The sequence below is a fragment of the Frankia sp. ACN1ag genome, assembly GCF_001414035.1.
Taxonomy (GTDB): Bacteria; Actinomycetota; Actinomycetes; order Frankiales; family Frankiaceae; genus Frankia; species Frankia torreyi.
On record NZ_LJPA01000003.1, the window covers coordinates 30,531 to 88,201 of the forward strand.

The following is a 57,671-nucleotide window of genomic DNA, read 5'->3' on the forward strand; positions in this document are numbered from 1 at the left end:
ATCAACACGATGGTCGATCAGCTCTCGGGGTTCGCCGACGAGGTGACGCGGGTGGCCCGGGAGGTCGGTACCCAGGGCAACCTCGGCGGTCAGGCCAACGTCCGCGGCGTGTCGGGAACCTGGAAGGACCTCACCGACAACGTCAACGTGATGGCCTCGAACCTGACGGCGCAGGTCCGGTCCATCGCGCAGGTCGCCACCGGCGTCGCCCGCGGCGACCTGTCCCAGAAGATCACGGTGGAGGCGAAGGGCGAGGTCGCCGCCCTGGCGTCCACGATCAACACGATGGTCGACACGCTCGGCGCCTTCGCCGACGAGGTGACGCGGGTGGCCCGCGAGGTCGGTACGGACGGCCGCCTGGGCGGTCAGGCGAGCGTGAAGGGGGTGTCCGGCACCTGGAAGGACCTCACCGACAACGTCAACTTCATGGCGAACAACCTGACCAGCCAGGTCCGCAACATCGCCCAGGTCACGACGGCGGTCGCCCGGGGCGATCTGACCCGCAAGATCGACGTCGACGCCCGCGGGGAGATCCTCGAGCTGAAGACGACCATCAACACGATGGTCGACCAGTTGTCCTCGTTCGCGGCCGAGGTGACGCGGGTGGCCCGCGAGGTGGGCACGGACGGCATCCTCGGCGGCCAGGCCGAGGTGGAGGGCCTCTCGGGCACCTGGAAGCGCCTCACCGAGAACGTCAACGAGCTGGCCGGGAACCTCACCCGGCAGGTCCGGGCCATCGCCGCCGTCACCAGCGCCGTCGCCACCGGTGACCTGACCAGGTCGATCGACGTCGATGCCCAGGGCGAGGTCGCCGAGCTCAAGGACAACATCAACGCGATGGTCCGCTCGCTGCGCGAGACGACCCGCGCGAACCAGGAACAGGACTGGCTGAAGACCAGCCTCGCCCACATCGGCGGGCTGATGCAGGGACATCGCGACCTGCAGACCGTCGCCCAGCTCGTCATCGACGAGCTGACGCCGATGGTCGACGCCCAGTACGGCACCTTCCTGCTCGCCGAGTCGGGGGTGGAACGGCCGGCGCTCAACCTGATCGCGAGCTACGGCTACCAGGCTCCCCGGGACGTTCCGCGCCGGTTCGACTTCGGGCAGTCCCTCGTCGGGCAGGCCGCGCGGACGAAGCGGACGATCGTCGTCGCGAACACGCCCGCCGACTATCTGCAGATCGCCTCGAGCCTCGGGCAGTCGGCTCCGGTCGCCCTGATCGTGCTGCCGATCCTGTTCGAGGACCAGGTGCTCGGCGTCATCGAGCTCGCCTCCTTCAGCCCCTTCACGCAGGTCCACCACGACTTCCTGAACCTGCTCACGGAGACCATCGGCGTCAACGTCAACACGATCATCGCGAACGCCCGCACCGACGCCCTGCTGGACGAGTCCCAGCGGCTCGCGTCCGAGCTGCGGGCGCGGTCCGAGGAACTGCAGTCCCGGCAGGAGGACCTCCAGCTCTCCAACGCCGAGCTGGAGGAGAAGGCCACCCTGCTGGCCCGGCAGAACCACGACATCGAGGTCAAGAACTTCGAGATCGAGCAGGCCCGTCAGGAGCTGGAGGAGCGGGCCCGCCAGCTCGCCCTCGCCTCGAAGTACAAGTCGGAGTTCCTGGCGAACATGTCGCACGAGCTCCGCACACCCCTGAACAGCCTGCTGATCCTGGCCCGGCTGCTGGCGCAGAACCCCACCCGCAACCTGTCACCGAAGCAGGTCGAGTACGCGCACGTCATCCATTCCGCGGGTTCGGATCTGCTGCAGCTCATCAACGACATCCTCGATCTGTCCAAGGTCGAGGCCGGGAAGATGGACATCCACGTCGAGGAGGTCGCCCTGGCCGACATCGTCGACGACGTCCAGGCCACCTTCTCGCCGATCACCGCGGAGAAGGGCCTGCGCTTTACCGTCGCAATGGCGCCCGACCTCCCCGCCCGGCTGCGCACCGATCGTCACCTGGTCGCGCAGGTGCTGCGCAACCTGCTGTCCAACGCGGTGAAGTTCACCGAGCAGGGCAGCGTCGACCTGGCCATCACGTCGTCCGGCGCCAGCGGGGGGGCAGCGGGGCAGTCCGTGCTGTTCTCGGTGTCCGACACCGGCATCGGGATCGCGGGGGAGAACCTGGAACGCATCTTCGGGGCGTTCCAGCAGGGCGACGGCACCACCAGCCGCCGCTACGGCGGCACCGGCCTCGGTCTGTCGATCTGTCGCGAGGTGGCGACGCTGCTGGGCGGGGAGATCCAGGCTCGCAGCGAGTTCGGGCGGGGCAGCACCTTCACCCTCCGGCTGCCGATGGCCCCGGCCGTGACGACACCGCCCGACGGCCCCCAACCCTCCGCCGAACGGCTGGCCCCGGCCCCCGTTCCCCCCTCCCCGTGGGCTGCGCTCCCCGACGGGGCGCCGTTGGACGTGGCGCCGCCGCCGGTGGACGTGGCATCGCCGGTGGACGGCGCGGCGCCGATGGACGAGGCGAAGCCGGGGCTCCACCTGGTGACCGCGAGTGCACCGGTGGCGCCGGTGGCGGTCCCCGTCGATCCGGACCCGTCCCTGGCGCGGGAGGTGGCTGCCGCCCCCGGGATCGCCGGGCGCACCGTGCTGGTGGTCGACGACGATGTGCGCAACGTCTTCGCCATCACCAGCATCCTCGACCTCTACGGGCTGCGGGTGATCCACGCCGCCGACGGGCGGATGGGCATCGACGCGCTGCAGTCCAACCCGGGCATCGACCTCGTGCTGATGGACGTGATGATGCCCGAGATGGACGGCTACGCCACCACCACCGCCATCCGGGCCATGCCTCAGTTCGCCGATCTGCCGATCATCGCCGTCACCGCCAAGGCGATGCCGGACGACCGGCAGAAGTGCCTCGACGCCGGGGCCNCCGACTACGTCACCAAGCCCGTGGACATCGAGGAGCTCCTCGCCTGCATCCGGGCCGGCCTCGCCCCCGGTAGGCAACCTCGGTAAGCAGGGCGTTCGATGCCGGCTGCCGGCTGCCGGCTGCCGGCTGTCGGCTGTCGGCGGGACGGCTCCCCTCAGGCGGCGCGGGGGACGACGGGCTCGGTCCGGCCGCGGCGCGCCGCCGAGCGCACCGGGCCGGGCAGCGCCAGGCGGGTGATCTGTCGCCAGACGCTCGCCGTCTGCCGGGGCAGCGAGCCGGTGGTGTAGGGCAGGCCGAAGCGCTCACACAGCTCGCGCACCCGCGGGGCGATCTGTGCGTAGCGGTTGCTGGGCAGGTCGGGGAAGAGGTGGTGCTCGATCTGGTGGCTGAGATTGCCGGACAGGAGATGGAGGAGCGCCGGGCCGCTGATGTTGGCGGAGCCGAGGAGCTGTCGCAGGTACCACTCGCCCCGGCTCTCCTCGGCGATCTCCTCCTCGGTGAAGGTCCGGGTGCCCGCCGGGAAGTGGCCACAGACGATGATGGTGTGCGCCCAGACGTTGCGGGTGACGTTCGCGGTGAGGTTGCCCAGCAGGACGGGGAGGAACGCCGGACCGCCGAGCAGGGGGAACGCCACGTAGTCCTTGAGCCCCTGGCGGGCGGACTTGCGCAGCGTCTGCCCGAGCTGGCTCGCGGTCTCGCCCCAGTCCTTCTCGCCCCGCCACGCCTTGTCGATCTCCGCGTCGTAGATCGCGATCCCGTGTTCGAAGACGGCCGCGAGACCCAGGTTGTACAGGGGCTGGGCCAGGTACACGGGGTGCCAGGGCTGCTCGGGGGAGACCCGCAGCATGCCGTACCCGAGGTCCCGATCCCGGCCGAGTACGTTCGTGTACGTGTGGTGGGCGTAGTTGTGGGAGTGCCTCCACTGCTCGGCGGGTGAGGCGAAATCCCATTCCCAGGTGGTGGAGTGGATGTCCGGGTCACGCATCCAGTCCCACTGGCCGTGCAGGACGTTGTGCCCGATCTCCATGTTCTCGAGGATCTTGGCGACGGCGAGCATCGTCGTACCGGCCAGCCACGCCGGTGGCACGAGGGACGCGAACATGACCGCTCGGCCGCCGACCTCGAGCCTGCGCTGGAGGGCGATCACCCGTCGGATGTAGCGGGCGTCGCCCTCGCCGCGGCTCGCGATGACCTCCGCCCGCAGCCGGTCGAGCTCCCGGCCGAACTCCTCGATGTCTCGGGTACTGAGATGCGTGGGCGCTGGCATCCGCGTTCTCCTCACAGGTCCGGTTCGGCTCACAGGTCCGGTTCGGCTCACAGGTCGAGCTCGACGTCGCCGACGGCGGTGGACACGCAGGTCTGGATGACGTCGCCCGGGTCGCCGTGCTCCTCGCCGGTGCGCAGGTCCCGGATCCGGCCGCTGGCCAGGCGGGCCAGGCAGGTGCGGCAGACGCCCATGCGGCAGCCGCTCGGCATGGCGACGTCCGCCTCCTCGCCCGCCACCAGCAGGGGCGTGCCCGCGTCGGCGAGCGCTTCCCGTCCGCTGCGGACGAAGCGCACCCGCCCGCCGGGCCCGGCGGACGGGCGCGCCACCGGCTGGAACCGTTCCGTCCGCAGCCGGTCGGCGAGGCCGGCCGCCCGCCAGTACGCCTCCGCGTCGTCGAGCAGTCCCCGCGGCCCGCAGACCCACGCCGGCCGATCCGGCAGATCGGCGCAGGTGGCGGCCAGGTCCGCCATCGTCGGCCGCCGCGCCCGCCGGCCGGGGCGGGAGCGGGTGTGGTGCTCGTGCAGGCGGAGGCCGGGGGTCCGGGCCGCCATCCGGCGCAGTTCGTCGCCGAAGATGACCGCCGGCCCGTCGGGCGCGATGTGCGCGAGGAAGACGTCCGGCCGGTCCCCGGCGAGGGCGAGGCCGCGCAGCATCGACATCACCGGGGTGATGCCGCTGCCGGCGGTCACGAACAGCAACCGGGGCGGCAGGTCCGCCGGCAGCACGAACTGGCCCGTCGGCTGGCCGAGCCGGACGATCTCGCCGGGACGCAGCCGGTGGACGACGTGGTGGGACACGAACCCGCCGGGAGCGGCCTTCACGGTGATGGTGACGAGCCCGTCCGGGCGGCCGGGCGGGGACGACAGCGAGAACGTCCGCCAGTGCCACACGCCATCGATGTTCACGCCGACGCCGACGTGCTGGCCGGCGAGGTGTCGCCGCCAGCCGCGACCGGGCCGCAGGACGACGGTCGAGGCGTCCGGGGTCTCCGGTACCACCTCTTCGACCCGGCCGGACAAGTGCCGCCGCGACCACAGCGGGTTCACCATGGCCCGGTAGTCGTCCGGCGTCAGCGGGCTCGTCAGGACGCCCGCCGCCGCGGTCAGCATCGGCCTGACGGTCAGCATCGGCCTGATAGTCAACATCGATTGAATCACCTCGCCGGCGGCCATACCGGACCAGACGTCTTTCCGAAGAGAATCCCGGTGATTCCGAGCGGGGGCACAGCGACTTCGGGTCGGCTCGACGGCAGGCTACACCGCAGCCGTGGGCCGTCGATTCGATCAATGTGCGGCGTGGCGCCGTCGGCGGCCGCAGGCATCGTCATTCCCGGGGAATTTCCCACGGTCGGTGACGTGCCTGCGGCTCGCGGGTCCGGAGCCGCGCCCGACCTGAATAGTCCGGCACCGCGGCCGGCGGTCCGCCGGGACGATTTCCGGTGGTCATGCGTGGTCGGCTCTACGGTGGGAATCAGGGTGCTGACCTGTGGTCCAGAAGTGAGGGACGGATCCCGCCAGACGGGACGACCCTGACGAGACGGGGGTGGGAACTGTGATCGATCAACGGGCTGCGGACCGAAGGACGCAGTCGCGGTCAGNCGGTATTCCGTGGTACGCACTTCTCGCCGTAGGTGTGGCTTTCACCCTGTTCGCGCTGGCGATCCCGCAGTTCGACATGCATTCCCTGAAGAGGATCGCGGTGGTGCTGGGGATCGTCCTGCTGCTGGGCGCGGCCAGCGAGGTGCTGGCCGCGGGGGCGACCGCCCGGGACTGGCGGTGGTCCCACCTGCTGCTCGCCGCGCTGTTCGTGGTGGGCGGGATCGTGGCGCTGGTCTGGCCGGATCCCACCTTCAAGGTGGTGGCTCGGACGGTGGCCTGGTTCTTCCTGATCAAGGGTGTGTACGACATCATCAACTCGTTCGCGGCCCGGCGCTCCGAGCAGCACGCCGAGGCCGAGGCGGACGGGCGGGCGCCGGCGCAGTGGTGGATGCCGCTCGTCGTCGGCGCGCTGGAGATCGGGGTCGCGTTCTGGGCGGTGGGCTACCCGCGGGACTCGCGGTCGCTGCTGGCCCTGTGGGTCNGGCTCGCCGCTCTCGCACTCGGCCTGACCAAGATCGCCATGGCTCTGCGGCTACGGGGAGTCCGGGCGCCCGCGCCCCTGGACAGCCTGCACCTGGACGACCTGACGACCGCCGGCTTCGGCGGCAGGGCGGTCGCGGAGGGCGGACGCCTGGAAGGGGGCCGCGCCCAGCGGGCGACGACGACCAGCGACCGCTACCCGACCGGCGACCGGTAGACGATCGGCGACCGGTAGGTGACTGACGATAGACCGGCCCGCTGGCGGCCTCAGGCGGTGGGGCCGCCGGCGAGTACCGACCAGCCGGCGTCGACGCGTAGGACCGTTCCGGTCGCCGGGCGCAGGGCGGGGTCGAGGGCCAACCCGACGGCGGCGGCGACGTCCGCCGGTTCCAGGATGCGGTGCAGCACCGAGTTGTCCGCCAGCGCCTTCTCGCGTTCCGCGTTGAGGACCGCTGCGGTGGCCTCGGTGCGCACGGCGCCGGGCGCGACGGTCAGGACGCTGATCCCGTCGCGGGCCGTCTCCGCGGCGACGTGGCGGGCGAAGGTGGCCAGCGCCGCCTTCGCCGTGCCGTGGGCGAGCCGGCCCGCGCCCACGTAGTCGGCGGCGGTGCTGCCGAGATAGACCAGCCGCCCCTCGCCCTGCGCCCGCATGACCGCCACCACCTGCTGGGTGATGTGGAAGGCCCCGGCGAGCTCGCCGGTCATCTTCGCGGCGAACGCCGCCCAGGTCAGCTCGCTCAGCGGTGCGAAGGGCGGGGCGACGGTGTTCGCGTTGACCACCAGCGCGTCGATCCGGCCGCGGTCGGCGAGCACGGTCGCGACCAGCGACGCCACGTCGTCCGGGGCGGTGACGTCACCCGCCAGCGCGACCGCGCTGCCCCCCGACCGGTGAATTCCCGCGACCACGGCGGCCGCCGCGTCGGCATCGCGCCGGTAGTTCACGACCACGTGATAACCGCGGCGGGCGAGGTCGGCGGCGATCGCCGCCCCGATTCCCCGCCCCGCCCCGGTGACGATCGCCGTCGCTGTCGTCGGTGTTTCTGCCATTCCGACCTCGTTGCGGATGAGGGAGTGGACCGTGGACCTCGGCGGATTCCCAGATCCCGGGCGCCGCCATCCGCGAGGCGGCATTCGGGCCGACGCCTCGCCGGCCGCCGAGGCGAACCGCACCCAACGCCGGCGACGGTCGTCATTGCCCGTACTCTATCCGCCGGTCGGTCCGCGGGCGGGGTACGGCCGGAACGTTTTGGTGGGAACATCCGGGTGGCCCGGTTCGAGCCGCTTTGCGCCGCCCTGGCCCGGAGCGGATAGCCCGGAACGCCGTCCCCGGGCGGTAATGTGCGGGGCCGGCGGGAGCCAGTCGAGCGCTCTCGGGTATCGGCAGCCGTCTCCGAAATGTGGGATCGGCCACATCCGTGCGGCCACTTGCCTACGCTTTTCCAGACGCAAAGGGAGACGCATCCGCGGCGTTCACCCGCGGCTCTTTTCGGTACGTGCGGAAATCAAGGCGCGATCGGAGCGGGCACGTGTCCCAGGCGAACGAGTAGAACTGAAGGGACGCGCTGGGTGGACCGACGAAAGGTGTAGCCGTGAGTCTGACCATACGTAACCAACTGACCGGAACCGTCACCGACATCACCGAAGGTGCGGTGATGAGTACTGTACTAATCGCATTGCCTGGCGGGCAGAAGGTGACGGCCGCGGTGACCATAGATGCGATCAAGGAACTCGGCCTGTCGGCGGGCTCCACCGTCGAAGTGCTGATCAAGTCCACCGAGGTTTCCCTCACCACCGGCAGCGTGGACGGTCTGAGCATCCGCAACCAGCTCCGCGGCACGATCTCCAGCCTCGAGACCGGCGGCGCGATGGCCGTCGCGCACATCGCCCTCGACAGCGGCGGCGAGCTCACCTCCGCGATCACCCTGGCCGCCGCGACCGATCTCGGCCTTGCCGAGGGTTCCTCCGTCACCGCCCTGATCAAGTCGACGGAAGTGGCCCTCGCGGCCGTCTGAGCGGCCCGGCACGGTGCCGACGCCCGCGCCGCCGCGGCCGCCACGAGCGACCACGGCGGCGTCGAGCACCGCCCGCGCCGCTCGGTATCGGGGCCGGCCGGGCCCGTGACCTGCCGGGATCTGGCGTCACACCCGATTGGTTCCGGCCCACGGGGGCAGCCTTCGCGTGACCCGCACGTCGCGGACTCCCGGGAGGGCATCGTGGGTAAGGCTGTAGGAATCGACCTGGGGACGACGAACTCGGTCATCGCCGCCGTGGAAGGCGGCCAGCCGACCGTCATCCCCAATGCCGAGGGAGCCCGGACGACCCCTTCCGTGGTCGCATTCACGCAGAGTGGGGAGAGGCTGGTCGGGGAGCTTGCCCGCCGCCAGGCAATTCTCAATCCGAAGGGCACGATAACCGCGGTGAAGCGGTTCATCGGCCGCCGGTACAGCGAGGTGGCAAGCGAACTTCGGACCGTCACCTACGACATTCATCGGGGCACCGACGACGCGGCGCGGATCGTCGTGCGCGGGCGGCAGTACGCGCCCGAGGAGATTTCCGCGATGGTGCTGCGGAAACTGGTCGACGACGCCGCCCGATTCCTCGGCGAGAAGGTCACCGAAGCGGTCATCACCGTGCCGGCCTACTTCAACGACGCGCAGCGGCAGGCCACGAAGGACGCCGGCCGGATCGCCGGCCTGGAGGTCCTGCGGATCATCAACGAGCCGACCGCGGCGGCGCTGGCGTACGGGATGGACAAGCGCGCGCACGAGACCGTGCTCGTCTTCGACCTCGGCGGCGGCACGTTCGACGTGTCGATCCTCGACGTCGGCGACGGCATCGTCGAGGTGCGCGCGACCGCCGGCGACACCCATCTCGGCGGCAGCGACTGGGACCGCCGCCTCGTCGACCTGCTCGCCGACGAGTTCACGAACAACAACGGCATCGACCTGCGCAGCGACCCGCAGGCGCTGCAGCGGCTGTTCGAGGCCGGGGAGAAGGCGAAGATCGAGCTTTCCTCGGTGACGCAGACGCAGGTGAACCTGCCGTTCGTCACGGCCGACGCAGGCGGCCCGAAGCACCTCGACACCACCGTGACCCGCTCGCAGTTCGAGCAGGTGACGGCGGATCTGCTTGAACGGTGCATGGGGCCGCTGCGGCAGGCGATGTCGGACGCGAAACTCTCCGAGCGGGACCTCGACGAGGTGATCCTCGTCGGCGGCGCCACCCGCATGCCGGCTGTGCAGGCCCTCGTGCGCCGGCTGACCGCCGGCAAGGATCCGAACATGACGGTCAACCCGGACGAGGTCGTCGCCGTCGGCGCCGCCATCCAGGCCGCGGTCATCAAGGGCGAGGTCTCCGACGTGCTGCTGCTGGACGTCACCCCGCTCTCCCTCGGAGTGGAGACCCTCGGCGGCGTGAGCACGAAGGTGATCGACCGCAACACCACGATCCCGGCGCGGCGCACCGAGACGTTCTCCACGGCGGAGGACAACCAGTCGGCGGTGGACATCGTCGTGCTCCAGGGGGAACGCGAGATGGCCGCCGACAACCGGACGCTGGGCCGGTTCCGCCTGGAGGGAATCCGCCCCGCCCCGCGCGGTCGGGCACAGGTCGACGTCACCTACGACATCGACGCCAACGGCATCCTCAACGTCACGGCGAAGGATACCGACACCGGCGTCGAGCAGCGGATCACCATCTCGGACAACACCAACCTGCCGTCCGAGGACATCGAGCGCATGGTCGCCGACGCCGAGCGCAACCGGGCCGAGGACATCCGGCTGCGGGAGAACGCCGACGCCCGCAACCAGCTCGACACCATCGTCTACCAGGTCGAACGCCGACTCGCCGAGCTCGGCGGCCGGGTTGCGACGCACGAGTCGGCCCGCGCCGAGCAGCTCATCGCCGATGCCCGGCGCGCCCTGGCCGAGAACGCCGACGTCGACCGCGCCCGGCCGATCATCAACGATCTGCAGCAGATCCTCTATGGTCTGCCCGCCGCCGGGGAGCGGGAGACGGCGTCCGCGCCGGGCGGTACGTCGTCGTCGGCCGGCGGTGCCGGTGCGGCCGGCGCAGCCGGTGGTGCCGGTGCCGGTGGTGGTGGTGGTGGTGGGGCTGGCGGGGTCGGTGCTGGCGGAGGCCAGGGGGCCGGTGGGGACGACGTCATCGACGCCGAGTTCACCACCGGGGACGATGGCTGAGGACCGGTCGGACGCCGAGCGGCCCGACATCGAGCGGCCCGACGCCGAGCGGCCCGACGCGGCGACGGCATCCGATCTCGCCGTCCAGCTCGAACAGTGCCAGGCGGCTCACCTGCGGACGCTGGCGGACTTCGACAACGTCCGTCGGCGGACGGGCCGGGAGATCGCCGCGGCGAAGGCAGCCGAGCGGGATCGGGTGGTGCTGGCCTGGCTGCCCGTGCTGGATCATCTCGAACTGGCGCTCGGGCACGCCGAGTCTCATCCTGATGCGCTCGTCGACGGCGTCCGCGGGGTCCGCCACCTCGCCCTGGAGGCCCTGCGGGCCAGCGGGGTCAGCCGCATCGACGCCGACAGCGGTCTGTTCGATCCCCACCGGCACGAGGTCGGGGCCGTCGTCGACGGCTCCGCGTGGGCGACGGCGGGCCCGGCCGGAACCGTCGTCGAGGTGATGCGCCCCGGCTACCAGGCCGACGGGCACGTGCTGCGGCCGGCGTCGGTGGCCGTGAGCGCCGGCCCGCGCTCGCCGACGGCGTCGTGACTGTGGAGATCAGATGAGCGCCAGCGGAACCAGGGATCGCAGCCGGGGGAACTTCTACGAGATCCTCGGCGTCCCCCGCGACGCCGACCCCGACGCCATCCAGAGCGCCTACCGCAGGCTCGCCCGCAGATACCACCCGGACATCAACTCCGATCCGCGGGCCGAGGAGCGGTTCAAGGAGGTGTCGGAGGCCTACGACATCCTGTCCGACCCGGAGAGCCGAAAGCGGTACGACCGGTTCGGCCGGGACTTCCGCCGGATGCCCGAGGGCGCCGAACACTGGGCCGGTGCCGGTGCCGGTGCCGGTGCCGGTGCCGGTGCCGGTGCCCGTGCCCGTGCCGGCCCCGGTGCCGGTCCGGGAACGGGTGGCGGCGGCGGTCCGGATGCCCGTTTCGAGGGCTTCTCGGGTTTCGAGGGCTTCGGCGTCGACGACCTGTTCGGCGGCTTCTTCCGCCGCCGCGACCAGGCGGGCCCGGTGCCCGGTGCGGACCAGGAAGCCGAGATCGAGGTCGGCCTGGCCGAGGCGTACCACGGGGGGCGGCGGCGGATCACTCTGCCCGCCTCCGGTGGCGGCACGCGGGAGGTGGAGGTGACGATCCCGGCCGGGGTCACCGACGGCCAGCGGCTGCGGCTGGCCGGGCAGGGCGGCCAGGGCCGCGGCGGGGGCGGGCGTGGCGACCTGTACCTGGTGGTGCGGCTGGCCCCGGATCCGAGGTTCCGGGTCGAGGGCCGCGATGTGTACATCGATCTGCCGCTCGCGCCGTGGGAGGGNGTCCTCGGCGCGCGTGTCACCCTGCCCAATCCGGCCGGCGGCGAGGCGACCCTCACCGTCCCGCCCGGCACCTCCACCGGCCGCCGTCTGCGCCTGCGCGGACGGGGCCTGCCTCGGCCCGGGCGTGCTCCGTACCGCGGTGAGGGCGCCGGCGACCTCTACGCCCACGCGCGGATCATGGTCCCGCCGAAGCCGACCGAACGGGAGCGGGAGCTGTTCGCCGAGCTCGCCGGGACGTCGTCGTTCAACCCGAGGGAGCGGTGATGACCACGCTGCTGGTGCGCACCCGAGCCGTCGACCGTCGCGACCAGGCGCTTGATCTGGACGCCTTCTGCGCCGCGGTCCGGCTGCATCCCGATCTGGTTCGCCGGCTGGTGGCGCTCGGCCTGCTCGACGCCGACATCGACCCCGCCGGCCGCTACACGCTCGCGGCGACGGCGGTGGCCCGCGCCGCCCGCATCGAACGGCTCCGCCGTGACCTCGGCATCACCTACGCCGCGAGCGGGGTCGTGCTCGACCTGCTCGACCGGATCGGTGAACTCGAACGGCTGCTGCGAGTCCGAGGAGGTCGATCATGACCACTACCGGGGTGGATCCCCATCTCGCGCTGGTTCGACCCGTTGTTCCGCACACCGCGCGCGGCTGTGAGGACTGCCTGCGGGTCGGCTCCGTCTGGGTGCACCTGCGGCTGTGCCTGACCTGCGGCCACGTCGGCTGCTGCGACTCCTCCCCGCTGCGTCACGCCCGGGCCCACGCGCACGCCACCGCCCATCCGATCGTGCGCTCCTTCGAACCGGGCGAGCACTGGCGCTGGTGCTACGTCGACGAGACCTTCGTCTGACCGGGATCAGGAGCCGATCACGAATGCCCACGCCCGGCCGGCACGGCCGGCCGGCCGAAGTCGAAACGGGGGATCAGCGATGAGCACGCAGAACAGTCAACAGCAGTTCCGCGACCCGCAGGCGCGCCAGCCCGGCGACCAGGGAGAACGCGGCGGCGCGCGAGGTGCCGTCCGCCCGGACGCCCTCGGCAGCGCGCTCGGCTGGTTCGGCATCGGCCTCGGCGCGACCGAGCTCGGGGCGCCCGACCTGGTCGCCCGGGCCATCGGAGCCGACGACTCGGCCGTCTCCAGGACCCTGACGCGGATCTTCGGCGGCCACAAGATCGCCGGCGGGGTCGGCGTGCTCGGCAGCGAGCAGCCGGGCCGGTGGCTGTGGGGACGGGTCGCGGGCGACCTGCTCGACCTGTCGGCGCTGGCGCTCGTCGCGGCCCGGCGCCGGGTGACCGGCGCCGGCCTGGCCCGCCCGCTGTTGGCCGTGGGCTCGGTCGTCGGCGTCACCGTGCTGGACGTCATCGCCGCCCGCCGCCACAGCCGCGCCGAGGCGCCGGGCCATCTGGTGCACGCGAGGTCGAGCACCACCATCCGCCGGGCCCCCCAGGACCTCTACCGCCGGTGGCACGACTTCGAGTCGTTGCCCACGTTCATGTACCACCTCGACTCGGTGCGGACCACCGACGGAACCTCGCACTGGAAGATCCGGGGACCGGCCGGGAGGAAGATCAAATGGGATGCCCGGATCGTCGAGGACCGGCCCGACGAGCTGATCGCCTGGCGGTCGGTCGGCCGCTCGGACGTCCGCAACGCCGGCACGGTGCGCTTCCGGCCGGCGCCCGGGGGCCGGGGGACCGAGGTCCAGGTCGACCTGGAGTACCAGCCGCCCGCCGGAGCCGCCGGCGTCGCGCTCGCGAAGGTGCTCGGGGAGGAACCCGGTCAGCTTCTCGCCGAGGACCTGCGCCGCTTCAAGCAGCTCATGGAGACCGGCGAGGTCGTCCGGTCCGAGGCGAGTCCGACCGGCTCCCGGCCGGCCAGCCGCCTGCTGCGCCAGCACCCGGCCCGGCCGCTCGGCCGAGCGTAACGCGAAGGGACTCCAGTCATGCGTGCAAACTGCTGGCTCGGTCGGGGCGAGGTCGAGGTCCGACAGGTCCCCGATCCGCAGATCCTGAACAGCCATGACGCGGTCATCCGGGTCTCCAAGACCGCCATCTGCGGCACCGACCTGCATCTCTACGACGGGTTCGTGCCGACGATGATGAAGGGGGACGTGCTCGGCCACGAGTTCATGGGCGAGGTGGTCGACGTCGGTCACGACGTGGAGACCCTTCGCATCGGCGACCGGGTCGTCGTGCCGTTCCCCATCGCGTGCGGACGGTGCAACACCTGCCTGGCCGGCGACTACTCGCTGTGCGAGAACTCCAACCCGAACGCCTCCCTGGCGGAGAAGATCCTCGGCCACGCCCCCGGCGGCATCTTCGGCTACTCGCACATGCTCGGCGGATTCCCCGGCGGGCAGNCCGAGTACGCCCGGGTGCCGTTCGCCGACATCGGACCCATCAAGATCGAGGACGACCTGCCGGACGAGCGCGTGCTGTTCCTCTCCGACATCCTCCCCACCGGGTACATGGGGGCCGAGTTCTGCGACATCACGCCCGGTGACGTCATCGCCGTCTGGGGGGCCGGGCCGGTCGGCCAGTTCGCCGTCGCGAGCGCCTTCCTGCTCGGCGCCGAGCGGGTCATCGTCATCGACCGGTTTCCCTACCGGCTCGAGATGGCCCGGGACAACTCGGGGGCCGAGCCCGTCAACTACGAGGAGTCCGACGTCCGCGAGGCGCTGCTGGAGCTGACCGCCGGGCGCGGCCCGGACGCCTGCATCGACGCCGTGGGCCTCGAGGCGCACCATTTCTCGCACGCGGCCCACTCCTACGACCGTGCGAAGCAGGTCACCCGGCAGGAAAGTGACCGCCCGTTCGCCCTGCGGGAGGCGGTGCGCAACTGCCGCAACGGCGGTGTCGTCTCGGTCATCGGCGTCTACGGCGGGTTCGTCGACAAGTTCCCGATGGGCTCACTGATGAACCGCGGACTGACCCTGCGGTCCGGGCAGTGCCACGTGCAGCGGTATCTGCGGCCGCTGCTCGACCGGATCCGCAACGGCGAGATCGACCCGAGTTTCGTCATCACTCACCGACTCGGCCTCGACGACGCGCCCCACGGCTTCACGACGTTCAGGGACAAGGAGGACGAGTGCATGAAGGTGGTACTCACCCCTTGACCGGACGGCCGGATGACCGGACGGCCGGATGACCGCAGCCGGACGGCCGGACGACCGGACCACTACCCGCTACCCGCCCCGCGGCCCGTCCGCGGCCGCCTTGTCCTGCACCCCGGGCGGCTGCTCGGCCAGCGTCTCGCCGCGCATCACGGTGAGCAGCTCGGATTCCGGTGGAGGCGGCGGCGCCGACGTCGCGGCGGCGGCCTGCAGCCCGTCGAGCAGGAGGGCGATCAGCCGGGCGGAGCTCTCCGGGGCGTGCGCGCCGGCACGGTGGATGAGACCGGCGTTGGCCATCAGGATGATCAGAATGTCCTGCGGGGCGAAATCGGCGCGTAGCGCCCCCGCGTGCTGTGCGCGGCGGATGGTGCGCACCACGTCCCGCCGGGCGTTGTCGCGTGCCGCGTCGATCGCGGCGTCCGGGAAGGCGTCGCTGGCCAGCAGGTCGGCCAGCCCCCGATCCGCCGCCTGCATCCGGCACAGTGCTGTCAGGTAGCCGCGCAGGGCAGTCCACGGATCGGGTTCGGCCGCCGCGGCGGCCGCCATCTGCGCGTACTTTTCCATCTGCTCGGACAGGGCGGNGGCGACGAGCTGGCAGCGCGAGCCGAAATGCCGGTAGAGCGTGGCGTTCCCGACGTTGGCACGCTGCGCGATCTCATCGAGTGAGGCCTGGATGCCCTGCTCCGCGAACACCCGGCGAGCGGTCGCCAGAATCGCCTGCCGGTTACGGCGAGCGTCCGCGCGGGTAGCCGGTGCAAGATCAGACATCCAGTCATCCTAACCGCGGGCGGGGACGGGACCGGCGTTCTTGGTACTGTGGTCGGCGAACCGGGGATTCGTCCCCGGTGGGGGTGAGAAGCGCGCAAACGCGGGAAACCAGAGCCAACTTCTGGAAAACGTCGGCCACACCAGACGAGGGCAGGTCATGGACACCCAGCGCTTCACGCGCCAACTGATGGCCGGTTTCGGCCCCGGTGAGCAGGAGCGTCTGAGCGGGGCGACGGTGCTCGTGGCCGGGATCGGCGGGGTGGGCGGCGCCGCCACCACCTATCTCGCCGCCGCCGGCGTCGGGCGACTGGTGTTGGTCCATCCCGGCCCGTTGGAGAAGCCCGATCTGAACCGCCAGACCCTGATGCGCCCCGACCGGATCGGCGAGCCCCGAGTCCTGATCGCCGCGGACACCCTGGGTATCCACTACCCGGAGGTCGCGGTGGAGACCTGGGACCGGGACCTGTTCGATCCGCTGCTGCCCGAGCTGGTGGCCGCCGCCGACGTCGTGATCGACGCGCGGCACAACTTCCCCGAACGCTTCCAGATCAACCGAATGTGCCTGGACGCCGAGGTGCCTCTGGTCGTCGCGGCGATGAACGCGACCGAGATCCAGTTGCTCACCGTCGCCGGGGACAGCGCATGCCTGCGGTGCGTTTTCGCCGAGGGCGACCCCGACTGGGATCCCCTCGGGTTCCCCGTCTTCGGAGCGGTCGCGGGGACGGTCGGGTGCCTCGCGGCGATGGAGGTCATCAAGCTGATCTCCGGGTTCGGCGAGCCGTCCATCGGCCGGATGCTCGTCGCCGATCTGTGGGATCTGGACGTCCGTTCGCTGTCGGTGGTGCGCGACCCCACCTGCGCGGACTGCGGCTCCCGGCAGCGGACGCCTCGCGCCTCCCGGCTGGACAGCGCCTCAGGGCGTTAGGGCAGCCGGCCACCGCACCGTCTCGAGGCGGCCGTGGCCAGGCCCGGTCGCGCGGGCTCGGCCGTGTCCAGGGCTGGTCGTCGCGCGGGCCCGTTCGTCGCGCGGGCCCGTTCGTCGCGCGGAGCCACCCCTGGTCGGCGGGCTGTCCGGCGCCAAGCCGGATCGTGGGCGAGGCAGGTGTCCAGGCCGGTCGTCAGGTGGGCCGGCGGGGGGAGTGGGGCTGCGTCGTCGGATCCCCGCCGGGAAGCTCGACGAGTGTCTGCTCCGGCTGGGTGGTGATGCCCGGCCGTGGGCTCGGGGTGTCCGTGGGCTGCGGGGGACGCGGGACGGGCGATGTCGTCGCCGGTGGAGGCGGCAGGGTGACCACGTTCCCGGTTTCGGGGTCGGGGATGACGGCCGGCTGTGGTCGCGTCCCCGCCCGCTCGGCGGTCGCGGGCGCCGGGCGCGGTTCGACGGGCGTGGCCTGCGGTCGGGGCGGCGGGGCCGGCAGCGGGCGAGCTGGAGCCGTGCCGGTCTGACCCGGCAGCCCCGATGGCTGTTTCGCTACCGTCGCCCGCCGCGTGCCGTCGATGAGCACGGCGTCGGGGCCGGCCGGATCGTTCACCCACACCTGATCGCCCTCGGCGGTCACGGTGATCCGCGCGGTGTCTGCGGCGGTCGCCGGCTCGGGGGCGGACCCGGGGACGACGATCGGTGAGATGAATCCGCGAGTGCGCGTATCGAAGACCCAGACCATCCGGCCATCCTGGTCCGGGATGTAGATCATCCCGCCATGTCCGACCGGTGGACCGAGCCGGCGGGGAGCTACCGGCCCCTCGTCCCCCTCGCCTCCGCGGCCCGCTTCGCCGCCTCCGGCCGCTGCGTCCCCTTTGGCCGCGTCGCCTCCGCGGATTGGGTCGCCTCCGGTGACGTCGGGTCCACTGGCCTGCCCGTCCGGTCGGGCCAGGTCGCCGCCCGTGTGGGCGTCCCCCGGAGGCGTCGCCGAGCCCTCTGATGATCCCGCAGGTCGATCGATGTCGGGGAGCCCGGTCGGGGCTGCGGGGCCGGCGGAGGCCGCGTCGCCGCCACCCCCCGCTCGGACTGTGCCGTCCCCCGGCGGGGATGGACTGCCCTCCGCTCGGGCCGTGCTGCCCCCCGACTGGGCCGTGTCACCCCCCGCTCGGGCCCTTCCATCACCCGGCACGGTTGGCAGATCATGCACGGTCACCGTGCCGTCGCGGACGTCTGCGAGCAGGAGCCGTCCGGCAACCGTGTCGAGTACTGGGACGGTGCCCTGCTCTGTCGCGTCGGCCGCAACCACCACCGGGTCGGACGGTGCGGACGCGGTGGTCAGGGTCACCGGCAACGCGATCGCCCGGCCAGGCCGGGCGCCGGTGAGCGGGATCGCCGTCCCGGCCGTGCCGTCGACGACCACCGGGCGATCCTGGGCCAGCACGATGTCGATCTGATGGTCCGGTCGGGCGACGGGAATCGGGGCCGACGCCACGCCATCGCGGATCGGCACCACGGAGCCGCTGGTACGCACGGGCACCCACAGCGTCCCGTCCCGCGTCCGGACGACGGCGCCGAGGGCTCCGCCGAGGTCGATGACCGGTCCAACGTCGGTGAGCAACCGTCCGTCCAGGCGTCGTACCCGCCCACTCGCACCATCAACGGCGTAGATCACCTTGCTCCCTGTGATCACTGTCGTGCCGGGACGCAGGCTGGCCGTTCGGGCGGGGGCAAGGCGTTGCGGCTCGATCAGGTGGAGCAGGCCGGCGTCCTCGTCGCAGACGAGGAGATCCGGGCCGTTGCGCAGGACGGACAGCCGATGTCCGACTGCGCCGGGCACGGTGACGGCCGCGTCCGCCCGCTCGGTCGTGCTCTGCAGGTGCGTGACGGTGCCGGTCGACTCGCTCGCCAGCCAACTGCCGCCGGTGGTGAGGTCGAGGGCGAACGGTGGCGTTCCGGGTGCGGCGGCGGCCAGCCCGGCGCCCACGCACAGCGCCGCGCCGGCCGCTGCCGTGATGACGCGACGCAGCCGCCGCCCGAATGCGGAGATGGTCGTGGTCTCACTTTCCCTGATCAGGGCCGGCGCGCGGGCGCGGCAAGGCAGCTCCGGCAGCACGGCCGTGCCGGGCGTCGTTGGTCCTCGGCGCCGGAGTGCAGGCGGTGGGAGCGGACAGCCCGAACGGGTCGGTGTCCTCGAACGGGTCGGTGTCTGTGTGGGCGTGCCACCCCGCCCGCCCACACAGACACCGCGGGGGAGCGCCGCGGGAGGGGTACAGCGCTCACCGCATCCCAGGCGCCATACCCAACGGCGCGCGGGAGTCTGTTGATATTCATGTGTTGACGTCGACTATCCCGAGATGGACCACTTGGGCGGGTCATCCCTCTTGGTAGGTAGGACGCGGCGTTCGTCGGACAGGTTGCGACGCGCTTGATGCCTTTCGTGACATCACCTCGGGGGAGTCGCGCAGCATGGCGGACGCCGGTGCGGCGCGTGCATGCCGGTGTGGGCCTCCTGGCCATCAGATCAACAACTAATTCAGGCTATGGCACAACGAAACGGGGGTGCCCGTCGTCTACCGCAGCGGAACGGATCGTCTCCGTGTCGGCGACGGCCGCTGGAGTCGCCGTTCCCGGGCGGATCTCCCCACCGCCCGCGGGCGGACCGGGCCGGTCGCCCCCTAGTCCGGCACGGTCCGCCCCCCGACTCGTACCCGCCCGCCCGCACCAGCCCGATCGCAGCAGGTGCGACCGGTAGCAGCACGACTCGTACCCGCCCGATCGGTCCCGACGAGGAGGAGCCCGACCCGGTGATGAGCAGCCAGTCCGCGCGGCGAGGACGGTCAGCGTTCCCTACCCCGACCGGACCAGGAGGCAGGGCATGACAAACAGGAACGACGACCGCGACCACCTGCGCGGCGATCAGTCCGGCGTGGCCGCGTTCTCGGCCACCTTCCATGACGTCGTCGCGAATATCGAGAAGGTCATCCGGGGCAAGCGGGATGTTGTCGAACTCGCGACGATCTGCCTGTTCGCCGAGGGGCACCTGCTCGTCGAGGACGTTCCGGGCCTGGGTAAGACCTCGCTGGCCCGAAGCCTCGCGGCCTCGGTCAACGCCGGCTGCCACCGCATCCAGTTCACGCCGGACCTGCTGCCGGCGGACATCACCGGGACGATGGTGTACGACCAGCGTGCCAACGAGTTCGGCTTCCGCCGCGGACCCGTCTTCGCCAACCTCGTCATCGGCGACGAGATCAACCGCGCCTCACCGAAGACGCAGTCGGCCCTGCTGGAGGTGATGGAGGAAGGGCGGGTCACCGCTGACGGCACGGGCTATCCCGTGCCCCGCCCGTTCATGGTCGTGGCGACGCAGAACCCGATCGACATGGACGGGACATACAGCCTTCCCGAGGCCCAACTGGACCGGTTCCTCATGCGGCTGAGGATGGGGTACCCGTCGGTCGATGCCGAGCTGGAGATCCTTGAAGGCCGGCAGGTGGGACGGCGGATCGAGGACCTGAGGCCGGTGATGNGGGCGGAGGACGTCGTCGCCCGAACGGCCCAGACCTTCGCCGTCCACGTCGCGCCGGCGCTGCGCCGTTACCTCGTGGACCTGGTGGCCGCCACGCGGACCATCCCCGACATCGTCCGGTTGGGGGCGAGCCCACGGGGCAGCATCGCGCTGCTGCGCGCTGTCCAGGTCAGGGCCGCCGCGCACGCCCGGGTGTTTGCCACTCCCGACGACGTCAAGGCAGTGGCCGGCCCGGTCCTGGCGCATCGTCTGGTGCTCAGCCCGGAGGCCGAACTGCGGCGCGTCATCGCCGAGGATGTCGTCGACGAGATCCTGCAGACGGTGCCGTCACCGCGCCGGCTCGTCGGAATCTGATCGTGTCGTCCCCCGACGACCGTCGCCAGGGCGGCGACCGGGCTGACCGCGGGCTGCTCCGGGTCATCGACGCGGACACGGCGACCACCCCCTTGCCCGCCTTGATGCCGCCCGCCCCGCTGCCGTCCGCCTCGGTGTCCCCGTCTCCAGCCTCCCTCGCCCGGACCATGCAGCGCCGGACGGGCCGGTCCGCGCCGGACCGGCCCGAACCCGGGCGGACCGTGCGCGGGCTCGGCGAGCGTCACCGTCCGCCTACCCAGGAGCCGCTCCCGCGCCCGGCCGCGGTGGGCCGGCGAGTCGCCTCGGCGGGCCGGCAGCTCACCCCGACCGGTGCGGACGCCGCGGAACGGGCGGGCTCGACCCCGCCGGGTTGGGCCCCCTCCATGGTCGGACCTGCGGAACGCGTTGCTTCCGGGACGGCGGAACCGGACGTGGCCACGGCGGAATGGCCGGCACCGGCCCGAAACGGGCCTGCCCGGTCGGAACCCGTCTCGTCGAGTTCGGGCGCGTCGGGATCTGGACCGGTGGGGCCCGATCGGTCCGGTCCCGGGAGCGCTGCGTCCCCGGCGAAGCAGGGCTGCCCGTCGGATCGTGGAGCCGTGGGGAGCGGGGATCCGCCGGGAAGGGCCCGCCTGAGGGTCACCCCGCTGGGATGGGGGATGTGCGTCACCGTCGCGGCCCTGCTCCTGGGCGCTCGAGTGCTGCGATACGCGGAGCTGGCTGTACTCGGCGGGGCCGGGGCCGCGGCGATGGGTCTGGCGGCTGCTACGGCCGTTCGCCGCCCAAGGGTGTCGGTGGCGGTCCGCGTGTCGCCCAGACGGGTCACCCGAAGTGAGGCCGCCACCCTCACCGTCACGGTCCGCAACCTGTCGCGGTGGCCTTCGCCGCCGTTCACCCTTCATCTGCCGCATGGCCCTGCCGCCGCGCGCCCGGACCTACCGGGGCCGGGTGCTCCCCGTGCGGGGCGGCTGCTGGCCGCTTCGGACCTGGTGGAGACGTGGTGGGAACGGCGTACGTCGACTATCGCCGCCCGCGGAGGCGACGGCCGCGTGCACACCCTTCCGGCCGCGCGCCAAGGGACGCCGCGCACCGGCGCCGCGCCTGGCGGCCACCCGCCGCGGGCTGCCGGCGCCCTGCACGCACCAGACTCCACGCCGTCCCACGGCACCGGCACCGATGGCCGGGGCGCGGCCGGGGCACCGGATTCGTATCCCCCGGACGGGCCGGACACGCTGGCTGCGGCCGTGTCCGTCCAGGTGCCCCGACTCGCCGGCTCGGGTTGCCGGACGATCGAGCTGGCCATGGACACCAGGCGGCGCGGGGTGGTCCGGCTGGGCCCCGCCGAGGTGATCAGATCGGATCCGTTCGGGCTCACCCTGCGCCGGCAGCGGCTGGCGGCGGCCGACACCCTGCACGTCCGGCCGCGGACCCGGCCGCTGGCGCCGCTGGCCTCCGCGCCCTCGCGCGACCCGGATGGGCAGACCGGACTGGGCACGGCCGGGGGACTGGAGATCCACACCCTGCGGAGGTACGCGCCCGGTGAGGACCTCCGCCTCGTGCACTGGCCGTCCAGCGCGCGGGCGGGCGAGCTGATGGTCCGCACCCACGTCGATCCCAGCGAGCCGGCTGCCACCGTCGTCCTCGACAACCGGCCGGCCGCCTATCCGCCCGGCCGGGTCGGCGTCGCGACGTTCGAGGAGGCCGTGGACATCACCGCCGCCGCGGTGATGACCTGCGCACAGGAGGCGTTCGGGGTCCGGCTCGTGACGACCGCCGGGTTGCGGGTGGCAGGCCGGCGCCGCCGACGGGACGCCGACGTGCTGATGGACGAGCTGGCGGGCGTGCATCTGGACGACACCGCCTCGCTGGATGTCGTCGCGACGCTGCGGCGCGGCGGGCTCGGCACGCTGGTGCTCGTCACCGGTGGATTCGACCGACAGGCGCTGGCCGCACTCGCCCCGGTGGCCCACGCATACGGGCGCGTCGTTCTGGTCCGGGTGGGCCCCCGCAGCCCGGCCGCCGCCCGGGCCATCGACCGGCGCGACTCCTCCGACCGGGCCCGCCTGCGGACCGCATCGCCCGGCCGGGTGGCGGGGATCGGCGTGCTCGGCAGCACCGTCCCCACCGGCGGTACGCACCTGGACGGCACCACCACCCGGGCCGCCGGCCGGCTGACGGTGATCGACATTCCCGACGCCGAGGCGCTCGGCGACTACTGGCCGACCGGCGAACGGCACCGGCGATGGCCGCGGGGCTCCCCACGGACGAGCCGATCATGACGCAGATCGGTGGACCGTCCGGCGGGGCCATGCGCTCGGCGTCCGGCTCGAGCGGGGGGCACGTCGTCGGGGTCGACCTTCCCGCCCGTCGGGAGGAGCCGGTGCGGCCTCGCCTGGCGGCCCTGGTGGTGGTGGCGGGACTCGCGATCGTGGGCGGGTTCGGGTTCCGCCGGGTCTTCACCCTCCCCGATCTCCAGGTGATCATCCCTGTCGCCGCGGTCGTGCCCGTGATCACAACCGCGGTGCTGGGTCTGCGACGCCGGCCGGTGCCACTCGTCGGGACGATCGCGACCTGGGCCGGGGGGTTCGTGGTCTGGGCCACCTGCACGGTAGCGGCCGGTGCGGGCGGGTTCTGGGCGCGGTTGTCCCTGGTCCGCTCGGGCGTCCTGCGCGGATGGGCGCGCCTGCTGGACGCGGCCGTCCCGGCCCCGCCCGACGGGGCCCTCCTGCTCGTNCCAGCGGCACTGACCTGGCTGGCCGCCGCCGTCGGCGCGGAGCTCGTCGTCCGCACCAGGGCCCGGCTCCTGCCCGCGTTGCCCGCTGCCCTCGTCCTGGCGGTCGCGGTCGCCTACGCGGCCCCCGTGCCGGGATCCGACGCGCCGTTCGCCGCCGCGTTCGCCGCGCTGGCCGCGGTCCTCGTCCGGGTTCGCGGGAGCGGCCCGTCCCGGCCACTGGGAGAGGCCGCAGCCGCCATCCCAGGCCCCACCGGGCCGGGCGTCGGCTCGGGTGAGGCCGCAGGGTCCCCCCGATCCGGGCCAGGTCTGCTACCCGTGGCAAGCCCGCGAGGTTGGGCGGCGCTCCGCCTCGCGGCGCGGTCCATCGTCGCCGTGGCCGTCGTCGTGGGAGCCGGTCTGGCACTCGCGAATGGTCCGATCGGGCCGGATGGGCGACCGCCCGTCGACCCTCGCGACCACCGCACAATCGCGCCGGCACCGCTTGCCGCCCTCAACCCCCTGAGTCGGCTAGCCGGCTGGACCGCCCATCCTGACCAGGTCCTGTTCCGGCTGGGTCTGTCCCCGCAGCCGTCGGGGCCGGTCGCGCTACGGCTCGCCGTCCTCGACTCCTACGACGGCGCCACCTGGTCCACGAGCGGCCGTTACCTGCCCGCGGGACGGGCGATCATCGGCGGGCCAGGCGACCGGGGGCAGGCCGGGCGCGACGCCGGCCAGGATGGTGGTCGGCCGTCCACGCCGGTCACCCAGGACCTGACCGTCGTCGACCTCGGTGGCGATCTTGTGCCCGCCCTCGCCCGGCTCGGCCAGTTCATCGTGGTCTCCGCCGCCGGCACGGTGTCGCCCGCCTCGCCCGCCTCGACCACTGCTCGCACGCCGCATCCCCCGGGCGGGGATCGCTCCACGGTGGCTCCCGAGGGGCCGGCGGGCCAGTTCGCGGTCGATCCGGAGGACGGCACACTCGTGCGCACCACGCCGCTGCACCCAGGCAACCGACTGCGCCTTGTCTCCACCCCGCCGGCCACCATGACCGCCGACAGGCTGCTCGCCCTCACCGTCTCCGCGACGCCGGCCAACGCCCCCTACCTCGCAGTGCCCGGCGGGATCCCTCCGGTGCTGCGGGAACTGGCCTCCGTCGCCACCAACGGCGGGGCGACGCCGTACCAGCGGGCCGCCCTGCTGCGCCAGTACCTGATGGCCAGCTTCAGCTTTGATCCCACCGTGCCCGCCGGGCATTCGCTCGCCCACATCGACCACTTCCTCGGCCAGACCCGACGCGGCACCTCCGAACAGTTCGCCACGACGTTCGTCCTCGCGGCGAGGCTGCTGGGCCTGCCCGCCCGCCTCGTCGTGGGATTCACGGCTGCCGACCCACCCGGCGTAACCCGCACGATCCGGGGTGCCGATGCCCTGGCCTGGGCGGAGGTCAACTTCGACGGCGCCGGTTGGCTGCCGTTCTTCCCCACTCCCCGAGCGGGGGACGAACGCGGTGCGACGGTGGCCGGGTCCACTCAGGGCGAGTCCTCCGCACAGACCTCACTCGTGGAAGCGGTGCTGCGTACCACCATCTCCGTGCCGCCCGGTCGGGCGGAGGCCACCCTGCCGGGAGAGGCCCCACCTCGTTCCGCCGACCGGCGATCGCCATCCCCCGGCTGGGCGGACCTCGTCATCCCCTCGGCGACGGCCGTCGGCGTCACCGCCGTGCTTGGCTGTCTCCTCCTTGGCTGGCTGCTGCCGATCGCGCGGCGTCGGCGGGTGCGGCGCGCCGCGAAGGGCAGCAGGGCGCGGATCGTCGTCGCCTGGCAGCGGGCCATCGAGATGTTCGCCGACTCCGACCGGGCGATGCCGCGGGCGGCCAGCCCGAGCGAGGTGGTGGCCCTCGCGGCGGACCTGGTCGACGACGCCGGACTCACCGCCCTGCGTGGGTTGGCCGACCTCGCCACGCTCGCTCTGTTCGACGACGGCACCATCGGTCGCTGGGAGGAGGGACCCGGCCGGCGCGCCGCGGATGAGGCGTGGCGCCTGCTTGACGGCCTCGAGCAGGCGGTCCGTCGCGCCGTCCCCCGCCATCGCCGACTCGGCAGGCGGATCTCGCCGCGCACGGTCCGCACCGAGCTGCGCAGGCTGCGCCGGACGGCGCCGGCGCCCCAGCGTGCCGCCCACCGCCCGCCGGGGCCAGGCGGACCCGATGCCTCCGTCCCCGCGGCCGAGCGCCGCCGCCGGACCCCTGCATCGGGTTCCGGTCCGACTTCGCCGTGGCCCGAGCGGGCCACGGCCGGCAGGGATCACAGGTAGCCCACGGCAGGTCGGCATCCCCGGAACGGGTCCGTTCTGTCGCTATCTGGACGGTCCGCACCGAATGCGCCGGCATCCGGTCCGCGGCGCGTGGGCCGGTCCACAGCGGTTCCGGCCTGTCGCGGGCGGGTAGTCCCAGACCGGGCGGCTTGTGGGAGTGGGCCGTGCGGGGACCGGGCCCGGCCGGGCGCCGTGCGCAGCCGCGTGCGGGGCGGCCCATCATCCGGGCGGGTGTGCGGCCGCGACCATGGGCCCCGATCGGGCCATGCCGATCGCGGCCGGAGACAGGAGGAGGCAGCCATGGCTCAGGCGATGAAAGGACGCACGAGGCCCGCCGGCGCGGGCACCTCCAACGACGAGATGGCCAGGCAGGTCGCGAGCCAGACCTCGTCGGACCGGATGGCCGAGGAGATCTTCCGCCGGGAGAAGGACGGCGCGCTGACGGACACCGAAGCAGCCAAGAGCGAGGCGCTGCAGCACTGAGGCGCCGGGGGCCGGCCCTGCGTCGCCACCAGGCCCGGGACGAGCGTCACGGCCGGTCCCGGGCCGGATGTCCGTGCGGAGCGTCGGCGGTTCGGCGTATGGATGAGCGATGCACGAAGACACCCCCGAGGCGGGCCGCCCCTTCACCGACGACGGCACCCCCGAACCGGTCTGGCGGGCCTGGCAGCCGGGATGGTCGGAACTGGACCTCACCCCCGCACCGCCGGCAGTGGTCGTCGTGGCCCCCCATCCGGACGATGAGGTTCTCGGCGTCGGCGGGCTGCTCGTCCGCCTGCACGGACTCGGAGCCGCGATCACCGTCGTCGCGGTCACCGATGGTGATGCATCTCATCCCGGGTCGCCGACGCTGGCCCCGGCCGAACTGGCCCGACGACGGATCGCCGAGCAGCATGCCGCGCTGACCGCGCTGGGGCTGGCGCAGGTGCCGGTGCACCGGATCGGGCTGGGGGACGGGCGGGTCGCCGGGCATGAGGCGGCCCTTGCTGACCAGGTGGAACCGCTGCTCACCCCCGGCTGCTGGGTGCTGACCACGTACACCGGAGACCNCCATCCGGACCATGAGGCCACGGGGCGCGCGGCGATGCTGGCGGCGGAACGGGCCGGCGCGCGGCTGTTGGAATACCCCGTCTGGACCTGGCACTGGGCGGTTCCGGATGACCCCAGGGTGCCGTGGGCGAGGGCTCGGACGGTGCCCCTGCCCATCCCGGTGCAGGAGGCCAAGCGGCGTGCGGTCGACTGCTACACCACCCAGATCGCCCCACTGTCCGACGACCCGGCGGATTCGACGGTCCTCGGGGCGCAGGTGCTGGCCAGGCTGCTGCGCCCCTACGAAACGCTCTTCGTCTAGTCCATCGTCGGAGCACGTCGCCCGGAGCACGTCGCCCGGAGCACGTCGCCCGGAGCGTGTCGTCGAGGGTGTGTTGTCGAGGGCCTGTCGTCGAGCGCAGGCCCCGACCATCGTTGGCCAGGGATCGCGATCGCGGTTAGTCTGCGGGGCAACGAACTGCATACCGCTGCCGCTCACACCCGTGCGGGAGAGTCCCGGCTGCCACCTGCCGGGACGCCGAAGGAGCAAGCTCTCCCCATAAACTCTCAGGCCCCCAACCGCCGGGTCAGGCAACTCTGGAAAGTGGACATCCCGGTGTCCCGCCGACGGTGAAAGCCGCGGCCGCCGTCCGCGGGTCCTCGGCTCGGACCCATGGCGGCGGCGGCCGGTGAAGCTCTCAGGCCAATGACAGAGGGGGAGGCCCGCCGCGGCGTCGGCTTCGTTGTCGTCGTCGCCCGACCTCCGGAGCGCTCATCATGTATGACGGCACCGATCACGAGGACGCCTCCGCAGCGGCCGCCACCAGCAACGCCACTGGTCCGGCAGCCGTGGCTTATCCGCAGTTCGCCGACCGCCACATCGGCCCGGACGCCGGGGCCCAGCGCTCCATGCTCGCCGCGCTCGGGGTGGAATCGCTGCGGGCGCTGACCGACGTCGCGGTCCCGGCCGTCATCCAGGACCGCAGCCTCGAGCTGCCCGCGGCGCTCGACGAGACGGCGGTCCTGGCGGCGCTGCGCGCGCTCGGACGCAACAACCGTCCGGTGCCGTCGATGATCGGTCTGGGCTTCCATCCCGCGGTGCTGCCCGGCGTCATCCAGCGCAACGTTCTCGAGAACCCCGCCTGGTACACCGCCTACACGCCGTACCAGCCGGAGATCTCCCAGGGCCGGCTGGAGGCGCTGCTGAACTTCCAGACGGTGATCACCGATCTGACGGGTCTGGCGGTGGCCGGAGCGTCCCTGCTCGACGAGCCGACCGCCGCGGCCGAGGCGATGCAGATCGCGCTGCGCACGGCGAAGGGGTCCCGCGCGACGTTCCTCATCGACGCGGACACGCTCCCCCAGACGATCGCGGTCGTGGCGACCCGAGCGGAGGCGCTGGGTGTGACCGTCCACGTCGCCGACCTGTCCCGTGGCCTGGCGGCGGGCGGCCCCGCCGCCCCGGACGCCGGGGTGCCCGCGGAGGTGCTGGACTCGACGTTCGGGCTGCTGCTGTCCTACCCGGGGCCGGGCGGGGCGCTGCGCGACCCGCGGTCGGTGATCGCCGAGGCACGTGAGCGGGGGATCGTCGTCACGGTCGCGGCAGACCCGCTGGCACTGACGCTGCTGCGCTCGCCCGGCGAGCTCGGCGCCGACATCGCCGTCGGCAGCACCCAGCGTTTCGGGCTGCCGCTGTCGTTCGGCGGGCCGCACGCCGGCTACCTGGCGGTCCGCAAGGGTCTGGAGCGGTCCCTGCCCGGACGGCTGGTCGGGGTGTCGGTCGACGCGGACGGCGCGCCCGCCTACCGGCTCACCCTGCAGACCCGTGAGCAGCACATTCGACGGGAGAAGGCGACGAGCAACATCTGCACCGCCCAGGTGCTGCCCGCCGTGCTCGCCTCGATGTACGCCGTCTATCACGGCCCGCAGGGACTGGCCGGGATCGCCCTGCGCATCCACGGACTCGCGGTCCGGCTCGCCGAGGGGCTGCGGGCCGGCGGGGTACCCACCGGCGCCGATGCCTTCTTCGACACCGTCGTCGCGGCGGTACCGGGCCGGGCCGCCGAGGTGGTGGCCAAGGCGCTGGCACACGGCGTCAACGTGCGGCTCGTCGACGGCGACCACGTCGGGGTCTCCTGCAACGAGACGACCGTGGAGGCGGATCTGCGCGCCGTCTGGGCGGCATTCGGGGTGCCCGCGGCGGCATCGGCCGAGGTGATGGTCCCGGCGGTCCCGGCGGCCCCGATCGCCCCGTCGGCGTTGCCCCGTGAGCTGGTGCGTACCGACTCCTACCTCGAGCACCCGGTCTTCCACGAGCACCGCTCCGAGACGGCGATGCTGCGTTACCTGCGCCGGCTGTCCGATCTCGATCTGGCCCTCGACCGGGGCATGATCCCGCTGGGGTCCTGCACGATGAAGCTGAACGCGACCACCGAGATGGCCGCAGTCACCTGGCCGGAGTTCGCCGACATCCACCCGTTCGCGCCCCTCGACCAGGCCGGCGGATACCTGACGATGATTCGCGATCTGGAGGACTGGCTGGCCCGGATCACCGGCTACGCGGGCGTTTCGGTGCAGCCGAATGCTGGCAGCCAGGGTGAGCTCGCCGGCCTGCTCGCGATTCGCGCCTATCACCGCGACAACGCGGTGCCCGGGGCGCCGGTCCGCGACGTCTGTCTCATTCCCTCCTCCGCGCACGGGACGAATGCGGCGAGCGCCGCCATGGCCGGAATGCGTGTCGTCGTGGTCGCCTGCGACGACGACGGGAATGTCGATCTTGACGATCTGGCGCTCCGGGCGCGGGCGAACGCCGATGTTCTTGCCGCGCTGATGGTGACCTATCCGTCGACGCACGGCGTCTATGAGGAGGGCATCGGACAGGCGTGCGCGATCGTCCACGAGGCCGGTGGCCTGGTCTATGTCGACGGGGCGAATCTCAACGCGCTCGTCGGGCTCGCGAAGCCCGGCCAGTTCGGCGCCGACGTCAGCCATCTCAACCTGCACAAGACGTTCTGCATCCCGCACGGCGGCGGCGGGCCGGGGGTCGGCCCGGTCGCGGTCGGCGAGAAGCTGCTGCCCTACCTGCCGAACCACCCGCTGCGGGCCGAGGCCGGGCCGGCGAGCGGGGTCGGACCCATCTCGGGGTCGCCGTGGGGCTCCGCCGGAATTCTGATGATTCCCTGGGCGTACATCCGGATGATGGGGGCGGACGGTCTGCGCCAGGCCACCTCGGTCGCCGTACTGAACGCCAACTACATCGCCCACCGGCTCCGTCCGCACTTTCCGGTGCTCTATGCCGGGCGGGACGGACTGGTCGCGCACGAATGCATTCTCGACCTGCGGCCGCTGACGAAGCGGACCGGTGTCACGGTGGACGATGTGGCCAAGCGGCTCATCGACTACGGTTTCCACGCGCCGACCATGTCCTTCCCCGTGGCCGGCACCCTGATGGTCGAACCGACCGAGAGTGAGGATCTGGCCGAGATCGACCGTTTCTGCGATGCCATGATTGCGATTCGCGCGGAGGCGGACAAGGTCGGTGACGGAACCTGGCCGCGCACGGACAACCCGCTGCGCAACGCCCCGCACACCGCCCAGATGGTCACCGCCGACGAATGGCCGCATCCTTATGCGCGGTCCGTTGCGGCCTATCCGGTAGCCGCACTGCGGGCCGCGAAGTACTGGCCGCCGGTGCGGCGAATCGACGGCGCGTACGGCGATCGCAACCTGGTCTGCACCTGCCCGCCGGTCGAGTCCTTCGCCGNGCGGTCCGAGGACGGCCCCGTTCTCGTCGCCGCCGGCTGACGGCGGCCCCGGACCGGAGAGGGCGTGTTCCTCCCCGCGCGGGGTCCCACGTCGGGGTGCGGGGCCGCGGTCGTGGGGTTTCGGGGCCGTGTCAGCATCGTGACATGGCCGCGGCCCCGGCCGTCCCGGCGTGGTGACCGTCAGGTCGGCTGGCTGGTGTCGTCGGGTCACGGTGCGGCGGAATGCCCGTGGACCCGCTGCGGGCGGGTGCGGCGACCTCGTTCGACGCCAGCGGCCGAACGTCGCGGGAGGGCCACTCCTCGCAGGGGCGGAACCCCACGGGTGATAGCCATGTTTCTTTCCGTGAGAACGTGTGCGGACTTCGCCTGCTCCAACGCAATGCGTGGTCCCGGTGGCCGTCGGATCGTGGTGCGTGGGGAGAGGGTCAGTCACTCTTCCCGAGTGTGAGGGTTTGGTTGGGCAAGTCTTCCGCTGCGGTAGTATTCTGCCGACGGCGCCGCTCGCGATGGCGGCAAGGTGGTACCACCGCTATTGACCGTTGATCGTGCCCCCCTAATAGTGGGTGGCCAGCTGCTGTGGTGGAACGCGGGGTTCAGTCACTCCGGCAGATCACCGATGGGGCAACGGGAGGTTGTGGCGGATGGATCCTCGGGTGGAAAAGCAGCTTGCTCAGGTCCGCCGGAAGGCGGTCGATTTGGGCCTCGGTCCGGCGTTGAAGCTGGTGCGTGACACCGTCGTGCCGACGGCCAGGCGCAATCGCAATGACGATCGTCACCTGGCGCTGCTGCTGTCGTTCGTGTTGCGGGAGAACTCCAACTGCATCGACGTGGGCGCGCACCGGGGAGACGTGCTCCGGACGATTCTGCAGCACGCCCCGCGGGGACGGCACATCGCCTACGAGCCGCTGCCGCACATGGCGGCCTCCCTGACGACCGACTTCCCGACGGTCCAGGTGCGCCAGGCGGCGCTGTCGGACAAGCCGGGAGTGCTGCCGTTCACCTACGTCCGCAGCCGGCCCGCCTACAGTGGGCTGCGCGACCGGGTGCCGGACACCGAGGACGTCGAACAGATCGAGGTGGCGGTCGAGGTTCTCGACGAGGCGCTGCCCACGGACTACCTGCCGACCCTCATCAAGGTCGACGTCGAGGGCGCCGAGTACGGGGTGTTTCGCGGTGCCCGGAAACTGATCGCCGCCAGCCGGCCGCATCTGGTGTTCGAGTTCGGCGCCGGTGCCCGCGACTACGGCACGACGGCGGATGAGATGTACGAGCTCGTCGACAGCGATCTGGGGCTGCGGATCTTCGATCTCGACGGCGACGGTCCGTATACCCTGCCCAAGTTCCGGGACACCTTCGAGACCGGTCGCCACTTCAACTTCGTCGCGCATCCCTGACGGTCGCCTGCGAACCACCGCGCAGCGTCGATGCCCGGCCGGCCGGCGAGGATGAGGCCGCTCGGGCGGGGTCGGTCTGTCATCCGCCGGCCCTCGTCGGCGTGTGGCGGATGACCGCGGCGGCCGGCCCGCGAGACACCCCGGACGGAGCCATCCGGGTACGCCGTGAGCCCCTCCGCGGACCATTGGTCCGCATACGTGGTTACGCACCCGGCGAGTGGAAGCGGAGAACAAGAATCGGACAAGAGTCCATACGAGGACTCAAACGAGCGAGTACGAAGAGCGACGGTTCGGTACGGTTTCGGAAGGTCGCGGCGATCGACACACCGGAACCGTCTGGGCGGGACCGGTGTCGCCGCTGCTGCCGGATCCGGTAATGGATCGCCGGGAGGCATCGGGCGTACGCGGCCGGTATGCGCACCACCCGTCCGGTCAACTGAGAGGCTGCTCATGGCCCGCTCCCCCCGGGGTGGCTGTTCGCCGCCAGCCGGTCCTGCATCGTCCACGAGCCCCAGGTCGTCGGTGGACCAACCGACGATGGGTCTGCCGCGGGCCGTTTCCCGAGGCCACCACGTCCCCACGCCCGCCGGGCGCCCCAGGTCCGGGCTTGGGGTCGCGTCGGCGTCACCGCCTTCGCCGCCACCGTCCCGAACGGATCCTGCGTCCCGAACCGAGGGGTGATGCCGGCCCCGCCGTGGCGCGCCCGGCCGGGCCGTGGCTGGCTAGCCTGTCCGGGTGTCGGCCTGGCCGCGGTCATCGCCTTCGTCCTGCCGCCCGCGGTGGGTGTCGGACTCGGCTTCCGGATGGCGTTGTACCTGCTGGTGAGCCTGTCGGCCGCCGGTGCCCTGCTCGCCGGACCGCATCGCCTCGCCGTCGTTCCGCGGCGTGGCTGGGTGCTCCTCGCGGGCGGTCAGGTTCTCTACGCGGCTACTGGTGCGGCCCTCTTCATCTACCCTCGCATGTCCTCGGTCACAACCGGCGCGGCGGCGGACCTCGTTCTGTTCCTCCGTTATCCGCTGCTGGTCGCCGGCCTGCTGGCACTGCTGNGGGCGCGTTGTCCCGGGCGGAGTGCGGCCGGCCTGTTGGACACCGCGATGGTCCTCGCCGCGGCCTGGCTGCTGTCCTGGGTGTATCTGGTGGCACCGGCGGTGCGGGCCGGGGGTGCGTCGGCGGCCGGGATCGTCCCGGTGGTGTGCGCGGCGGCGAGTCTGGTGGTGGTCGGTGTGACCGTCCGGCTCGCGGTGGGGGACGGCGAGCACCCGGCCACGTTGCTCCTGCTGGCGGGTGGGGTGCTCGTGAGCGTGGCCGCGGACGCCGTCGATGTGTTCACCCGCCTCGGCGACGCCGCCGCGGGAGGCCTGGGGATGGGTGGTTCGGGCGGTACAGCCGTCGACGGGCGGGACGCCGCCCGGATGGTAAGCGCTCTTCTGTTCACCGCCGCCGCGCTCCATCCCTCGCTGGCCCGATCGGGGCCGTCGGTGGCGCCGTCGGTGGCGCCGTCGGCGGTGCCGAGCCGCGGCGGGTGGCGGTTGGCCACCTTGGGCGGTCTCGGGCTGGTCGGGCCGGTGGTGCTCGGCGTGCAGGCTGGTCGCGGCGATCTCCGGGACGTCGGCATGATCGCGGTGGTGAGCGCCGGAATCGTGCTTCTGATCATCGTCCGGATGGCCCGGCTGGAGGCCGATCAGCGACACCTCGCGATCACGGATGGCCTGACCGGGCTACGGACCCGTCGGTATCTGGAGGCCGAGCTGCGGGTCGCCGCCCGGCGGGCTCGTCGGGTCGGGTCGGGGATGGGCCTTCTCCTCGTCGACGTCGACCACTTCAAGTCCGTGAATGACCGGTTCGGCCATCCGACCGGCGACCAGGTGCTCGCCGAGGTGGCCCGGCGATTGCTCGACGTGACCCGTCCGGGGGACGTCGTGGCCCGCTACGGGGGGGAGGAGTTCGCGCTGCTTGCGCTGGACGTCCGGGGCGACACGCTGGCGGACATCGCCGAGCGGCTGCGGCTCGGCGTGGGTCGGGAGCCCGTGCAGGTGACGCTGCCCGTGCCGGCCCCCGCTGCTTCCACCGACTGGTCAGCCGCTTCCGCAGAGTGGTCAGACTCTTCCGCAGGGTGGTCGGGCGCTTCCGCCGACTGGTCGCCCTTCCCCGCCGGCGCGGGGGCTGCGGCGGCCCCGGCGGCCCCGGCGGCCGACGTCATCCGGACCGCGGGAAGCATCGCGATGACAACTCGCAGCGACGGCCGACCGGACACGGCGGGTCAGCTCAGGACCGCCACGGGTACCGGATCGTCGTCGCTGTCCGTGCCGGTAACGGTCTCGGTCGGCGGCGCTGTCCTGCCCGACCACGCGGGCGACGTCTACGCGCTGGTCGCGGTCGCGGACCGGGCCCTGTACGCCGCCAAGGAGGCGGGCCGGGACCGGGTCGCGATCGGTCCGGAGGGGGCGCAGCGCCCAGGGCGCGTTCCGGCCGCGGCGCCGACGCCCTCCGGACGGGCCTCCCCCCACCCGCGGCCGCCCCGAGTCCCGAGCGCCGGTCGACCGGCGCTCGACTCCACAGCATCCCGACGCTCACCGATGGACTGGCCGGCCGGCGACCAGCCCGTGGCCGACGGAGGTGCGGCGGATCCGCTCGGCATCCGGCCGCCCACGTTCCCGCGGCCTGCCGTCGATCCGTTCGGGTCCGGGCCCTCCCCGATCGTGGCGTCTGCCCTCGATCCGCTCCGAACGGGTCTGCGGATCGACGATTCCGCGTCGTCGCTGCGGTGGACGGACCGTCCTCACCCGGCCGAGCCAGTCGAGAACGATCCGGAGGGCGCCCTCCGGCCGGGCGCGTCATCCGGCGCGTCGGCGTCCGGCTGGGACGGGCCCTGGGGCGGTGACGACGGCGAAGCGGCCCGATCGCGCCAGGCGACCACCGCCAACCCGGACGGCACGCCGGCCGTGCTCGCCGAGCCCGCGGCGGTGGCCGCAGCCGCCGCGGCGGTGGCCACCGCGGTGGCCGCGGTACTGGTCGCGGAGCCGCGCGAGCTGCCCAGACGCCTGCCCGACAGCGTCGAGTGCCTGCGCCGGATCGCCGAGCAGGTCGACGCCTGGCATGCGCCGCGTGCGGACGGCCGGGCGGTGGGGCACTGGCTCGCCGAGGTGCTCACCGTGCTCGGCCATGCCGCCGTGGCACGCCACNGGGCCCGGCTGGCCGGGCGGCTGCACAACGTCGGAAAGATCCTCCTGCCACCGCACGTCCTGGCCCGTCCGGGCCCCCTGGACGCCGAGGAGTGGCGGCTGATCCGGATGCACCCGGTGATGGGCGCGAATCTGCTCGCCCAGGTGCCGGATCTGCGGGTCGAGTCGGAGATCATCGCCCAGCAGCGGGAGTGGTTCGGTGGGGGTGGTTATCCCAGCGGGATCGCCGGGTCCCGGATCCGGATGGAGGCACGGGCCCTCGCGGTCTGCACCGCCTGGGCGGCGATGCGCGGCGGGCGCGGGGGGCGGGCTCCCCTGAGCGGACCCGCCGCCCGCGAGCAGCTTCGGGCCGGGCGCGCCACCCAGTTCGACCCGACGGTCGTCGACGTCTTCCTCGCTCTGGAGGCCGACGGGCGGGTCGGGCTGCCCCATCCGGGCGACCGGCTTACGACCACCCCGGCCGCGTGGGCGTCCACACGGCCGGCGCTGGGGCTCGCCCGATCGCGCGCCGGCGTCCCGGCCGTGATGCTGACCGAGGGAGACTGACGACGTATGAGCGAGTCCGCCCCTTGGCGAGCCCGTCTCTGTGGGTGAGCCCGTCTCTGTGGGTGAGGTGAGCCGGCCTCTGTGGGTGAGCCGGCCTCTGTGGTCCCCAGCGACCGCCGCGGCTTCCTGTTCCTCGCCGCACGGGCCGGGTAGCCCTCTCGGCCTACCGGATCGGTGAGTCGGTGAGTCGGCGTATCCGTTGGGTCGATGCCGGCCTGGCATCGGCTGGCCCGGCAGCGGGTAGTTCTCTCCCGATCGGTCCCGGAGTAACCGCTCCGGGCGCTTGGCCAGACACCCACCGTAGCCACGTGGGACGGTAGTGCGGTTCCGGTGCGGCGCGGCGTGTTCGTGGCCGGTCCCGAAAGTGGTGGTTGATACCCGCGGGGAAAGAGGGGGAGTGACGGACCGGGCCGCAACCCCGATACTTTGACGCTCCAGCACCTGGCATGTGTCGGATCGGTTGTGCTCCGCCAGACCGCGAAGAGGACGCGGCGAACCCGAGTGCGGGGAGGTGCCGGAAACGACCGGGGCGGTCGAGGCGTTGCGAACGGAGGTACGCAATCATGCGGTCAGTGGCACGAGGGGGATTCACCGCCCGGTCCGCCTGATACCCACCTCGCAACGCCCGTTGCAGATCCCCATAGGACGTCGCCACCGGTACGGGGGTTGTCCGTACCCAAGAAAGGTCACGAGAGAGGGGCGTCCGTGCGAACGCTCGAACCCACCAGCCTCGACCTCGACACAATCGAGGTGGACAAGCTTGCCAAGGGCATCACCCTGAGCCTGTTGATCCCGGCCCGTGGCCCGGAGGCGGCCCGGACTCTCGGCGAGATCATCGCGCAGAACCGGCAGCGGTGGATGCAGGAGCGCAGTGTGCTGGACGAGATCGGCGTCGTCGTCGATCCGTCCTCGGACGGCGACGAGCACGACCTCGTGCGCATCGCGACGGACGCGGGCGCGAGCTGGGTCGTCCGCGGGCAGTCCGTCCTGCAACGCCATGCCGGCCGGGAGGCCACGACGACCGGTGGGAAGGCCGGCGCCATGCGCAGCCTCGCCTACCTTGCGTTCGGTAATCGTCTCATCTTCCACGACGCCGATCTGGAAAGCTACGATCCGTACACGGTTGGGGTGCTCGCCGCTGCGACGACCGCCGGCAACGCTCCACTTTTCGTGAACGGAAGTTCGCGTAGGGTGACGGGTGACGGTCAGCCCGGCGGGCGCACCACGGAGATGCTGCGATCGTTGTTGTCGAAACAGCTCGCCCGGTATGTGCCGTCCATCACGCGGACTATCCAGCCCCTGATCGGGGAGTTCGTCATCGACGCGGATGTCTTCGCGGCGCTGGCCTTCTCGCGCGGGTATGGCGTGGAGACCTCGCTGAAGGTTCTGGCGCTCGACCTGCTCGACTACTCGGACAGCCTGCAGGTCGAGCTGCCGATCAAGTATCAGGTCGGCCAGCATTACCACAGCCTCGTGAAACAGTTCCATGAGATTAGTTTCACAATCGATGTCCTGGAAGCGTACTTCCAACGGCGCCGTGTCGATCCGCACGTCGCCATCTGGCAGATCGCCGACAACTACGACCTGCTTTTTCCGGGACGCACCTACGCTCTGCACCGGCCGCCGGGCTACGACGAGACGGATTTCGTCCCGCGTATGGGCTTCTACCAGCCGCTGGCCACGGCACCGGCGTATCAGGCCCGACTTCCGGAGATCAAGAGTGCCCGCCGGGTCGCACTGGACGCGCTGGAGCGCCGGATGCGTACTTCGGCCTGACCGATCTGCCCCGACCGGGCCGGGTGGCCCGGTCGGGTGCTCTACCGGCCGCCCATGCGGGCTGGTCCAGACCCGACCGTCCGGTCCGGTCGGGTCGGGTCATCCGCGCCGGGCGGGCTCGCCGGGACGATCGCCCGGCAGGCCTGGGTGAACACGTCGATCATCTGTCGGTCGAACAGGTCGGCAGGATCTTCGAGGGCCGGGGGGAGGTGGCCGAAGGACTCCAGCGACAGGAAGCCGTGCAACTGGGTCCAGGCCGCCAGGCAGACCGCCATGCCACCGGGGTCGATCGCCACGCCGTGGTCGCCAGCCCAGGCGCGCAGCCTGACCTGCATCGTCGGGGTGAGCCCGGCTTCGACATGGCCGGTGTCGACCAGTCCGGCCTCGATCGCCTCCGTCATGCAGCGGAACAGCACGGTCACCGACCGCTGCAGCTCGGCGGCCACCCGGGTGCCGACGAACCCGCCTTCCGGTACCCGCGTACCGAAGATCAACGTGTACTCGACGGCGTGGTCCAGCGCCCAGTGGCGGTGCGCCCGGGCGACGTCCAGCCACCGACCGAGATGATCGTGCGGATCGCCCGCCGTGAACGCTGCCTCGAGGGCGTCGGCCAGCGAGGCGAAGCCGTCGGCCGTCAGCTCCGCCAGCAGGACCTCGCGGCTGTCCACGTAGCGGTACAGGGCCGAGGGGGCCATGCCCATCGCCCGCGCTACCCCCCGAAGGGACAGGGCGGCGGGACCGAGCTCCGCCAACTGGGCATGCGCCGTCTGCTTGATCTCGTCGAGGGTGGCCCGCCGTAGCCGCTCCCGGCGGGGGACTGGACTACTCACAGCGGCCATGGTCGATCTCGGGGTGAACGCTGTCAACTTTGCGTCAGTTCGGCCTTGACGAGAACACCCGGCGCGAACACTGTTCTCTCCAGGGTTGCCCCATCTGTGGAGGAAGCCGTGTTCTCGTCCCTTGTGGCGCTGGTGACGCGCCGCCCTCGCCTGGTGCTGGTCCTCACGGTCGTCGTCCTGCTCGGCGGCGGCGTCCTCGCGAGCACCGCCTTCGGCAAGCTGCAGACCGGGGGCTTCGACGACCCGGCTTCGGAGTCCACCCGGGCAGCCGATGTGATGGACGCCCGCTTTCACGGCCATCCGAACGTGCTCCTTCTCGTCACCGCCCGGCGAGGGGATGTCGACGACGCGACGGTCGCCGCCGCGGGCCGGTCCGTGGCGGCCGATCTCGTCGCCCAGCCCGGCGCCCGCGACGTCGTGTCCTACTGGACCGGCGGCGGGCCGGCGCTGCGCTCCCGGGACGGCCGATCGGCCCTGGTCGTGGCCAGTGTGCGGAACGATGACCAGGCCTCGGACATCGTCGATCGCTACGAGTCGAGTCGAGAATGGTCGGACACGGTGACCGTGCTGCCGGGTGGTGCGGCGACGGTGGGCGAGGACATCGGCAACCAGGTCTCCAGCGACCTCGCCGTGGCCGAGTCGATCGCCATCCCCATCACCCTGGTGCTCCTGGTGATGGCGTTTGCCGGCGTCGTCGCCGCGCTGCTGCCGCTGGGCATCGGCCTGCTCGGCATCGTCGGCGGTTTCGCGACGCTGTCCGTGATCGGCGGGCTCACCGACGTGTCGATCTTTGCCGTGAACCTCGCGACGGCGATGGGCCTCGGCCTCGGCATCGACTACTCCCTGCTGATGGTCAGCCGGTTCCGCGAGGAACTGGCGGCCGGGCGTGACCGTGCGGACGCGGTGGCGGTGACCGTTCACTCCGCCGGTCGGACCATCCTGTTCAGCGGTGCCACGGTGATCGTGGCGTTGGCCGTGATGCTNCTGTTCCCGCCGTTCTTCCTGAAGTCCATGGCCTATGCGGGGATCGCGGTGACGCTGGTGGCGGTGGTCGCGGCGATCGTGTCGCTGCCGGCCCTGCTGATGGTGCTCGGCGAGCGGGTGAACTCCTGGCGGGTGGGTGGCCTGATCGGACTGGTCCGCCGACGCCGGACGAGTCGGTCCGGGCCGGTGGAAGTCTCCGGCGCGGATGGGGGGAACGGGGGGGACGCGATCGCGATTCGGCAGACGGGCGAATCCCCGTTCTGGCGGCGGGTGGCGGCGACGGTGATGCGCCGCCCGGTGCTCACCGGGCTGCCGGTGGTCGCGGTGCTGCTCGTACTCGGGGCGCCGTTCCTGCACGTCAACTTCGGGACGCCGGACGACCGGGTGCTTCAGCCCGGCTCCGCGTCGAGCCGGGTGGTCGGGGACGCGCTGCGCGAGGACTTCGCGGCCGACCTCGGCGGTGCGATGGAAGTCGTCGTGCAGGCCGAGGGGACGCGATCGGTCGACCGGCCGGCGCTGGCCGCATACACGGCGACGCTGTCGCGGCTGCCCGACGTGGCCCGCGTGGACGGTGCGCTGGGAACCTACGTGCAGGGCCGCCGTGTCCTACCCGCCGAGCCGACCAGTAGCCGCTTCGCCGTCGCCGGTGCGGACTCGCTGCAGGTGGTGACCTCGGTGGACTACGCGTCGGGTCGCGCGCAGGCACTCGTCCGGGCCGCCCGGGCCGTGCCGGCGCCCGCCGGGACCAGCGCCCTGATCGGCGGGGCGCCCGCCGTGCTGGTAGACGGCAAGAACACGGTCGCCGACCGGCTCCCCCTCGCGCTCGGCCTGATCGCGTTGGCCACCTTCGTCCTGATGTTCCTGTTCACCGGCAGCGTGCTGCTACCGGTGAAGGCGATCGTGCTCAACGGCCTCGCCATGTGCGCGGTGTTCGGCGCATCCGTATGGATCTTCAGTGACGGGCACCTCGAGGGACTGCTCGACTTCACCCCCGGCCCGCTGGACACGTCCATGCCAGTGCTGCTGTTCTGCATCGCCTTCGGGTTGTCGATGGACTACGAGGTCTTCCTGCTGTCGCGGATCAGGGAGGCGCACGATGCCGGTGCCTCCAACGCCGAGGCCGTCGCCGCCGGGCTCGCCCGGGTGGNCCGGATCGTGACCACCGCGGCGGCGCTGCTCGCCGTCACCTTCGTCGCCTTCGCGACCTCGTCGGTCCGCTTCATGCAGATGTTCGGCGTCGGCACGGCGTTGGCCATCGTGCTGGACGCGACGCTCATCCGGGGGGTGCTCGTCCCGGCGTTCATGCGGGTTGCGGGCAACGCGAACTGGTGGGCGCCGCGCCCCCTGCGGATCCTGCATGACCGGTTCGGACTCCGCGAGTACCGCGCGCCCGCACCCCCGGCCCGGCCGGGCTCCCCGCTCGTCCCGCGCGCAGGGCACGGATCGGCGGCTGTGGGCCTGGCACCGGCGCAGCGGTCCGCGGCCCAGGGCGGGGCGTCGCCGCGCGGCGACGCCGGACAGGGCCCGGCTGGGCGGCCGGGGCCGTCGGCGGGCTGACCGGATCGAGGCCGTCCCCGAGAAGGGGGCTGTGGGGCCCCGTGCGTGGGCGGCGGCGGGCCGCCGGCGCCGGCTCGGCTCAGAAGCGCTCGAAGCCGCGTCGACGTTCCCAGTCGGTGACCGTGCTCTCGTACGCGGCCAGCTCGACCTCAGCCGCATGCGCCAGATGGGCGACCACCCGGTCACCGAAGGCGGCGCGGGCCACCGCGCTTGACCGCCACCGCTCGACGGCGTCGCGCAGCGTCGCGGGCAGCGGCGTGAGTCCCGGCATGGTGAACGCGTTGCCGATCCGGCCGGGCTCGAGCGCCAGCCCGTGCTCCATCCCGAACCGGCCGGCGGCGATCATGCCGGCCACGGCGAGGTAGGGGTTGGCGTCCCCGCCGGGCACGCGGTGCTCGATGCGCAGCCCCGTCCCGCTGCCGACGACGCGTACGGCGCACGTCCGGTTGTCGCGCCCCCAGCTCACCCCGGTGGGCGCGAACGTGCCGGGGGCGAGCCGCTTGTAGGAGTTGACGTTGGGCGCGAACAGCAACGTGAAGTCGGCCATGCAGGCCAGCTGGCCGGCGACGAACGAGCACATCAGCGGCGACATCCCTGCGGTGTCGGATCGGCCGGCACCGGCCGCGGCCGCGAACACCGGCTCGTCCCCGTCCACCCCCCGCAGGGAGAGGTGGACGTGACAGGAGTTTCCCTCGCCCTCGTCGTACTTCGCCATGAAGGTCAACGCCTGCGCCGACGCGGCGGCGATCTTCTTGGCGGTCGTCTTGTAGAGGGCGTGGTTGTCGCACGCCTGGAGCGCCTCGGCGTAGCGGAACACGATTTCGTACTGGCCCGGATGGACCTCGCCCCGAGCCGACTCGACCGCGATCCCGGCGTCGGCCATGGCCCGCCGGATGCGGCGGGTCAGATCGTCGAGTTCCTCGGTGCCGAACAGTGCGTAGTCGATGTTGTAGCGGCTGGCCGGAGTAAGCCTCGACCAGGAACGCCGCGCCGCCCGTTTGTAGGACTCGCGGAAGACCAGGAACTCCAGCTCGGTCCCGACGAGGGCGGTGAGTCCGGCGGCGGCGAGCGCGTCGAGCTGGCGGCGCAGCACCGCTCGGGGGGCGACGTCCACGGGGGACCCGTCGGGCCAGGTCGCGTCCGCCAGGACCACCGCGCAGGACGGGCGCCACGGTGCCCGGCGCAGGCTGGTCAGATCGGGTCGGAGTCGAAGATCGCCGAAGCCGTCATACCAGGGAGTGCGCGGATAGCCGCCGTCGGTCTGCATGTCCACGTCGACGGCGTGCAGGTAGGTGCACGCCCCCATCCCGTCGGCGAGCACCTCGCCGGTGAAGTGGTCGGGGGACACGGCGCTGCCGACCAGCCGGCCCTGCAGGTCGACGGTGGCGACGACCACCTCCTCGACGGCGTGGTCGCCGGTCAGCAGCCGGTGCAGAGCCTCGACGCCCGCCGCCTGCGGATCGGTCAGGGCCTGCGGATCTGCCAGCGCCTGGAGATCTGCCAGGGCCTGGGGGTCGGCGTCCGCCGATCGCGGGCCGGCACCGTCGCTGGTACTGGTCCGATCGGGTGGCGATGCCGGGGCGGCGGGCTGCGGCGGTGCGGGGGCGGGCGGGTGGCCGGCCGGTTCGGCCGGGCTCGGCCGCTCGGCGGGCCCCGCCGAGCGGGCGGGTGGTATCGGCGCTGGCAGCGACGTCACTGGTCCTCCGTTCGTGCCATCGAAACCTCGGCCTGGGACGCCGGCCCGTGGGAGGTCACCGCCGCCACCGGGTTGGCCACCTTCCCGTGCATCAGGTCGAACCCGCCGTCCCGGTCCGCCCGGTCGTGGAACCCGGCGCCGGCGAGCTGCTCGCGGTTGAGGCAGACCCGGTCGAACCGCGGCGTGAGCAGATCGATCTCGCGGAAGCGTTCCCCCAGCTGGGGGAACCGCGCGTGATAGCCGTCGACCGCCGCCCGGACCAGCCGCCAGAACTCGCCCTCCTCGACCTGCAGATGATCCGCCGCGAGCACGGAGAAGTAACGGAAGTGGCCGGCGAACACGGCGGAGAGCACCGAGTGGGCCAGCAACGGCCCGGGCCAGCGGCGGCAGTGCGCGGCCGCCTGCGTGGGCATGCCCGCGCGTTCGGGAAAGTCGCCGTCCACCAGCTCGATGTCGGCGCCGAAGTCCTTCACCGCGATCCGTCGGGGTAGCTGCTCGGCGTCGAAGATGCAGATGATGTTCTCGCCATGCGGGGTGAAGGCGACCCCGTACCGGTACAGGTAGTGCAGCAGTGGCGGCAGCAACGCGGTGAAGAGGGCGCCAAGCCAGTCGCGGGCCGACTGGCCCGATCGGGCCACCAGTTCGGCAGCCAGGGACCGTCCGTCCGACCCGATCGTGAGCAGCGACGCGAGGCTGCGAGCCTGCTCCCCGTCGACGAGATGCCGCTCCACCGGATCGCGCCAGATCACGCCGAGCAACTCGTGCAGCCGGTAGGGCGCGCCGGGGATGGCATCGTAGGCCCGGTGGCCGACGGCGGCGCCGGCCACCTCGGACAGCGGCAGCACCCCCGTCACCTCCCGCAGGAACGGATCGGCGTCGCGCAGGTCGAGCAGCCAGCGCGACACTGCCGGCCCGGCGGCGGCGTCCGCCGCGGACATGCCACGCCAGACCAGGGTGTTGCGGATCATCAGGGCAAGCTTGACGTTGCGCCGCTCCGGCCGGTCGATGTTGGCCAGCGTGCGGACGGCCTGCAGCGGGAGGTACCGGTCCGGTCCCTCGCCCAACGGGACCAGCAGACCCGTGGCGAGCTCGGCGGCGAACAGCGGGACGATCACGTTCTCCCACTGCCATGGGTGCACCGGCAGCCAGACGTAGTCCTCGGCCGCCGCTCCGACGGCCAACAGGCCCGGCTCGCTGGACGGGTCGGGCTCGCTGGACGGGTCGGGCTCGCTGGATGGGGCGCGGCAGCTGGATGGGCCGAGGTCGGTGAGCGGGCCGAGGTCGGTGGACGAAGGGGGTGCCGTGGGCGTTGGGAGGTGGCTGGCCTGGGCGGCGGCGTCCCGCGGTGGTGCAGTGGCCACCAGGGCACGGGCGAGGACGTCGGCGAAGCGGACGCGGGTTTCGGTGTCTAGCTCCGCGCGGACCAGAGCTGCATTGCCCGACTGGTCCGCGGCGGCCCCGTCCGGTAGGCCGGGACCGGTCGAGGCGATGTCCCAGTACCGCCCGATCGCGGGATGCGCTGCCACCCAGCGCAGGCGGAAGGGCGACCGGGCCTCCGGGGTGTATCGGCTGGCGGCCGCGCCGAAGCCGAGGCGTCCCTTGTTGGCGACGAGGCAGGGATGGCCCGACTGATGTCCTTCCAACGCGACGAAGGGCAGGCGGGCGAGGAGGGCCGCGGGCGACGCCGTGGCCAGAAGGTGCTGATCGGCCGACTGGGTGGCGAGCAGGTCGCGCACCACGTCGGCGAGGACCGGATCGGGCCATCCGAGTAGGGACTGCGCATCCCGCAGGAACCGCACCGGGTCGTCGGCGGCAGCCTCGTCGATCCGCCCTTGGCCACGCGGGTCGACCGGCCGGCGGTCGTCCGGTCCGCTCGGGGGAGACAGGATGGTCCCCTGCCCGTCGACCGGCGGGGCGGTGCGGGTGAGGCTCGCGGGATCGATCCACCAGGATCCGAACGTGCCCCGCCGGGCGCGAAATCGGTAGACGGCGCCGGCTGTCACCAGCCGGTGGGCCAGCGCGGGTCCCCGGCCGATCGGGGGATGCTCCGCGAGGTCCGTGTCACCGGTGTAGTCCTCGATCTGCGGACTGAGCAGATCCTCGTAGGCGAGTTCCGCGATGAGCTTGGTCAGCAGTATGCGACCGGCCTGCCGCCAGCGGTCGGCTGACCCGCCCGGCCTCGCAACCGGCGGCGGGGATCCTGCGGCAGGTGGGCGGAGGGTCACCGGTCGGCCTCCCCGAGCATCACGGGATGCCGCCGTACCCCCCGATCGGAGGCTGCATCCCGCGCGCCGTCGGGTTCCCGACGCCCCCCACCATCCGCCGCCGGGGAGGCGGCGGCGCTGCCGGGCCCGACATGGCCCGTCGGCGCTGTTGTCGCCGTGGCCCGCGGTGCGTGGTGGGACCCGCCCGTCCGGGGAGGGGCACCGAAGGTCGTGAACGCCGAAGGCGGCGGCAGTCGGTATGCGTGTCCTCCGGTCAGGTCATCGAGGATGACCGCGGCCCGCCAGGCACCCAGGCCGAGATCGGGGGCACCGACCCCGTGGGTGTGCAGCTCGGCGTTCTGGACGTAGAGATGTCCGGTCACGCTGGGGTCGGTGGCGATCCGGTAACGGGCGTCGATCTGGAACCGACCTCCGTCGTCGAGAGCCAGCAGCCCGACCATCGGATCGAGCAGGGCCGGGCGCCGAGCGGCGTATCCCGTGGCCAGCACCACCGCGTCCGTGGTCAGCGCAAAGGCCCGGTTCTGATCATCGTGGCGGCAGTCGAGCACTGTCTCTCCCCGCTCGCCGTCCAGCGACGCCGACTGCACCGACACCCCCGGCAGNAGCGTGACCGCCTCGTCGCCACCGTCGATCGTCCGTTCGTAGAGCAGGTCGTAGATCTCTGCGATGGTGTCCGCGTCGATCCCCTTGTAGAGCTGCCACTGCGCCGGGACGAGCGCGTCCTTGCGGCCCTGCTCCAGGCCGTGGAAGTAGCGCACGTAGTCGGGGGTGAACTGTTCGAGGCCCAGCTTCGAGTACTCCATCGGCGCGAAGGCTGGGGTGCGGGTGATCCAGGTCAGGTGCTGCGCCGCCGTCTGCTGGTTGCGCAGCAGGTCGGCGAACACCTCGGCGCCGGACTGGCCCGATCCGACCACGGCGACGTGGGATAGTCCGGCCAGGGACGTGCGCCGCTCGCGGTAGTACGCCGAGTGAAACACCCGGTCACCCGCGACTCCCGCGAAGGCGGGTGGCATGGTCGGTTCGGTGCCGATTCCGAGCACCACATGCCTCGCGGTCACCACCCGGGTGGACCAGGTGCCAGCCCGGTCGGAGGGCTCTGCGTGCGCCGTCGCAGCAGGCGGGNCCGTCTGCCTGACCACGAGGCGAAACAACCCGGCGTCGGGATGCCAGCGGACCGCCTCCACCCGGGCGCCGAAATGGGTGGATTGCAGGCCCTCGGCGACCCACCGGCAGTAGGCGTCGTACTCGCGGCGGGGGATGTGGAAGCGTTCGTAGAGGTAGAAGCGAAAGAGCCGGTCGTGCGCCTGCAGGTAGGACAGGAACGACCATGGGCTGGTCGGATCGATGAGGGTGACCAGGTCGGCGAGGAACGGCACCTGCAGGGTCGTGCCCTCCAGCAGCAGGCCGGGGTGCCAGGTGAATGCCGGCGCCTGCTCGAAGAAGGCGGCCCGCAGACCGGGGAGGCCGTCGGCCAGTGCGGCCAGTGACAGGTTGAACGGCCCCAGCCCGACCCCTACAACGTCGTAGTCCGGTGCCTCCGGATGGGGGAGGCCGGATGCCGGCACCGTGACCGGGGTCCGCGGCGGCTCGTCGCGGGGTTCGGGCGGGATGCGGGACATCACGGGGCGGCCTCCAACAGCGGGTTCGGAATCTGTACGTAGACCGACTGGGTGGCCACCGGTCCGATCAGCTCGTCGCGGCCGTCCACACAGGTGCGCAGGTTGCCCTTGCTGGGCAGGGTGGCGGCCGTCAGGAGGGTGTCGAGTAGCCGGCGGCGGACGGCGGGTGGCCCGGCCGGGCTGTGGTCCGATCGGGTGTCTGAGGCCATCCGGGACAGCAGATTGCGTGCTCGCCCGAGCAGGCGGTGTTCGTCGGCGACATCGGCCGCGCCCAGGGCCCCTGCCACGGCGAAGACGTTGTTCACGAACAGGTAGTAGATGATGCGTTCCGCCACCAGTTCGTCGTCGAAGATCGCGTCGAGGCCCATGGCGAAGCCGGGTAGCAGGCGTTCCATGGCTGCGGCGGCCGAGGCGGCCACGTAGTAGCCCTGGCTGTCGCGGTACCACCCGGCCACCGGCCAGCCGTCGGTGTCCAGGCTGATCAGGGTGTTCTGCAGATGCGCCTCAACGCCCACACCAAACCACAGGTACAGGTCGAGCACGGGCGCTGCGAGCACGCTCAGGTAGCGCCCGAACCAGGTCTCGGCGAGCTCCTGGGGGGATTCTCCCCGGCGGTCGGCCAGCCGGATGAGCAGGCGGGGGAGCATCGCCGCCCGGGACCGACCGCGGCTGTCCGCCGCCCGATCGGGCCGGGGCGCGATCAGCGCCGCCAGGCTCATCGCCCGATCGGTCGGGCCGAAGGGGTTCGTGCGGATGGCGGTCTCCAGCCCCACCACGCCGTTGCTGCCGTCCGAGGACTCGCCGAACGTCCCGGCCGACCGGGGGATGCCCAGCCGCTCGGATCTCCCGGATGGTGGGGACCGGTCCGCATGGGTGACCGCCACCCAGTCGGGCTCCCCGATGAGGTGGAAGTCCGGATGTCGGGCGGTGAGAGCGGCACCGAGGCCCGCGTCGACCAGCCTGGTGATCATCTCTGCCAGTCGAAGCTCCCCGAGATGCAGGACCCGGCGAGAGTTGGTGATCCGCAGGCCCAGGGAGAGCTTGAGCATGACCCGGCGGTCCGGCCGCCAGACCGTGCGCAGGGACGACGTCGGATACCACAGCGGGCCCGACTCGCCGAGGTCCACGAGGCGGCCGTCGGCGAGCAGCCGGGCAAGGGGGCTGTCCGCGCGTTCGGTGAGTTCACGGGCCTGCCACGGATGGGCCGGCACCGGAACGTAGCCGGGTGGAAGGCACCTGTCCGGCAGACCGCCCAGGTCGGCGCCGGTCGGTGCCGACGGGCCTGCTCCGATCGGGCGGCACCCCGCCGCCTCGCTGTGGGCGGCACCGCCGCCGTACAGCTCGGTCAGCAGGCGCGTGACCGGATGGCGGCCCGCCGGCGATGTCGCCGTGGGGCTGCGCTCGGCCGCTGGGGCGACCGACGTCGACACCACCGAGGGATGAGCGGCGAACCAGTGCAGCGCGAAGGAGCCGGCCCGCTCGGGGGAGTAGGCGGCCATCGCCCGGTCGGAGGCCCCCTGCCGGCTCATCGCGGCCGGGTGGAAGGGATGGCCCGTGAGCGACGCCTGCTCGGCGGCGAGGAACGGGGGGACGGCACTCGGGTGCCCCTGTGTCCGACGGGCGTCGAGATGGGCGGCGATCCGGCAGGCCGAATCGAGGATCCGGTCCAGCGCCTCGGCCCCGTGGGCGGCGGGCAGCCCCTGTTCCGCGGTGATCTCCCGGACGAGGAGCGCGGCGAGCAGGCCGGCGTCGACGGCCGACGGCGCGCCCGCCGGGGAGACTAGCTCGGGCTGGGCGAACCGGTGCCACCCGGACGGCGAGCGGTGGGTCATCGTCGCCCGGACGGACAGGCCCGACGCCGGCAGCTTGACGTCGATCGCGCGGGCGCCGGCGGCCGGCAGCGCGCCGGTCTCCCGAAGCCAGCAGCGCAGGAGAGTCTCGGTGACGAGGTCATCAGCGATGGCCGCAGCCGTGGGCTGGTCTCTGGTCACGAGGCGCTCCCGATGCCACCGCCGTCCGCGCCGGCGAGTTCGTCGCCGATCGCGGCGATCAGGCGGAGCAGCGCGTCCACGTCGGCTTCGGTGGCGTCGGGATTCAGCAGGGTGAGCTTCAGGTGCACGGCCCGATCGGGTCCCGCTCGGGTCCGGCCGACCACCGCGCGCCCGTCGAGCAGCAGCGTGCGACGGATGTCCGCGTTGAGCCGGTTCAGTCGATCGGTGGTGCAGTCCGCCGCCGAGCCGGTGGCGCCGGCCTGCGGCCGGTAGCGGAAGACGACCGTGCTCAGCGTGACCGGAAAGGCGGCCTCGAGGCGGGGATCGGCGAGGACGGTCCGTTCCGCGTGCCGGGCGAGATCGTGGCAGGCGTCGACCAGGGCGCCCAGCCCGTCGCGGCCGAGCGCGCGCAACGTCACCGCGATCGGGAAGGAGTCCGCGCGGCGGGTGGTCCGCAGGGACCGGTCCAGGAGGCTGGGAAAGCCGGCGGCCTCGTCGTCCTCGGAGCGGAGGTAGTCCGCATGCGCGGCGCGCAGGCTGGGCCACTCGTCCGGACGGGGCGTCAGGAAGACGCCGGCCGGAGCCGGCTGCCAGCCCAGCTTGTGCAGGTCCAGGGACACCGAGTCGGCGAGCGCGAGCCCGTCCAGGTGGCCGGCCAGCCGGTCGGAGAACAGCGCGCCGCCGCCGTATGCCGCGTCCACGTGCAACCAGCCGGACGAGGTGAGATGGCCCGTTCCGGCCGGTGCCGCCGGGGGTCGCCGCCCGCGTAGCCGGCGCCGGTGCTCCTCGACCGCAGCCGCGATCTCGCGCAGCGGGTCGACGGCCCCGGCGTCGGTGGTGCCCGCGGTGGCCACGACGACGGCCGGGCCGGGGTACTCGGCGAGCGTCCGTCGCAGCAGGTCGACCCGCATCCGGTCCTGGCCGTCGGTGGGGATGGTGGCCCCCGGCGGGGCATCGAGGCCCAGCACCGCGGCGGCGCGGTCCACCGACAGGTGCGCGGCAGCCGAGCGGAACACGCGCAGCCGCCCGTTCGGCCCCGCCGCTTCCGTAACCCCACCGGCTGTCCCCGCGGCCCCCGGGCGGGCGGCATCCCGGGCGAGAAGCAGGCCCATGAGATTGGACTCCGTGCCGCCGGTGGTGATCGTGCCGGTGGCCCGATCCGGGTCGAAGCCGGCCAGCCCGGCGAGCGCGGCGACGACCTCGGTCTCGATCGTGGTCGCGGCCGGGGCCTGATCCCAGGAGTCCAGGGACGGGTTGAGGGCGCTCACGGCGAGGTCGGCGGCGACCGCCACGGGCAGCGGGGGGCAGTGCAGATGGGCGGCGCACCATGGGTCCGCCGGGTCCACGGACCCGGCCGCGAGGGCCTCCACCAAGCCGGTGAGCGCGGCCGTGGCGCCAATACCGGTGCGCGTGAGCAGGCTGGTGCGGTTGGGCGATACGCCGAGGGCGGCCTGGATCGCCGCACGCACTCGCGCGGGTCCACCGGCCGGCAGCGGTCCGCCGCGCCGACGCCGGCCCTCGGCCAGCGCGGCGAGGGTCAGCCCGACGAGCTCGTTCAGGCCCCGCCGGGGCTCCGGCGCTTCGCTCACGTGGTCGGACGCCCGGTGGCGTCGGCGGTGAGCCGCCGCACGGCCGCATCGGCGGCGTCGGCGAGGATCGCCAGGGCGCGCTCGCTCTCCTCCTCGCCGATGATCAGGGGTGGTAGGAGCCGGATGACCGCCCCGTGCCGCCCACCGAGCTCGATGATCAGTCCACGGCGGAGGCACTCGGCCCGGACCAGGGCAGCGAGCCGGGGATCGGCGGGATGCGCGCCGACCGCGTCCGCCTCGATCGTCGGATCGACCAGCTCGGCGCCGAGCATGAGCCCCCGGCCGCGCACGTTCCCCACGTACGGACGGTCACGGGCGAGATCCTCGAGGCCGGCCAACAGGCGGGAGCCCAGGCGGGCGGCGCGTTCGTCGAGTCCGTCCTGGCGCACCCGGCGCAGGGTGGCACGGCCGGCGACCATCGCGAGCTGGTTGCCGCGGAAGGTGCCGGTGTGCGCGCCGGGCGTCCAGACGTCCAGCTCGGCCCGGTAGGCGATCACGGCCATCGGCAGTCCGCCGCCGATCGCCTTGGACATCACGAGGATGTCGGGGGTGATCCCGCTGTGCTGCGCGGCCCAGAACCGTCCGGTCCGCCCCACCCCGGTCTGCACCTCGTCGAGGATGAACGGGATGCCGCGCCGGCGGGTGATCTCCCGGATGGCCCGCAGCCAGCCGTCCGGCGCCGCGACCACGCCACCCTCTCCCTGGACTACCTCCACGATCAGTCCGGCCGGATCGGTGACCCCGCCGAGCGGGTCATCCAGCAGCCGTTCGATGTAGCGGATGGAGAGTTCCGCACCGTCCGGACCGGCGGCGCGGCCGGCCGGGGATCCCACCCCGAACGGGCACCGGTACGGGTAGGGAAAGGGCAATCGGACAACCGAGGCCGTGGCCGGCAACGGGTTCTTGACGGCGACGTTGCCGGTCACGGCCAGCGCGCCCGCGGTCATGCCGTGGTAGCCACCGGTGAACGCGAGCATGGTCTGGTTTCCGGTCGCCGTCTGGGCGAGCTTGATAGCCGCCTCCACCGCGTCGGCCCCGCTCGGACCGCAGAAGTGCAGCTTGACATCGCTGCCCAGCCCCGGTGGCAGGCAGGCCCGAAGCTCCTCGGTGAACGCGTCCTTCTCGGGGGTGGCGAGGTCCAGGGTGTGCAGGGGGGCGCCGCGGGAGAGCGCCGCGGTGATCGCCTGGACCACGTCCGGATGGTTGTGGCCCAGGGCCAGAGTGCCGGCACCGGACAGGCAGTCCAGGTAGCTCCGGCCGTCCGCGCCGACGACCGTGGCTCCGCCCGCGCGGACCGGCACGATCGGGAGGGTGCGCGCGTAGGTTCGGGCGGACGACTCCCGCTCGCGCTGCCGCGCCAGGATGGCGGCGGGATCCCAGGCCGGGGGGACCGGGTCGATGCTGGTGCTGATGCCGTTTCGAGCGGAAATCGTCATTGCGGGCGACTCCCTTTCGAGCGGACCGTGTTCAAGGAAGCCTAACCTAACTCCGCGGCGAGCTGTTGCTCCGCGCAAGGATACGGTCGCGTCTGGCACCATCGGCGGATCCCTCCATGGTCCGCCTGGATGCCCTGCATCGTCGTGGAATTGCTGCTCCTGAGGCCCTCCCTGGCTCGGGCCCCCGCCATTCGGGCAGTGTCCGAGCGCACACCCGGGGGTGGACTCTCCGGCTGGCATGGTCGTGTCTGTCTTGGGACGTGGCTGTGCCGTCGGTGCGTGGCCCGATTCCGCCCCGCTCAAATGGGCTGATCACCCCTGCGCCCGGGCCGCTGCGGCCGTCGTCGCCGGAGGAGCGCGGAGCCGGGTCGACCACGCATTCGGCATTTTATTGCGCGGAATACGCCGCATTCGTCACTGTGGGAACGGCGTGGTGGTCCGATCGGGCGATGACCGGGCCCCGGGGAGGAGGACTCGGATGGACCTGCCGCCGTCCGCGGCTCCGCTGCATGCCCTGCCCGCGGAGCGCCTACCCCTCGCGGTGCTCGCGGCGGTGCGCGATCGACCGGCGGGGACGGCGGAGATCAGCGCCTACCTCTACGACCCGACCGTCGCCGCGCGCAACGCCGCCGCGCTGCGTGCCTGCCTGCCTGGCTGGGCGGCACTCTGCTACGCGGTGAAGGCCAACGGCTTCCCGCCGGTCCTCGACGCGCTGCTGCGGGGCACCGGCGCAGGCCGTTCGGGTCTGGCCAGGACGCACCCCACCCTCCTGGGCGCGGACCGGTCGGCCGTCCCCGGAGTGGGCCAGGAGGCCGCCGCCACCGGCGCGGACCGCGGGTGTGCCGTCCCCCGTCTGGACCTGCCGTCCGCCGCTTCCGAGGCCGGCGAGGACATCGTGGTCCCCCGACTGGACCCGAACGCCGTCGTCCCCGGTCTCGGTGGGGTGGACGGTTTCGAGGTCTCTTCGGTGCGTGAGATGCGCCTGGCCCTGGCGACCTACGGCCGAGTGGCCGCCGCCCGATCGCCCTACCTGGTCGCGTCCGGCCCGGCGAAGTCGGTCACTCTGCTGACCGCGCTGGTCGAGTCCGGCGTGTCCATCGTCAACGTCGAGAGCCCGGGTGAGCTACGGCGGCTGGAGGCTGTCGCGGCGCGGCTCGGTCGGCGGGTCACCGTGGCGGTGCGGGTGAACCCGGCGCGGGTCTCCCTCACGGGCTCCCTGCAGATGGGGGGACGGCCGAGCGCGTTCGGGGTGCCCGAGTCGGAGGTGCCGGCCGTGCTGGATCTGGCGAAGCGTCTGCCCCATCTGGACGTGGCCGGATTCCATGTCCACGCGGTGTCGGGCAACCTCGACGCAGCCGCCCATCTGGACTACGTCCGCTGGTGCCTCGGGTTCGCCGAGCGCACGGCCGCCGACGCCGGGATCGACCTGCGGGTGGTCGACGTGGGTGGGGGACTTGGCGTGCCGTTCGAGCCGGACCGGCGCGGCGAGCGGCCCTTCGACCTGGACCGGTTCGGGGAGGGCCTCGCGCGGCTATCGGTCCCAGCCGGCGTCGATGTGATCTTCGAGCCGGGCCGGCTGCTCGTGGCCGACTGCGGCTGGTACGCCGCCGAGGTGATCGACGTCAAACGCTCCTACGGGACCGATTTCGTCGTGCTGCGCGGCGGCATCCACCATTTCGCCCTGCCGACCTCCTGGGAGATCGTGCACAACTTCGCGGTCGTGGCGAGGTCCCATCCGAGCGGCGCGGAGAAACAGAAAGAAGCCGAGGACGTCGGGGGCGCGGGAGAGAACGGGGGCGTCGACACGACCGGACGTCCGGTCACCGTCGTGGGCGAGCTGTGTACCCCGGAGGACACTCTCGCGCGCGACATCACGGTCGGATCGGTGCGGCCCGGCGACGTCATCGTCTTCCCGCTGGCCGGAGCCTACGGCTACGAGTTCGCGCTCGCGGACTTCCTCGGCCATCCTCGGCCGCGCCGCATCGTGCTTGCGACATCGGCCGACGGCGGTCCGCAGGGCGGGTGACACGGGCGGTCGCCGGGGTCTCGCGGCGGGGCCCCGGTCGGACCCGTCGCAGACGAACGTCACCGGGCGCGGGACGGGCGGGATGCCCGGCCGAACCCGAGCCCCGACGCAGGCGTCCGCTCCACCGCCGGTCCCCTGCGGTCGATGGGGAACCCAGGGGAGGACCCGTGTCTATCGCGTCCGGCGGACGGGCAGCAATGTCGATGGCTGTGCGTGTTAGTCGGAAGAATGGTAAATAGGCTGTTTTGTCTCCACGCAACGCAATGGCTGCAAAATTCTCTATGTACAGACAACGCGACTCGGCTAGACTTGTCCTGGTCGCATCCAATGTGGTTGCCGGGCTCGATCCACCCGGTCGGCCGCGGATGACGGCCGACTACCGCCGGCGTGTGGTGAATTATCGTCCGGGCCGATCAAGCCGACCAGTCCGTTCCGTCTACCAAGTATGAAGGTGGTCTCCTCTTCGGTTACAGCCTGATCGGCTGCTTTCGGTGGTTCCTTGGTCTCGGCCTTCTGGTCTGCTGGTCGTGTTCGCCCGGCGTCGCGTCGGTGATCCGTGTGGTCGTGGCAACGGCCGATCCGAAGCCGGTTGTGCGGGGGGAATTCTCATGCTTTCGTTTCTGCGTGGGCGCGTGTCCGGGCATCGGTACCGAACCGCCGTCCCTCTTCTTCTGGGGGCCGTACTGCTCGGTGCAGTTCTGGGTGGCGGTGGCTATGCGTATGCGTCCGGCACATCTTTCGACAATCCCTGGGTCTTCCGGGCGACGAACCAGGCGAGCGAGGGGCTGCGCATCCAGTCCACCGGTGGGCCGAACGGTCAGCTGCTCATTGTGTACGATAATTTTAACCAGCCTATCTTCGCCGTCAACAAGGCGGGCGGGGCGAGCGTGTTCGGCGACAACTTCAACGTGCACCAGGGCGGTGACATCTTCCATCCCTGGGTCAGACTGAGCGTCGTCGATCCGCGGCCGGCGGACTGCGTGACCACCGGTCAGCTCGTCATCGGCGGATCAGCCACCTCGGGCGGTCGGATCTGGCGATGCGTCGTCGGCCGTGGCTGGCTCCCCGTGCTCTGACGTGTATCTGGCGGAATTCCCGTCCGCCCGGTGGGCTGCATCGACGGAGGCATCCCGGTACCCACCTTCGCCGCCCGGCGGGCTTGCTGAATTCGGCGGTGTCCCGAGGGTCCATGGCGGGTGACCCGGAGGCTGGCCCGGGCCGGCGTTCACGGTTCATCAAGGAGCAGGGCCATGACGCCGACGAGGGTGGCGCTGCTCACGATCTTTCGGTGGCGGATGAGCTCGCCGATCTCGCCGAGCGGTATCCATTCGATGCGATCCGACTCGTTGCGTTCCGTGGGCGGTCCGGTGAACGTGGCGGAGTCCGCCCGGAACACGAAGTGCTGCGCGTCGGTGATGCCGTTCGCGGGCTGCGCGTAGATCAGGGGCCGCAGCGGCCCCGGGCGCCAGCCGGTCTCCTCCTCCAGCTCCCGGGCGGCGGCGTCGATGGGTTCCTCGCCGTCCTCCACCAGACCCATCGGCAGTTCCCAGCCCCAGGTGTCAGTGACAAACCGGTGCCGCCACAGCATGAGTACCCGCCGCGACTCGTCCAGCAGCGAGGTGATGGCGACATCGCGCAGCCGGACCACGTGATACTCCGCCCGCTGCCCGTCCGGCTGCTCCACGTCGAGGTAGGCGAGGTTGACCCAGGGCGTCTGGAAGACGGACCGCTCCTGATGAACCCGCCACTTCATGAAGGCTCCCTGCTCGTGCGACAACTGACCGTCCGCCGTCCGCCGTCCGCCTGCAGCCGGACGGCGAGGCCGTTTGCTCGATGCGGGATCGGATCTGCCGCTCCGCAGGGACGGTGGCGGTTTCCCCTGCGCCGGCGTTCTCGTCGAAGGGGTCGCGGTGGAGGCCGCCATCGATCCAGATCGGTGGCGGCGGATTCGACCGAGCAAAAACATCAGGCGCTTCCGTGCCCCGGGTAATTCGGCGCCCTGTCCTCACCTACGGTGCGAACCGATGTTATCGTCTACGCGTAGACGCCGGGAGGATCCTGATGACTGAGCCGGTGAAGCGGCGGCGCTCTCTGCTGGGTGATGCTCTGCCAGCACGAACGTTCGACCAAGGGGTCGATCTTGAGGTTGCGGAGTGGATCCTGGGAGCCTTGACCGCCAGGATCTCCAGTCTGCTGGCTGAGGAGCCGGACGAGACGGTGGCGCAGAGTCTCCGGGCGGAGCGTGCCGCCCTGGCCGCCGAGCGGCGTCGAATGATTGCCGGGGGCCCGTCTGCAGTCGCCCGGGTGCTCCAGGAGTACGGACCGCGGGCTAGGCAGCTCCGAGAAGAGCGGCAGTGACCGAGGAGTTCAGGCTCGATCCGAAGAGCCACCAGGAGATTTTCGTCCACGAGATCGTTCCCGAACTGCTCGCGGGGGCGCGGTGGCAGGAGGTTCCGATCGTCTTCCTGCTCGGCGGCCAGCCTGGGGTCAATGCCACGTAGCCTATTTTGATCATGTTCGGTTGAGGGTGTGGATCCTGGCCGTCGCTGGAGCGTGATGGCGGATGCTGGCGGCCTCGCCGGGTTTTTTGACGCGGTAGTTGTTGTGGCGGGCGCGTTTCACCGCGCGGGGGCAGGTGCGTTCACGGCGGTCGGGGATCAGGAGCCGGGCGAGGTTGGACAGGTGCTTGGGAAGGTGGTCAGTCCAGTCCTGAGGGGGGAATGTCCGCCGTCCCGGTGGCGGTACGGCGGATCAGGCGGAGGGCCTTGGCGAAAGAGATCGAGTCCGGGTCGAGGTCCGCGGCGGCGGACGCCTGCGCGGTCAGGTCACTGATCGCATGGTGGACGATCAGATAGGACCAGATCTCCTGGTAGACCAGGTCCGGAAGACGGGACCGTAGGACTCGCCCGGGGCCGCGGAGATGGGTTTTGAGCTGGTCGTTGACTCTGCTGCTTAATTCGGCTGGGTGTCGTGGGTGCGGCATGATCTCCTCTGCGGTCCGGGTCGCCTCGTGGGCCGCGGGAGGTGGGGCACATGTCGTTGCAGCCGAAGGGGCTGCCCGAGATCCCGGCGCAGACCGTGGCGGTCGCGCGGGCGGCGTTCCCGCGGGGGACGCCGGCGATGCGGCTGCGGGACCGGCTGGCCGAGGTGTTCGTCGATAAGCCGTTCACCCCGGCGTTCGGCCGGCGGGGGGCGCCGGGTCTGCCGCCGGCGGTGTTGTCGCTGGTCACGGTGCTGCAGTTCACCGAGAACCTCACCGACCGGCAGGCCGCGGCGATGGCGGTCCGCGCGATCGACTGGAAGTACGCCCTCGGCGCGGAACTGACCGACACCGGGTTCGACGCCACTGTGCTGTCCCGGTTCCGGACCCGCCTGGCCGACCATGGCCTGGAACGGGTGGTGTTCGACCGGCTCGTGGAGGTCTGCCGTGAGCGGGGCCTGATCGGCGCCGGTGGCCGGGCGCGCACCGACTCCACCCATGTGATCAGCGTGGTGCGGGACCTGAACCGCACCGAGCTTGCTGGGGAGAGTGTGCGGGCGGCGTTGGAGGCCCTCGCGGTCGCGGCCCCCGACTGGCTGGCCGACACCCTGAACGTCGACGAGTTGGCGCACCGCTACGGCGAGCGGGTCAACGGATGGACGATGCCGTCGTCGACGGCGGCCCGGGACCGCCTCGCGGTGGTGTTCGGCCAGGACGCGCTCGCGGTGTGCCGGGCGGTGGGCGCGCCCACCGCACCCGGCTGGCCGCGCGAGATCCCCGCGGTGGCGTTCCTACAGCAGATGCTGGTGCAGACCTACTACCTGTCGACCGACAGCCGGGGACGGGAGGTGATCGTGAAGCGGGACGCCGACCAGCAGGGTGTCCCGCCCGGACATCGCCGCTTGGCCTCCCCGTATGACCGCGACGCGCGGTGGGCGGCCAAGGGCGACGACCTGTTCTGGTGCGGCTACAAGGTCCACCTCACCGAAACCTGCGACCCTCCCACCGAAGCCGAAGCCGAAGCCGAAGCCGAAGCCGAAGCCGAAGCCGAAGCCGAAGCCGAAGCCGAAGCCGAAGCCGAAGCGTTGCCGTTACGGCTGATCACGGACGTTCTCACCACCCAGGCGACCGTCCCCGACGTGAAGGCCACCCTGCCCGTCCAAGCCGCCCTCGCCGAGCGTGGCCTGACCCCCGCCGAGCACTACCTCGACGCCGGCTACTCCTCCGCCGACCTCCTCCACACCGCCGCCACCCGCGGCATCACCATGGTCACCCCCGCCCTTCTCGACCACTCACCCCAGGCCAGAGCCGGCGCCGGCTACGACAAGGCCGCGTTCCGGATCAACTGGAAAACCCGCCAGGCCCGCTGCCCCCAAGGCCACACCAGCACCGGCTGGTACCCCGTCCGCCAGCACGACCGCGACGCCATCGTCGTCCAGTTCGCCCACACCGACTGCCACCCCTGCCCCACCCGCACCGAGTGCACCACCGCGGCGCGTGGCACCCGCTACCTCAGCCTGCGCCCCCAAGAACTCCACGAGACCCTCACCGCCGCCCGCGCCGAACAGGCCACGGACACCTGGAAGACCCGGTACGCGCTGCGCGC

Annotated in this window: 38 protein-coding genes, 13 pseudogenes and 2 riboswitches (1 of these 53 only partly in view); of the genes and pseudogenes, 35 read left to right on the forward strand and 16 right to left on the reverse strand. The window is 72.2% G+C overall.

Features of this window, described 5'->3' with window-relative positions; all coding sequences use genetic code 11:
- Together UK82_RS02870 and UK82_RS41310 are read left to right on the forward strand one after the other, a co-directional pair.
- Positions 1 to 2,880 (forward strand): HAMP domain-containing protein (locus UK82_RS02870; RefSeq protein ID WP_236705433.1); only part of this gene is annotated, 2,880 nt, incomplete at both ends.
- Position 2,881: 1 nt separating this feature from the next.
- A pseudogene (locus UK82_RS41310) lies at positions 2,882 to 2,967 on the forward strand (DNA-binding response regulator); the annotation flags it as partial.
- A 68-nt stretch (positions 2,968 to 3,035) separates the two neighbouring features.
- Here UK82_RS41310 and UK82_RS02875 read toward each other — a convergent pair.
- Both UK82_RS02875 and UK82_RS02880 read right to left on the reverse strand, forming a co-directional pair.
- Positions 3,036 to 4,148, reverse strand: coding sequence for an acyl-CoA desaturase (locus UK82_RS02875; RefSeq protein WP_044887183.1), 1,113 nt, complete (start codon positions 4,146 to 4,148; stop codon positions 3,036 to 3,038).
- Between the two features lie 47 nt (positions 4,149 to 4,195).
- Positions 4,196 to 5,293: a ferredoxin reductase gene (locus tag UK82_RS02880; RefSeq protein ID WP_236705434.1), complete on the reverse strand. Its 1,098-nt coding sequence runs from the start codon at positions 5,291 to 5,293 to the stop codon at positions 4,196 to 4,198.
- Positions 5,294 to 5,780: 487 nt separating this feature from the next.
- On the opposite strand from UK82_RS02880, the gene UK82_RS35210 reads away from it, so the two are divergent.
- Positions 5,781 to 6,227, forward strand: a 447-nt coding sequence (locus tag UK82_RS35210) for a DUF308 domain-containing protein (RefSeq protein WP_313949779.1), incomplete at its 3' end; no start/stop codon positions are given.
- Between the two features lie 266 nt (positions 6,228 to 6,493).
- Here UK82_RS35210 and UK82_RS02890 read toward each other — a convergent pair.
- Complete coding sequence (locus UK82_RS02890; protein ID WP_044887180.1) at positions 6,494 to 7,273, reverse strand: SDR family oxidoreductase; 780 nt, start codon at positions 7,271 to 7,273, stop codon at positions 6,494 to 6,496.
- 542 nt (positions 7,274 to 7,815) lie between these two features.
- Between UK82_RS02890 and UK82_RS02895 the strand changes: the two genes are divergently transcribed.
- The 10 genes and pseudogenes from UK82_RS02895 to UK82_RS35225 all read left to right on the forward strand — a co-directional run.
- A complete protein-coding gene (locus UK82_RS02895; protein WP_044887179.1) occupies positions 7,816 to 8,238 on the forward strand; it encodes a molybdopterin-binding protein in 423 nt (140 codons plus the stop codon).
- 201 nt (positions 8,239 to 8,439) lie between these two features.
- Positions 8,440 to 10,425 carry a molecular chaperone DnaK gene (gene dnaK, locus UK82_RS02900; RefSeq protein WP_055406232.1) on the forward strand — a complete coding sequence of 662 codons (1,986 nt, stop codon included), beginning with the start codon at positions 8,440 to 8,442 and terminating at the stop codon, positions 10,423 to 10,425.
- On the forward strand, positions 10,418 to 10,963 hold the full coding sequence (locus UK82_RS02905; protein WP_055406233.1) for a nucleotide exchange factor GrpE: 546 nt from the start codon (positions 10,418 to 10,420) through the stop codon (positions 10,961 to 10,963). The genes dnaK and UK82_RS02905 overlap by 8 nt, the downstream gene beginning before the upstream one ends.
- A gap of 13 nt (positions 10,964 to 10,976) precedes the next feature.
- The coding region (locus tag UK82_RS02910) for a DnaJ domain-containing protein (RefSeq protein WP_236705435.1) at positions 10,977 to 11,734 on the forward strand (758 nt) is incomplete at its 3' end.
- Between the two features lies 1 nt (position 11,735).
- Positions 11,736 to 11,999: pseudogene (locus tag UK82_RS35215) on the forward strand (DnaJ C-terminal domain-containing protein); the annotation flags it as partial.
- Positions 11,999 to 12,313 carry a chaperone modulator CbpM gene (locus tag UK82_RS02915; RefSeq protein WP_044887175.1) on the forward strand — a complete coding sequence of 105 codons (315 nt, stop codon included), beginning with the start codon at positions 11,999 to 12,001 and terminating at the stop codon, positions 12,311 to 12,313. The pseudogene UK82_RS35215 and the gene UK82_RS02915, both read left to right, overlap by 1 nt.
- Positions 12,310 to 12,576, forward strand: a complete 267-nt coding sequence (locus tag UK82_RS02920) for a UBP-type zinc finger domain-containing protein (protein ID WP_011607491.1) — start codon at positions 12,310 to 12,312, stop codon at positions 12,574 to 12,576. The genes UK82_RS02915 and UK82_RS02920 overlap by 4 nt, the downstream gene beginning before the upstream one ends.
- 79 nt (positions 12,577 to 12,655) lie before the next feature.
- Complete coding sequence (locus tag UK82_RS02925) at positions 12,656 to 13,651, forward strand: SRPBCC family protein (protein WP_044887174.1); 996 nt, start codon at positions 12,656 to 12,658, stop codon at positions 13,649 to 13,651.
- Between the two features lie 18 nt (positions 13,652 to 13,669).
- The coding region (locus tag UK82_RS35220; RefSeq protein WP_236705436.1) for an alcohol dehydrogenase catalytic domain-containing protein at positions 13,670 to 14,086 on the forward strand (417 nt) is incomplete at its 3' end.
- 1 nt (position 14,087) lies between these two features.
- Positions 14,088 to 14,842: pseudogene (locus UK82_RS35225) on the forward strand (zinc-binding dehydrogenase); the annotation flags it as partial.
- 69 nt (positions 14,843 to 14,911) lie between these two features.
- On the opposite strand, the gene UK82_RS42230 reads toward UK82_RS35225, so the two are convergent.
- Both UK82_RS42230 and UK82_RS35230 read right to left on the reverse strand, forming a co-directional pair.
- A complete protein-coding gene (locus tag UK82_RS42230) occupies positions 14,912 to 15,403 on the reverse strand; it encodes a hypothetical protein (RefSeq protein ID WP_396230444.1) in 492 nt (163 codons plus the stop codon).
- Between the two features lie 18 nt (positions 15,404 to 15,421).
- Positions 15,422 to 15,607: pseudogene (locus tag UK82_RS35230) on the reverse strand (helix-turn-helix domain-containing protein); the annotation flags it as partial.
- A gap of 157 nt (positions 15,608 to 15,764) precedes the next feature.
- Between UK82_RS35230 and UK82_RS02940 the strand changes: the two are divergent.
- Positions 15,765 to 16,532, forward strand: coding sequence for a HesA/MoeB/ThiF family protein (locus tag UK82_RS02940; RefSeq protein ID WP_044887171.1), 768 nt, complete (start codon positions 15,765 to 15,767; stop codon positions 16,530 to 16,532).
- A gap of 193 nt (positions 16,533 to 16,725) precedes the next feature.
- Here the strand turns inward: UK82_RS02940 and UK82_RS02945 are convergent, their stop codons facing one another.
- Complete coding sequence (locus tag UK82_RS02945; protein WP_236705437.1) at positions 16,726 to 18,639, reverse strand: hypothetical protein; 1,914 nt, start codon at positions 18,637 to 18,639, stop codon at positions 16,726 to 16,728.
- 762 nt (positions 18,640 to 19,401) lie between these two features.
- On the opposite strand from UK82_RS02945, the gene UK82_RS35235 reads away from it, so the two are divergent.
- From UK82_RS35235 to UK82_RS02990, 13 genes and pseudogenes are all read left to right on the forward strand, one after another.
- On the forward strand, positions 19,402 to 20,052 hold a 651-nt coding region (locus UK82_RS35235; protein WP_236705438.1), incomplete at its 3' end, for a MoxR family ATPase.
- A 1-nt stretch (position 20,053) separates the two neighbouring features.
- Positions 20,054 to 20,406, forward strand: a pseudogene (locus UK82_RS35240) (AAA family ATPase); the annotation flags it as partial.
- 1,049 nt (positions 20,407 to 21,455) lie between these two features.
- Complete coding sequence (locus UK82_RS02955; RefSeq protein WP_236705439.1) at positions 21,456 to 22,685, forward strand: DUF58 domain-containing protein; 1,230 nt, start codon at positions 21,456 to 21,458, stop codon at positions 22,683 to 22,685.
- A gap of 1,478 nt (positions 22,686 to 24,163) precedes the next feature.
- The gene (locus tag UK82_RS35245; RefSeq protein WP_236705484.1) at positions 24,164 to 25,432 is read left to right on the forward strand and encodes a transglutaminase family protein; all 1,269 of its coding nucleotides are present in this window, start codon (positions 24,164 to 24,166) and stop codon (positions 25,430 to 25,432) included.
- 300 nt (positions 25,433 to 25,732) lie between these two features.
- The gene (locus UK82_RS02965) at positions 25,733 to 25,915 is read left to right on the forward strand and encodes a hypothetical protein (RefSeq protein WP_044887167.1); all 183 of its coding nucleotides are present in this window, start codon (positions 25,733 to 25,735) and stop codon (positions 25,913 to 25,915) included.
- A 109-nt stretch (positions 25,916 to 26,024) separates the two neighbouring features.
- On the forward strand, positions 26,025 to 26,481 hold a 457-nt coding region (locus tag UK82_RS35250; protein ID WP_236705440.1), incomplete at its 3' end, for a PIG-L deacetylase family protein.
- Position 26,482: 1 nt separating this feature from the next.
- Positions 26,483 to 26,783 (forward strand): annotated as a pseudogene (locus UK82_RS41315) (PIG-L deacetylase family protein); the annotation flags it as partial.
- Positions 26,784 to 26,956: 173 nt separating this feature from the next.
- Positions 26,957 to 27,053: riboswitch (glycine riboswitch) on the forward strand.
- Positions 27,054 to 27,181, forward strand: a riboswitch (glycine riboswitch). It begins immediately after the preceding riboswitch.
- A 57-nt stretch (positions 27,182 to 27,238) separates the two neighbouring features.
- On the forward strand, positions 27,239 to 30,224 hold a 2,986-nt coding region (gene gcvP, locus UK82_RS02975; RefSeq protein ID WP_236705441.1), incomplete at its 3' end, for an aminomethyl-transferring glycine dehydrogenase.
- Between the two features lie 642 nt (positions 30,225 to 30,866).
- On the forward strand, positions 30,867 to 31,619 hold the full coding sequence (locus UK82_RS02980) for an FkbM family methyltransferase (RefSeq protein WP_044887165.1): 753 nt from the start codon (positions 30,867 to 30,869) through the stop codon (positions 31,617 to 31,619).
- 680 nt (positions 31,620 to 32,299) lie between these two features.
- Positions 32,300 to 32,665, forward strand: a pseudogene (locus UK82_RS35255) (diguanylate cyclase); the annotation flags it as partial.
- A gap of 36 nt (positions 32,666 to 32,701) precedes the next feature.
- Positions 32,702 to 34,801: diguanylate cyclase (locus UK82_RS02985; protein WP_236705442.1), on the forward strand; the 2,100-nt coding region annotated here is incomplete at its 3' end.
- Between the two features lies 1 nt (position 34,802).
- Positions 34,803 to 35,347 (forward strand): annotated as a pseudogene (locus tag UK82_RS35260) (HD-GYP domain-containing protein); the annotation flags it as partial.
- Positions 35,348 to 36,052: 705 nt separating this feature from the next.
- On the forward strand, positions 36,053 to 37,123 hold the full coding sequence (locus tag UK82_RS02990) for a hypothetical protein (RefSeq protein ID WP_044887163.1): 1,071 nt from the start codon (positions 36,053 to 36,055) through the stop codon (positions 37,121 to 37,123).
- Between the two features lie 41 nt (positions 37,124 to 37,164).
- Here the strand turns inward: UK82_RS02990 and UK82_RS02995 are convergent, their stop codons facing one another.
- Positions 37,165 to 37,962 carry a TetR/AcrR family transcriptional regulator gene (locus UK82_RS02995; RefSeq protein ID WP_052681347.1) on the reverse strand — a complete coding sequence of 266 codons (798 nt, stop codon included), beginning with the start codon at positions 37,960 to 37,962 and terminating at the stop codon, positions 37,165 to 37,167.
- Positions 37,963 to 38,070: 108 nt separating this feature from the next.
- On the opposite strand from UK82_RS02995, the gene UK82_RS35265 reads away from it, so the two are divergent.
- From UK82_RS35265 to UK82_RS35275, 3 genes and pseudogenes are all read left to right on the forward strand, one after another.
- The coding region (locus UK82_RS35265; protein WP_236705443.1) for an MMPL family transporter at positions 38,071 to 38,945 on the forward strand (875 nt) is incomplete at its 3' end.
- Between the two features lies 1 nt (position 38,946).
- Positions 38,947 to 40,093 (forward strand): annotated as a pseudogene (locus tag UK82_RS35270) (MMPL family transporter); the annotation flags it as partial.
- A 1-nt stretch (position 40,094) separates the two neighbouring features.
- Positions 40,095 to 40,503, forward strand: a pseudogene (locus UK82_RS35275) (MMPL family transporter); the annotation flags it as partial.
- A 79-nt stretch (positions 40,504 to 40,582) separates the two neighbouring features.
- Here UK82_RS35275 and UK82_RS03005 read toward each other — a convergent pair.
- From UK82_RS03005 to UK82_RS03030, 8 genes and pseudogenes are all read right to left on the reverse strand, one after another.
- Complete coding sequence (locus tag UK82_RS03005) at positions 40,583 to 41,971, reverse strand: glutamine synthetase family protein (protein WP_044887184.1); 1,389 nt, start codon at positions 41,969 to 41,971, stop codon at positions 40,583 to 40,585.
- A 224-nt stretch (positions 41,972 to 42,195) separates the two neighbouring features.
- Positions 42,196 to 44,424, reverse strand: coding sequence for an IucA/IucC family siderophore biosynthesis protein (locus UK82_RS03010; RefSeq protein WP_044887160.1), 2,229 nt, complete (start codon positions 44,422 to 44,424; stop codon positions 42,196 to 42,198).
- Positions 44,421 to 45,026, reverse strand: a pseudogene (locus UK82_RS35280) (lysine 6-monooxygenase); the annotation flags it as partial. The gene UK82_RS03010 and the pseudogene UK82_RS35280, both read right to left, overlap by 4 nt.
- A gap of 1 nt (position 45,027) precedes the next feature.
- Positions 45,028 to 45,546, reverse strand: a pseudogene (locus UK82_RS35285) (SidA/IucD/PvdA family monooxygenase); the annotation flags it as partial.
- 1 nt (position 45,547) lies between these two features.
- A pseudogene (locus tag UK82_RS35290) lies at positions 45,548 to 46,043 on the reverse strand (SidA/IucD/PvdA family monooxygenase); the annotation flags it as partial.
- Positions 46,043 to 48,034: an IucA/IucC family siderophore biosynthesis protein gene (locus UK82_RS03020; protein WP_055406241.1), complete on the reverse strand. Its 1,992-nt coding sequence runs from the start codon at positions 48,032 to 48,034 to the stop codon at positions 46,043 to 46,045. The pseudogene UK82_RS35290 and the gene UK82_RS03020, both read right to left, overlap by 1 nt.
- Complete coding sequence (locus UK82_RS03025) at positions 48,031 to 49,623, reverse strand: pyridoxal-dependent decarboxylase (protein WP_044887157.1); 1,593 nt, start codon at positions 49,621 to 49,623, stop codon at positions 48,031 to 48,033. The genes UK82_RS03020 and UK82_RS03025 overlap by 4 nt, the downstream gene beginning before the upstream one ends.
- Complete coding sequence (locus tag UK82_RS03030) at positions 49,620 to 51,059, reverse strand: diaminobutyrate--2-oxoglutarate transaminase family protein (RefSeq protein ID WP_044887156.1); 1,440 nt, start codon at positions 51,057 to 51,059, stop codon at positions 49,620 to 49,622. Before UK82_RS03030 ends, UK82_RS03025 begins: the two co-directional genes overlap by 4 nt.
- A 478-nt stretch (positions 51,060 to 51,537) precedes the next feature.
- Between UK82_RS03030 and UK82_RS03035 the strand changes: the two genes are divergently transcribed.
- Both UK82_RS03035 and UK82_RS03040 read left to right on the forward strand, forming a co-directional pair.
- Positions 51,538 to 53,085, forward strand: a complete 1,548-nt coding sequence (locus UK82_RS03035) for an alanine racemase (RefSeq protein ID WP_044887155.1) — start codon at positions 51,538 to 51,540, stop codon at positions 53,083 to 53,085.
- Between the two features lie 608 nt (positions 53,086 to 53,693).
- On the forward strand, positions 53,694 to 54,161 hold the full coding sequence (locus UK82_RS03040) for a hypothetical protein (RefSeq protein WP_055406242.1): 468 nt from the start codon (positions 53,694 to 53,696) through the stop codon (positions 54,159 to 54,161).
- Positions 54,162 to 54,310: 149 nt separating this feature from the next.
- On the opposite strand, the gene UK82_RS03045 is transcribed toward UK82_RS03040, so the two are convergent.
- Positions 54,311 to 54,838, reverse strand: coding sequence for an NUDIX hydrolase (locus UK82_RS03045; RefSeq protein ID WP_044887153.1), 528 nt, complete (start codon positions 54,836 to 54,838; stop codon positions 54,311 to 54,313).
- 308 nt (positions 54,839 to 55,146) lie between these two features.
- On the opposite strand from UK82_RS03045, the gene UK82_RS03050 reads away from it, so the two are divergent.
- From UK82_RS03050 to UK82_RS03060, 3 genes are all read left to right on the forward strand, one after another.
- A complete protein-coding gene (locus UK82_RS03050) occupies positions 55,147 to 55,443 on the forward strand; it encodes a hypothetical protein (protein ID WP_044887152.1) in 297 nt (98 codons plus the stop codon).
- A complete protein-coding gene (locus UK82_RS33510) occupies positions 55,440 to 55,586 on the forward strand; it encodes a hypothetical protein (protein WP_157866960.1) in 147 nt (48 codons plus the stop codon). The genes UK82_RS03050 and UK82_RS33510 overlap by 4 nt, the downstream gene beginning before the upstream one ends.
- Positions 55,587 to 56,118: 532 nt before the next feature.
- Positions 56,119 to 57,671, forward strand: the 5' portion of a protein-coding gene (locus UK82_RS03060; protein ID WP_055406244.1) for a transposase. 160 nt of this gene lie beyond the right edge of the window; the window shows 1,553 of its 1,713 coding nt (coding positions 1-1,553); it begins with the start codon at positions 56,119 to 56,121; its stop codon lies off the right edge, out of view.

Coding starts and splice junctions, on each gene's coding strand:
- UK82_RS02875 (WP_044887183.1), bottom strand. CDS start 4,148: ATGCCAGCGCCCACGCATCTCAGTACCCGAGACATCGAGGAGTTCGGC.
- UK82_RS02880 (WP_236705434.1), bottom strand. CDS start 5,293: ATGTTGACTATCAGGCCGATGCTGACCGTCAGGCCGATGCTGACCGCG.
- UK82_RS02890 (WP_044887180.1), bottom strand. CDS start 7,273: ATGGCAGAAACACCGACGACAGCGACGGCGATCGTCACCGGGGCGGGG.
- UK82_RS02905 (WP_055406233.1), top strand. CDS start 10,418: ATGGCTGAGGACCGGTCGGACGCCGAGCGGCCCGACATCGAGCGGCCC.
- UK82_RS02915 (WP_044887175.1), top strand. CDS start 11,999: ATGACCACGCTGCTGGTGCGCACCCGAGCCGTCGACCGTCGCGACCAG.
- UK82_RS02920 (WP_011607491.1), top strand. CDS start 12,310: ATGACCACTACCGGGGTGGATCCCCATCTCGCGCTGGTTCGACCCGTT.
- UK82_RS02925 (WP_044887174.1), top strand. CDS start 12,656: ATGAGCACGCAGAACAGTCAACAGCAGTTCCGCGACCCGCAGGCGCGC.
- UK82_RS42230 (WP_396230444.1), bottom strand. CDS start 15,403: ATGGAAAAGTACGCGCAGATGGCGGCCGCCGCGGCGGCCGAACCCGAT.
- UK82_RS02940 (WP_044887171.1), top strand. CDS start 15,765: ATGGACACCCAGCGCTTCACGCGCCAACTGATGGCCGGTTTCGGCCCC.
- UK82_RS35245 (WP_236705484.1), top strand. CDS start 24,164: ATGACCGCCGACAGGCTGCTCGCCCTCACCGTCTCCGCGACGCCGGCC.
- UK82_RS02965 (WP_044887167.1), top strand. CDS start 25,733: ATGGCTCAGGCGATGAAAGGACGCACGAGGCCCGCCGGCGCGGGCACC.
- UK82_RS02980 (WP_044887165.1), top strand. CDS start 30,867: ATGGATCCTCGGGTGGAAAAGCAGCTTGCTCAGGTCCGCCGGAAGGCG.
- UK82_RS02995 (WP_052681347.1), bottom strand. CDS start 37,962: ATGGCCGCTGTGAGTAGTCCAGTCCCCCGCCGGGAGCGGCTACGGCGG.
- UK82_RS03030 (WP_044887156.1), bottom strand. CDS start 51,059: ATGACGATTTCCGCTCGAAACGGCATCAGCACCAGCATCGACCCGGTC.
- UK82_RS03035 (WP_044887155.1), top strand. CDS start 51,538: ATGGACCTGCCGCCGTCCGCGGCTCCGCTGCATGCCCTGCCCGCGGAG.
- UK82_RS03040 (WP_055406242.1), top strand. CDS start 53,694: ATGCTTTCGTTTCTGCGTGGGCGCGTGTCCGGGCATCGGTACCGAACC.
- UK82_RS03045 (WP_044887153.1), bottom strand. CDS start 54,838: ATGAAGTGGCGGGTTCATCAGGAGCGGTCCGTCTTCCAGACGCCCTGG.
- UK82_RS03050 (WP_044887152.1), top strand. CDS start 55,147: ATGACTGAGCCGGTGAAGCGGCGGCGCTCTCTGCTGGGTGATGCTCTG.